The organism is Sphingobacterium siyangense, from assembly GCF_023277505.1.
Lineage (GTDB): Bacteria > Bacteroidota > Bacteroidia > Sphingobacteriales > Sphingobacteriaceae > Sphingobacterium > Sphingobacterium siyangense.
Window position 1 is genome coordinate 4,841,059 of sequence record NZ_CP080574.1, and the last position, 57,671, is coordinate 4,898,729.

Sequence of the window (57,671 nt, forward strand, 5' to 3'; positions counted from 1 at the left end):
GCAAATTATTAATAGAATTATATAGGAAAATCCTATATAATTCTATTAGCGAGATTGTAATAATCTGAATTCACTCAAAAAACTTTAACAGATTTATCCGTTTGGATGGACACGGACAAGACCAGTAAAGATCATTGCTAATTTGCAAAAAAGAAAAGCTTATGAGCAACTTAAAAACTTTCTCTCTCGCAATGTTCATTGTGGCAATTTATTTTACTGCATCAGCACAGGTAAACACAGCTACAATATCTGACAGCAATATTAGCCAATTGTATAGACGTTTAGATACTGTGATTCAGAATGAACATATACCCGGTCTACTGGTTGCTATTGTAAAAAAAGACAGTATACTGTACTCGGGCGGACTGGGCTATGCTGATCTTAAACAACGTCGTCAGGTAGAACATCAAACGCAATTTCACTTCGCCTCTGTCACCAAATTTTTCGTGGCAATGGGTATACAACAATTAGTGGCTAAAGGTAAGCTAAGACTCAATGACCGTATTCGTGATATCGCGCCCGAAATACCCTTTGAAAATCATTGGGAAGCTACAGATCCGGTACGGGTAGTTCACTTGCTCGAACATACCGCCGGCTTTGAAGATGTTCAACTCAACAGCATGGTAGACTTGAGCAAAAAAAAGCCTCTTGCCGGTATCGATGCCATCAAGGCTGCTAGCAATTCGCTTACAGTCCGCTGGCGACCGGGAACCATGATGTCCTATTCCAATCCAGGTTACAACGTACTCGGCTATATTATTGAAAAAGTTTCAGGCATTCCTTGGAATAGGTATTTAGAAGAGCAGATTTTTTTGCCATTAAATATGCACAATAGCTTATTTGATCTTGATGGTATTCAGAGACCCAGCTATGCTACAGGTTATGACTTTCAAAATGGGGAATACAGACCAATTCCATTCTATCGCCCTATCGGAAATGGGGCCGGAAGTGCTTTGGTATCCACTGCTGAGGACATGGCAAAATTCATGATATATCTGCTCAATGATCGTACCGATAGTAGCCTACTGGACAATGCCGGCCTGAAGGAAATGGAGACCATTCACAGTACCTTAGCGAGCCGCGCTGGATTACAGACAGGATATGCCCTCGGCAATGATCTATTCCCGAATAATAAAAAGGTCAGTTTAAGGGGCCACAACGGTAAAGGGGAAGGCTTTGTATCTTGGTTATTCTTTAACCGTGAAGCTGGTATAGCCTATGCGATATCAGCCAATAGTGTTGTCAATCTTTGGCCAATCTCGCAGGCTATTGAAGAATTTTTGACAAGGGACATTTCTGTTCCGAAACCTGTCAGTCTACCGATAAATGAACAGAAAATGAAACCGCTACTCGGATACTATCAACTTATGAATCCCAAAAATGAACGCTGGGAATTTTACAGACGCATCTTTGGAGGTATTGAACTAACGGCGGTCAGCAAAGATAGACTCGTCGTAAGAAAAGAAAACGGACAGCTCGATTCTCTTGTCCATGTGGGCAATGGCATCTTCCGGCTAAAAGATGATATCCTCCCGGCTTTTGTGTTAGCCAAAGATCCCAACGGCCAGCCCTTCTTTCAAGGTTATGGCAATAGTTTCTATCGCAAAGTATCTCGGGCTTCTGTTTTAATCCAAAAGTTGCCTATCTATCTTGGACTTATGGCTATTTTAATTTATCTCATCTATAGCTTTATCGGAATATTTCTTACGCTCTTTCGAAAAATGAAACTTATAGACCTGGCCATTCCTTTATTGCCAATAGTAGGAACATGCTGTTTTCTCGCTGCTTATCGTCTCATGGGACAAACAGACGCCAGCCATAAAGAGTTATTTGTCTCTTTTAATGGAACAAGTTTTTCGATATTTCTGGGCATGCTCTTATTTGCTATTTTGGTTGCCGTAAGCAGCATGTTGCTTTATAGCCGCTGGTCTCGACTGAACCCATTATGGCTTCGTCTGTTTTTAGCCTTCAATAACTTCTTTTTATGCTATCTTGTCGCCCTTTTATCCATCAATGGTTGGATCGGAGTACCCATTTGGATGATGTAGCACCATTTGATCAATTATGTTTAAATTCACGTTATAATGATAACTTGTTACTGCTCATGATCAATATACTGTATACCTTTCATGCTTTTTCAGCAGGTGCATTTCTGTTGCTCGGCACCTTAATCTTTATGGGTATTAACCACACTTGTTCCCAGGCGGATCGATGGCTAGGAACATGGTATTATTTGATGGGATGCTTATTTACCCAGCTTTTTCTAGAAGGTTTTCATATCGAGAGCGAAGGATTGATCCATGCGCTGGAACTCCCTCGGTGGGCCACACTCCCCTGCTTCTACCTGGCCGTTCACTACATGGTCAAACCAACAGCAACAATTCGGTATTGGGGACTACATTTTGTTCCTTTCCTCGCTTTCGTTTTCTTCTCGATCATCTATTTAATACCCGGACTTTTTAATAGTCACATCCATCCGCCTCAATTACCGCAATGGATTATCTTTGCTATTAAATATTTCTTTTTTGCACAATGTATTTTTTATTGGATTGCCTGTTATAGCCTCTTCAAAATACACCAGAAAAACATTCGCCAGCTATCTTCCTATACGGAAAAGATAAACATGGCCTGGTTGAAGTATCTTTTGATTGCGCTATTATTGATGATTGTTGTCCGCCTGCTGGCTATGGTTCATTTAGTATTTAGTGCAGTCGCCCCAATTTTATATTTTATGGGCACAGTGGCACTTGGGTACGCAACGCTAACACAACGGTCAATTTACACTATTGAGTCTACAGAAAACCTCATCAACGAAGCGGAGCATCAAAAGGTTAAGGCCGAAGAGCGGCTGACAGCGCAACAGGTAGACACATTGAAAGAAAAATTATTACAAAAAACAACAGCTGAAAAGCTGTATCTCGACCCGGGTTTAACACTATCATCCCTTGCGGAGCATATCGGAATCAATCCGCATGATCTGTCCTACATCATAAACAATGGACTGGAGAAAAATTTTTATCAGTTTATCAACGAACTTCGCACAGAGGAAGCGAAAAAACTTTTATTATCCGACGAAGCCAAGCAACTTGATATGTTTGGAATAGCAATAAGGGCAGGCTTCAATTCAAGAACGACCTTTTATTCCTGCTTCAAAAAAACAACAGGCATTACGCCGACAGAATATATGAAAGTCCATAGTAAATAATCAAAATAACCAGACACAATGAAGTTTGTTCGATTGCATCCATTCGGACGGTTAGCTTATCAAAAAGATCTACTCTTGTATCATATCAACAAAAAAAATTATGATACAATACACCAAACTAAGCGGATACTCGAGAGCGATCCGCCGATTTTCCAAAGCAACATATGGTCTTCTGGTGGGAGCATGTTGTCTTTTTGCTTCGATTGATACATTTGCCCAGTCCTCCCCTAAGGGTAGCCCCCAGCAACAACAGTTGGTTCCGCTAAAATCATTTCAAGGCTACTACCAGCTACCCAATAAAGTAGCTTACATTGCTTTCGAGGAGCACGATAATAACCTGTATGCCACACAGCTGTGGGATCAGAAAAAAAGATATCAGCTGGTCCGTAAAGATGATACGCATTTTGAATCCAAAAACGAAGGATATGCCATAGAATTTTTAAAGGATGATTCCGGCGATTTTAGCCAAACCAAGATCCTGGGTAGAATTGTATGTGAGCGCGTCTCATTTGACCCTAATAAAATTGCGACTCTAACCGCATCCCAACTGAAACAGCTTGCCGGAACTTATCTAAAGGTAAATGACAACAACTTTAAGATTCAAATAGAAGCCTCCTCAACCGGCTTAACGCTTACACAATTGTGGGATAACAAAACAATTTCATTTACCCCTCGTTCTGAATTTTTCTTCCTCGATGATGATGGTACCTTCCCATTGACATTTTCTGTTGCCAATGGAAAGGTAAAGCAAATGCAGTGTTTCGAAAATGATGTTTGGATAAAGACGGACCAATAATCCTATTCAAAAAAATATTATGAACAGATTTATTGCCTGCTTATTCCTGCTGCTTCTGCTGGGTACAGCTCAGCTTAGCGCCCAACAGCTAGCAGATGAACAGTTTCATTATCCCATTACCGATCCGCACCACCGGATCGGTGATGGACCTCTACTCCTATTTGACGAGGCACACAACAATCCGGTTACTTTGAGAGGAGCCTACGCTCCTTTTTCAGATCTCCTTCTAACTGATGGATATCGCCTCCGAAGTGTTAAAGAAAAAATCTCTTACGATCAATTAAAAGAAGCAAAAATCTATATCAGCATAAATGCCTTATATAATCCGGAAAACTGGAAATTACCCACCTATTCGGCCTTTACCGATCAGGAGATAGAAACTCTCCGTCAATGGGTATTTGATGGTGGAAGCCTATTTCTAGTCACCGACCACATGCCCTGTGGCGGGTCTGTACAAAAGCTTGGTGCGGCATTTGGAATTCATATCGTGAACGGTTTTGCCTTACCTAAGAATGGACGTCCCGAGATCTTCTCAAAGGATAGAGAAACACTGTTATCCAATGAAATAACCACTGGATCAGGTAAGGAAATAGACAGTATCATGTGCTGGGGTGGAACTGGGTTTATCGTACCAACGAAGGCACATATTATTTCTTTATTAAATGAAGAATATGATATCTACCTACCCAATGATGCTAATCAGATAAAAAGACCTATTCCAGAGGATATTCCCCGACTGTCGGGCAGAGGGTTTGCAAACGGCGCTTACCTTAGGTTTGGGAAAGGCAGGATTGTGGTATTCGGAGATGGCGCTCCTTTTTCGGCACAACTCCATGGCATCAAAAGTGAAAAAAGAGGAATGAACTATCCAGCCGCAAAACAGAATGCTCAATTTTTGCTCAATATAGTTCATTGGCTTGACCAATGAACTATATTGAGCAAAAAGGTTTTTAGTATTCTCAGGGGATTATCGAGTTTATACTAACTGTTCCTGAAAATCAAATTGCTTAAAATTGGCCGTTCTGTTATCCTAGTAGTGGAAAAAATCCTAAGATGGCGGAAAAGACTTATTTAAAAGCCAAATCCACGCTACAATTACTATAGTAAATCCAATCAAAGGATTTTTCATACTGAGTGCCGCAAAGTATCCTATAACCACAACTATATTGATAATAATAAATAAAATTACATTTTTCATAACATTAAAATTTAGATAAACAAAACAGGCAAATAGATTTATATAGGTTAGTCCTATATAAATCTATTTGCCTGTTTTTATCCTTTTTATAAACTCTAATAAAGGCACTAAAGGTTCTATTGAACTCTCGTGACTCCACTTAAGGAGACACTTGATAGAAAGTGTCTCCTTTTTTATGTGAATAAAATTACCGATGATCCATAAAGTTTAAGCGTTCATTTTTAGGACGAATGTTTGGTCAAAATGCGATAAAAGTGGATATTGAAAGATGCAAGACTATATAAGTACGATTATTCTGCGACGGAGCAAGAATTTTCAAAGAAGATCGAGATTAGAGGTAATTGACAGCGTTTTACCACCAAATATATAAATTATAGAAATGTGAAGTCCTTTTAGACTTCACATTTCTATTTAAAGATACGATAACCACTCATCTTATCGCTGTATGATTTTATAAAAAGAAGAATAAATTCTTCCAGTTTTAGGTTGCAGAACGAGCGGTGAAAAATCCAACTATTCATTTAATATGATAATAGCATTAAAAATGCAGGGTCATAGAAAAAATGCACTGCCGCAAGTTTCCTGGTGTAATAAAACCCCTTCCACCATAATAATAACGTGTATTAAATAAATTTTCGGCCGTCAATTTACATTGAAACTGTCTATAATCATAACCTATATTGCCATTGCAAAGTGTATATGCATTAGTATAAAAACTCCCAGCGCTTTTACTGTTGATAATCAGATCCTCACCAGCGTAATTCCCTCCAAATCCAGCATTCCACCTGCTGTCACTATTTACCGGCATTTCATAGCTAGCATACCAGGTAAAAGACCATTTAGGACCAGCGTTTACAGGCCTTAATCCCTGAAGGGAGGCATCAGCAACCGTTAGCTTACTTGCATTGTAAGCTCCACCAGCATGAATAAAAAAATTGGGCAAAGGTTCGGACTGTATATCGAACTCTACACCACGACTATACTGCTTTCCCCCCTGCGAGTATTTTGTCGCATCTTCTGGATCTGTAATCACCGAATTGCGTACCCTGATATCATAGTAACTCATTGTGAGGTCAAGTGCATTGTTGGGAACCGCTATTTTGACACCAGTCTCGAGCTGGCTTCCGTATTGGGGTTTAAAATTATACACAATGCCATTTGCACTCATCGGAGCGAGATTTTGGAATCCGCTCATATAATTCCCAAAAACTGTTATAATTTTTGGAATAAGCTGATAAGTCAGCCCTATTTTAGGCGTAATGGACGACTGTTTATAATCCGCAGTTGTGATGGCAGTCAATACATCTTTTGTACCCAAATTGATTAATCTATCGTACCTGGCACTGAGCATCAGCGTCAACGCATCGGTAGGTTTGATGACATCTGAAACATAGGCCGAATAGCTATTTTGAGGAGCAACCGAATTATTGGGCTGCTTGGAAATTACGAGATTTCGGATCAGATCTGCATGAAATAAATTAGCTGCAGGTGAAGGGTTAGCAATAGCTACTGTATCCACGTAACCAGCATTTTTATAGTTTGCTCCATAACTATAGCGTTGGTAGTCAAGACCGATCAATAATTTATTTTCCCAGCCCCCTATCTTAAAATTACCGATAAAGTTTTGTTGGACCTGATAGTTACTGATATCCTCGGATTCATAGTGTAATACTTTCCTTGCTACCGCAGTATTATTGTTGAGCAGCAGGTTTGTTTGATAATCGCCATTTGATGTACTGTTTGTACTGGCCAGATTTGTTTCAGACTGCCAAGCCGGCGAAATGGCATAACTTATTTTTCCATAAAAATTCAGTGAAGAAGTTCGCCAAAGCAAGCCGTTATTCGTATAGGAACTAAAGTAGTCTAAATTGAGATCATTAGAATGCTGTGCGTTTGTGGCAATATCGCCTATAAGTGGGTTTCCAGGGGTAAACAATGGATTATTAGTGGTATTTCTTCGCAAGAATTCTGCCTCCATCCTAATCTTAAGGTCAGGACTTAACTGGTAGCTAAAACTTGGTGCCAGAAATAGGCTTTTATTCAATCCCTGATCCTGAAAACTCTTTTTGGAGGTATATGTCCCAAACATTCTGAACAGGGATTTATGTGCTGAGTCCAGTGGTGTATTTATTTCAATATTGGCGCGATTGAGTGCATTGTTGCCCGTAGCGAGCGATAAATTTGTAAATATACTATCCACGGGAATATAGGTGAGAATATTGATCAATCCACCGAAAGCCATATTTGTACCGCCAAACAAGGTACCACTTGGCCCTTTAATGACATCCAGCTGTTGAATGTTGCTATTTTCATCGCTGTAATGTAGGTAAGCATTTAGGCCATTTCTAAAATTGCTTCTGGTCCGAAATCCACGAATCGTAAAATACGGTGCAACACCTGCCCAGCTAGGGGTTACGCCGGCTGCATTTGCCAACATAGCGGTCTGGGTATAATAGTTTCTATTTTTAGTGAGGTTGATACCTACACTTGTTGTAACCTGTGGATTCTCGTAATCACGTATGTTTATTCGTGCAGACTGATAGCTAGATCTATCTTTCCTAAACTGGGATTTAATAAAAACTGAATCTAGCTGCTTTGGCAATAGCGTATCAGAATTCTGCGACTGTGCATCGGCGCTAAAAATTGTAAATAAAAGCGTAAAAACTAAAAAATACTTTAAATATAACGTTTTCAAGAGTATAATAAATTAAATTGACTGATAGTCAATGCGGAATAGAATTAAACCAAGTACAGCAAAAGTGGTATAAACCGGTTCAGTATGTCAACATACGTTCAATGCTAACTAAAAAGTGAAGATTATAGGGCAGAGGATTTGTTGGGTCAAACTTGAATTAAAACCAAACAAATCATGCAGATTTATGCTGCCAAAGCCGTGGGCGGCCGAAGTATTTTATTAAAAAAATCAAACTTGCGAAATAAAGTATCATGCGCTTTATGCCTTTCATTTATACGTATTGATACAATTGCTTTACTGATATTTATTGGGAAATAATGGCGGCAAAGCATAACTGGAATTTTTGAGAAATATTCGTGAACGTCTTTCTCACGCTCTGCCTCTTTTTTTAACATATGCATCAAAAAACATTTCCCCTCGCAGCGTAACGAAATATTTTTTTTATTTACACAATAGGTGCTGACAATTTCACTGCGGTTTGCATAAAAACTTATTAAAATAAAAATCCGGCTGAAGCTCATCAGCATGAAGCATAGCAAAAGAATAGCTATTGTGCCCGATTTAAATCTTTTTACATCCATTTGTATAATTGCTGCAAATATAAATGTTTTCCGTACATTTTTTATCTAATATCATAGCTCATTTTTCCGATTAACAGCTATATAATTGATAAATTTGACAAAGTGGCTTAAGTCAAATACAACCCGCTTTATAATTTTCTTATCAATTTTTTCATTTATTAATCGCTATTTTATCAGGATCAGCAAATTTTGTTCTTCTCTGCAATCCAAGTAACCTATTTCATCGTAAATGATCATATAAAGATTTTAAATAACAGATAAAAAATAAAGATCATGAAAATTAAATCAATCTTATGGGCGGCTGCCACTGCAGCAACATTATTGGGAAGCACTTACATGGGGCAGGCTCAAACAAAGGAAAAAACTATTATGGTAGGTGGTGCACCGATGTATCCTTCCAAAAACATTATTGAAAATGCGGTCAATTCCAAGGATCACACTACGTTGGTTGCTGCAGTAAAAGCTGCTGGCCTTGTAGAAACCTTACAGGGACCTGGTCCTTTTACTGTTTTAGCCCCTACCAATAACGCCTTTTCTAAAGTACCCAAAGAGGCCCTAAATAACTTAATGCTTCCAGAAAACAAGGCCCAATTAACATCAATATTGACCTACCACGTGATTCCTGGAAAATGGAGTGCCGCACAGATCACCAAAGCGATTAAGGATGGTAAAGGAACCTATGTAACCAAATCAGTCCAAGGTGGAAACCTTACTTTTTGGATGAAAGGGAACGATGTATATGTAAAAGACGCAAAAGGTAATAGCGCAAAAGTAACAGTTGCGGACGTCAATCAATCCAATGGAGTTATTCATGTGATAGATGCTGTATTGATGCCCTAAATATTGTTGCCATAAAATCAACTATCTATTGGCAGCATACATTCAATGATGTTTTCTTATTACATCAAAGTGGTGTCGATAATGATAAAACGGGCAATATTAACATTGCTCGTTTTATTTTTTCCATCCATCCAATCCGTTTACAATAAGTAATTTGTTCATTAAACTTAGTATACTTTATTTTTCTCCAGCCAAAATAACGCTTTTTAATTTTGATTGGAATACCAATATATGTTTTGAAGGCTGTTTTTAGATGTTTTCGAAAAGTGAAATTCTGTTTGTGCCGTTTTCAGAAATTTCTTCAGATTACTGCCCTTAATGTCATCATATTTGTTTTTATATTCGACATCGTTTAAATAAATATCTTTCCCAACTGTCAAACAGAACCTGAAATATATCTTTGAGGTTTTTAAGGTAGCTGATTCGGTTTCATAATTGTAAGCATAAAATCCATAAATATTATTTTTTAAGAACCTCTTCGGAGCTCCATTTCCTTTTTGTACATACATAAAATCTCCATCAAACCAAATTGTCATACGCAGGGAGAGCGCTTTTAAAATAATATAACATGTACCAAAGTAGATGAGCATGAAAAACATCATGAGCGAAAGATGGAATATTGCCTTAAAAAAAATATAGTATAAAATACTATAGCATATCAAGCAGGGAATAATAATGAAAAGGCTCCAACTTGTGGGATAAGGTAAAACCTGGTTGAACGTAAATACATTATTTTTAGCCATCACTAAAGGTACAATATATTTTTTTCCATTTATCTGCATCTAGAAGCAAACTATTTTTCAGGAAAATAAACATCATAATAATCACTAGCTTTTAATAACTGACTTACTGGAATTCTCCAGCGATCTTGAAATGGTATCATAATTAAATTTAAATCCTTTTTTTCTAATTTTTTCGGCACTTATACGAGAACCATTTAATAGCATAGCAGCCATATCACCATACAATAGTTTAATAACGAAACCAGGTATATTTGGCAAAACGCTACTCCTACCAAATGACCTAAGCAATACATACGCAAAATCGTTCATTGTGATATGTTGAGGAGCAACGGCATTATACACACCCCGAATATCCGTCCGATCAAGAATAAATTCGTACATGCGCACGACATCATGTATGTCTATCCATGGGATATATTGCTTTCCATCACCTAAAGAAACATTGATACCAAGTTTTGCCAAAGGAGCAAGCTTGGCGTACATCCCGCCATTTCTACCTAAAATAATACCTTTTCGTAAAATAACGGTTTTGACACCCAAGCTTTCAAACTGCCATGCGGCCTTTTCCCATACCTCACAAGTATGAGCCAAAAAGTCATTTCCACTAATAGAATCTTCAGAAAGGATGGTATCTGAAGTATATGCTCCATAATAACCTACTGCAGATGATGAAATGATTTTATCAATATTAAGCTCGTGGCGTTTGACGTATTCAAATAGTAAATTCAATGATAATACACGACTTTCGATAAGCTCAAGGCGACGTGAGGAAGTCCATCGACCTGCACTTATATTTTCACCAGTGAGGTTAATAATGGTATCGACTCCATCGAAGGCATTGATATCTATGAAGCTTTTTTTCAGATCCCACTCAAAATATTTTACGCCACTTGCAGATTGGTCTTTAAGTGTCCGCGTAAGGAGGTGTAACTCATAACCAATTTTCTTAAGGTGTGCAGCAAGATACCCACCTACAAAACCAGTCCCCCCGGCAATTAAAATCTTTTTCATATATAAGCTTTCTTAATCTTTTCTACAACATCGTGAAGCGGAATGCTGCGCTGTTTTATAAATAAGCAATTTTGTAACGCAAATAGCTCTTTAGGGCAACAAGCGCTTTATGGGTGTTCGGTATGCGAATCCTATGTTCTAAAATTTCTTTTGAAGATTTTTTACGGATCTTCGCGAAAAGTGAAAGGTAATATTTGTAGGCAAGATAAACCCCAAACTTTGCTGAAGCTGGGAGTTTTTTGATTCCCAAAAGCGCCTCCTTAAATTCTGTATGAATTTCATTTTCGATCTGACTTTTGACCGTATTATCAAAGACTGTCATATCCAGATTGGGGAAGTAGGTTCTTCCAAGCGTATGGTAATCCTGTTTGAGATCCCGTAAAAAATTTATTTTCTGAAACGCTGATCCCAATTTCATTGCAAAAGGCTTGAGCTCCTCGTACAGCTTTCGATCTCCCTCTGTAAATACTTGTAAGCACATAAGTCCTACCACCTCTGCTGAACCATAAATATATTCCTTATAACTTTCGGAATTGTAGTCAACCTTATTCAGATCCATCTCCATGCTATGAAGAAACTGGCTGATCAGCTCGACGTCGATCTTATACCTGTGCACAGTTTCTTGGAAGGACTGCAAAATTGGATTTAAAGAAATCCTTTCTTCTAAAGCACAGTTGGTATCTAGATACAATTGTCCCAAAAGACGCTTTCTATCATATCCATGGAAGCTATCAACAATTTCATCAGCAAGTCGCACATAGCCATAAATTGCATAGATACTATTACGAATACAGGGTTTTAGCGCCAAAATACCGAGCGAAAAACTTGTGCTATATTTTTCGGTCGTTCTTTTGCTTACTTCATATGCTAGTTCATCAAATAGTCTCTTCATAGGCCTATAGATTATCTTCCGATTCTACGTTTATTTCATTTTACTTAGCTCCCTCTGTATGTTGCATATCCGAATGGGCTAACAGTGATCGGAACATGATAATGCTTATCGTCTTTGATTTCAAAAACGACTTCGATAAATGGGTAAAATGTTTCGATTTTTTGATTAAGAAAATAGCTTTCCGTATAAAACTTGAGTTTATATACTCCTTTATTGTCTACTTTACCAGTTTCCAGGAAAGTACCGATGCGACCACTGTTATCCGTTTTTTCACTTGCCACAGTAACCCATTGCTTGTTTGGCATCAATTTCTCCAAATCAACTTTAACATCCGGAGCAGGATTTCCCTTTGAAATATCCAGAATGTGACTTGATAATTGATATTTACTTTTCTGGCTATATGCCGTCAATCCAAACAGCATACATAACAACATGATCATGTACTTTTTTTTACTCATCATTGCTATATTCATCTTTGTTTCGTTAAATAATTCATTTAATTATGATCAGCTTTTTTCAATTTTTTCTGCTTTATTCATTAGCTTGATCACTGGCAACACTATAATTTTCTCCTCAAATTAGTTTTCAAATGCACACTTATGATGGTCTAAAAGATAAAAAAGTATATATTTATACCATTAATATCCTAAATTTGTTTTAATACACCTGATTTTTAGTATAAAATTAAACCAAATAATATATATATCCAAGTCCGTCTCATTCTAATTTCTCCATATATTCCTGCGTTTTAAACAAATATGTCCCTGAAGATGCTACTGAAAAATAGCCTAAGGCCCCATTAGATATATTTGAGCTTGGATTTCCTGGAGCTGCCCCGCCAGGATTTGCAGATTGAAACTCATTCCAAAATTTGTAAACACTGGCATCAATACAGTACCGAATTATCCTCACTTCGTCATTCAGCTCCAAATCTATTGTACGATCAGAGATTTCATGCGTAACATATTTTCCATCGTTGAACTTATCGTTATATGTTGAAGCAAACCGTATAGGAGAATTATTGATAGCGATTTCGTACAGATAATAATTGTTTACTTGTGCCGGATCGTAAAATTTAAAGGTTGGATAGTAACGCTCTTCTGTAAAGATTTTTTCTTTTGAGATTCCTAGGGAATCAACGGCCACGTAGGTAGGCATAGTTACCGAAGACCGATAATATTCTCCTTCTAATTCTATTTCAAGGCTATATCTTGTTCCTGGACGGACGCGGAAGTTTTGGGCACGATAGTAACCATCGCGCTCATAAAAAAAAGCTATTTCCTCATTCGCAGAAGACCGCACCACCACCGATGCACCGGAAATAGGGTCGCTCTTTCTATCTGTACCGAAAGCGACAGTTTTAGTAACCCTAATGAGCTGATCTACGTTTAAATCATTTAAATTGGCTTCAATCACAATGCGCGCTTCGCTATTTTCCAGCTCTAGATCGATCACTTTTTCACAGGCGGAAAATAAAACAGTCAGAAGCGCCAATATTGTAAGTAGGTTTCTTTTCATAATATTAAAACTTAAAATTCCAGGTAACTGATGGTATAATACCAAATAATGCAATCTGATAGGCTTCTGTTATATTGGGATTGTCTTCATTTTCCCTAAAGTCCACAATATAGGCATTGCGTCGGTTGTAGGCATTATATAGCCCAAATGTCCAGCTGGAAGTAAAACGTTTGTTTGATTTTTGAGGTTCATACGTTGCAGACAGATCCAAACGATGGTAAATTGGCGATCTATGGCTATTTCGCTGAGTATAATAAAATAATGTGGTATTGTTTAAGTCATATTTCCCTGCTGGATAAGTAACTGCATTACCACTGTTGAAAATAAAATTTGCCCCCAAAGACCATTTATCCGACAACTTATACATGGTCACCAAGGAAAGATCATGGGTACGATCCTGCCGGGCATTAAACCAGGCTCCCTGGTTAATTCCATTAAACTTTCGCTCACTCTTCGATAAAGTGTAACCTATCCATCCACTTAGTTTACCACTATTTTTCCGTAGCAATAATTCAAGACCATATGCACGACCCTTACCAAAGAGAAGTTCTCCTTCAAGCAATTCGTTAGCCTGGAGATCAGCGCCGGTGCGAAAGTCGATCTGATTGGCCATGGCCTTATAATAGGATTCCACTGAAAATTCATAAGCGCTACCGTTGAAATTTCGAAAGTATCCGAAAGCAATCTGATCAGCGAGCTGCGGTTTGATATTCAAGCTGCTCAACACATACTGATCTGTAGGAAGCGCCGAAGTGGAATTGGTTAATTGATGCAGATTCTGCGCCATCCGATTATAGGAAAGTTTAATACTGCTCAGGGAATTTAAAAGTAGGCTTGCAGATAGCCTGGGTTCCAGATTGATGTAATGCTTCGCTACCCTTCCCTTTCCAAAATACTGTTCGTCAATAACATCTCTGTCGTCATCAAAACGATAGAAAGTACCTGGCCCCATCACCATAAAATCCGACAATCGGAAACCATACAGTAAGGAAAGGCGATCGTTGGCTTTCCATTCATGAGAAAAATAAGCGCTTACATCCCAGCCCTTACGCTTTTCAATGCTAATCGAATTGACATTGGCATCTTTGTCAGCAGCTAAACTTGCAGGTCGAATATTTTGGTTCAGCGCATTTGCGCCAAATCGGATTGTGGACCTATTGGATGGGTAAAAAGAAAAATCCTGTTTGAGATTCCAATTCCCAATTTTGGAAGCGATATCAAAGTCACCGCTATTACCATTGACGCCAACATTGTAATTAAAATCACTGTAAATTAAGGAGGTATTACTAAACAAGCGATCATTGAAAATATGATTCCACCGCACAGTAGCTGTTGTATTTCCCCAGTTAAAACCAAATTTATCTGAAAAACCCAGTTCATCCTTTCCAAAGTAACCCGAAAGGAAGACTTTATTTCGTTCGTCAATCTTATAGTTTAGTTTAGCATTTAAATCATAAAAATATAATTTACTCTGCTTCACATCCTGATCATTTGAAAGTTTGAGAAAAAGGTCCGCATATGTACGCCGGCCACTGAGCATGAATGATCCGCGATCATCAGGCAAAGGTGCCGATACCTTTAGGCGCGATGCAATAAGACCAACACCGCCTTCAGCAGAAAACTCTTTCTGATTTCCATCCACCATCGTAATATCCAAAACGGAAGATATTCGTCCGCCATATTGGCTTGGTATCCCACCTTTGTACAGCTGCACGTCTTTAACCGCATCAGAATTGAAGGTGGAAAAAAAACCTAAAAGATGAGCGGCATTATAAACAATTGCTTCATCCAACAAAATCAGATTCTGATCTCCCCCTCCACCACGAACAAAAAAATTTGTGCTTCCCTCGCCTCCACTCTGCACACCGGGCAGCAGCTGTATCGTCTTGAGCAGATCTTTCTCGCCAAATAGTACAGGTACGTTTTTTATCTCTTCCATACTAAATTTGAATGATCCCATCTGTGGACTACGCACATTTTTATTGCGTTGAACGCCCGATACAACAACCTCTTGCAATGCATTCTGGTTAGGTATGAGCTCGATATCAATCTTTAATGATTCATTTAAGGAGATTGCTTTTGTCTGAGTTTCGTACCCCACATAACTGAAGGTCACGATCCGCTCTCCTGCTTCGAGTACTAGGGAATAGAACCCATACTTGTTTGTTGACGTTGCTCGTTCTGTATCCTTTTCCGAAACAACTGCACCGATTAGAGTCTCACCTGTATTTGCATCTTTCACAATGCCAGAGAGTACTTTCTTTTGGGCGAAACCAGATAAAGCACTTAGCATAATGAGTGTAGTTAAAATGAAATTTTTGTCAAACATACAGCTACCTTTAAAAATTCAAAATCAAATATAGTTTATTTATACTCTAATTTAGTATTAAATAATACTACTTTTTTAAAAATAATAAAGACATGACCGAATTGTAGTACAAAAACGACGAAATATTTTCTATGCACGCTATTTCATATCAAAATCATACAATTGATATTCAGCATTATAGATAAATGAATACAGAATAATTTTTAAAATAGAGATAGGTTAAACTTATCTCAATCCTTTTTGAGATATTGTTCAAGATGGGTCACATCTTTCATATCAATCAGGGTATGGTGATGGTGATCGAGCTTAGCAAGTAATATTATTAATAAATCGCGTTCTTCGTTTGAAAGGTTGCCGATCAGGATATTACCTACCGTTTTCATGTTAGGCAGCACCTTAAACAGTTCAGCACGGCCAGCATTGGAAATACAGATTGGTTTGGCTCTTTTATCGGAGACTTTGGGTGCTTCTTCGATTAAACCAAGTCGCATTAATCGACGGATGACTTCTGTACCAGAAGCTTTTTCGACAGCATTTTTCCTAATCAGTTCTGTCTGAAGTAGCTTATCATAAGAGAATAACACCATTAGAAAGGTAAAATCTTCCGGAGTCTGCAGATGGGTTCCTTCGAATGCCAACTTTATGTAATGTTTCGCATAACGATTCATCATTAAAAGAAGTTTACCCAAATCTTCTGCCGGGACATCTCTTTCCGTGACAATAGCATGCTCTCCCCCAACTTTACGTGTCTGGGTCATCCCAATTGAATTTTTGAGATACATGTATTTTAAAAAATCAGTAAGCGTACCATTCACCGATTCATTGGTACAGTAATCCTCTAGCTCTTCAGCTATTTCGATCAAAAGATCTTTTCTTATCATCACAACTTTCTCTGCTATACAAATGAAAGATTTTTATTGCGAAAAAAAAAGTAAAAGGTTTTTGTATCAGTTTCTATTTGAACGACTGATTATTAAAATTAATCACTTTGATCTTATAAACAGCCTAAAATTTTGAAGGCGTTTCTATATATATCATTATTGTTACTTATCATCCACTTTCTTTTCGCCAATCACTACATCACCGAGAATGGATCTTAAATACCCTTCAAAAGCTATACTCAATCCTTCAATAATAATTTTATCGTGTGAATTGATATCGCCAATTATTTTCTTATCATCATAAGCATCACCAACAATTGCCAAAACACAACGCCCGCTGTGTTTTGAAAAAAGCCCAACTCCTATTATTTCTTCACCAAATTTCACAAACCAGGTTTCTTCCTTATGGTCTTCCGTCGTATTTGGTATGTGTATAGCCTGCTGCAGGTCTTCACACTTAATGATATCAAAATTCATTTGCTTTTTTTATGTTCCATTTATTGGACAGCGTCCAATAGCATATTGTTTTTAGAAATAATCCCTGAAAAAAGAAAGGTTATATAAGCGGTAACCGGGAGTTACCGAAAAATCGGTGATCAGTTTACAATCCAAAAGATTTGTGTATCTGCGCAAAGATACATTTTGTCTTTGTACCATAAAATGATGCCCATGATGTCGTTGAAACAAAAACTTTGTTGACTGTAAAAATATTATCTTCCATTTTTTCCTGTACATAAAAAACAACTTCATCTGGATAGAAATAGTTAGTATTCCCGCTCTTGCAATCCTCTTCTTATTCCTTTTCTAAGATGAAATTTACACGATATTTAATAACTGTTTTCTATTCCTTTTTATACTGAGGGATGGACTACTATATTGGGATGCAGCTCCAAGATGACGGCATTTCAGCACTGGTTATAAACTATTGTAAGATAATTGCCTGGTAGAAAAACACGAGAATTTCAATATTGAAATAAAATTATCCAGGACATCAGTATAGGCGATTATCTATAGAAAACCTCGCATATTCCTACTGGATGATTTCTAATGCAACTTCAAATTCTTCTTTTGGCTGCTTCAAGTTTTTATGCTACGACATTATTGTTAATGAACTCTATTGATCGTTAGAGCGAACTAACCTCTTATTCTCATTACCGTCATTTGGGGAAGCGTTCTCCCATTTCATTTCCTTCGTATTCAATTTTTTTATCAGATACTGTTCTGTATATATCTTTCGTTCATCGTAGAGCGTCACCAAAGTCTTATCATTACTTATTACATAGGTTCTGTAAATAGCAGTATCTCGATCTGAAAGCGCATCGTAGATATTCTTAATACAGGTCATATCTGAGTTAAATTTGTATGTAACGGAACCATCTACGGTCATTTTAAGATCATCATTTGCCACGGTCCACTTACCGATAAGGTTATCAATGGCTATCTTTTCATCTTTTTTGCAAGAGCTAAGAACGACAATAATGATGGCTGGAAATAGGATTCTGTAATTTCTTTTTATAACTTCTTGATTATTTATTATTGATCATCAACAATACGAGTGAATTCGTTAATCTGCTACAGTAGTACTTAAAATCTCGATCCTGTCCATGCAAATACATTTTACAAGACAACTTGATCCTAATCACTACATATTCCATCATCAAAAGCAGGTCTATAATTTCAATTGGTCTTTTTTTAGTGATAACGAATAGTAGGTTTGTCTTCTGCGACATTATTGGAGATACAGGAGTTAAAAAAAAGCGTCTCGGATCGGTCTTAGCACTAGTTTATTCTTTCACCTGAGATACCCATTTCGGAACATGATCAATTGTCTGTTTAAGGTATAAATTCAATTGTGCAACATGATGCTGAATATGCCGCATATTATACAATAGAATCTCAAGGAAAGAAAAGTTTTTAGATTCGTTGATCCAACGGGCATTCATTCTGCTCGGTGTGAGTCCTTCTATATGCTTTCTAGCTTTCTGTCTACAGTGCTCCAAATACGCAAGAATTTCTGACCTGGTGTATGTCCGGTCCGGTTTTTTGCCCGTCGGATCAAATTCTGAAAATGTAAAAGGTTTTGGTGGCTCAAATTTATTGGGTTCTACAGATAAATAATAATCTGTCCAAAAGAGACAGTGGAAAGACAGGTACCAAAAATCTAATGTAGTGTCCCAATGTTCATCGGGGCACATATGGATCGCGTTTTCGAGCATGTCTAAACTAGCTCCAAACTGGCCCCACAGTACATCTTTTATCATAATCGAATCTTGCATCATTCTTATAATTGCATATCTATAATTAATAATTCCTTCATCCTAAACTCGCTTAACGATAATTTGATGAATAAATATAATTAATGTTCTTCAGCAAACTGTATATCGAACCACCAACGAGATGGAATGCGCAATATATGCAGTTCTATTTCTTACCCTTTGCCGAGTCGATCGAAGAACAAATCTTGGTCTTTCATCACTCCTTGCGGGCAGTACCATTGTTCAATAATTCTCTTTGAATCTTTCATCAGTTTGGCCTTGTATTATATAGCTATTTCAATCTTAATATCAGTGTATCTATTCTAGGTTTCATTTGCACGGTATTAATAATCCTTAGCTCCAGTGATGTATCAGACAACAAATAAGATACTAGTGAATCGTACCTTTCGTAGTTTTCAAGGATATCCTCTTTGTTGTTTTTAAATTTCCTAACTTGAATATAGTCAAGCATTGTAGCATTTGATGGGACATGATACACTCTCAATTTATAATCCTGTTCAGGAACATCAAACTCTACTAGACGTTTTACCTCGCTTTCAAATAGTGAGAATGTTGCCATTTTATAAATGACGAAAGCAGCTGTAACAAGTACAATTGCCCATAAAACAAAACCTAACCTATTTCTTCTTTTCATAATACATGCACCCTGCTTTAATCCATCTTTGATCTCTTGAATCATTTCTATAGGGAGCAACTAAGGTTTTTTGAACAACTACACCGCTATTAACATCCGTTATTACTCTTCTTGTAGATTTTTGCCAACTGTTGAAATCTCACTTTTGATATACTTGGGTTATGTAGTACTAAGATAAAAAATGGAGATGGAAATTATAATTATTGAGCTATTTATTTTGCCTTTTCACATCCTGTTTTGTAAATTCAAAAACCAGTAACGCCATATCATGAAGCTAGTTGTGAAAATATTTCAGGTCTGTATTGTTATATTACTTTTGCTGGGATATCAAAACGAGGCATTGGCAAAAGCTATTGCAATACCACTGGCAACAGATTCATTAATCGTATTGCATTTTCAGACAAATGACTCGCTGGTATACAGTTGGGAGGATTTTGACAATGGGAAATAAACTAATTAAAATAGCGCTGAATAAGTATGGATCAATTAGAATCGATACCATTATGGACATTGGTAGCTAACATCAAACAGGAAATTAGCTATGGTCAAGGGAAACTGCAAACCCGATATGGCACGAAACAGTTTAGCCCGGGGACCAAAGTGTATATTATCGATTGGTATGCTGGGATGTGCCAAGCTATTACCGTAATCGGCTTGTCCAGAGATACGAAAAAATTAATTACCATTGTTATACGGGCCGAATGGATCGAAAACTTCCGGGTCAGGTTATGCTACAATCCTAAAGTTTGTTCAAAAATAAAGACCTACTTTGATAAGGAGGAAACTGGAATGCAGCGGTATACAGAAAAATTTGTAAATGATATGTTTATCGGTATACCACAATGGAATGAACCTATTTAACAGCTACAGTAATAATGTGAGTTACCTTTGCCACATTTGATTATGTCTATGGTCAATTATCGGCCAAGACAGCAGTAAATTACTTTGTACTGAATTTTAGATAATGGTCTTTCATCGGTATCCCATCTGCAGTCCGGAATGCATTCCCTGTAATGATGATCTCATAGGTTTTGTTTGGTTCTAACTCCCAATCTATAAGCACGGATTTCTTATCTGAAGAATAGCGCTGTCCTTTTATCACCGGAAAACTGTCTTTGGAGATTCCCCTAAATGACCGTCCCTGTCCCAATAAGGGCCTGTCGAAATTTATCTTCAGCTCCCTTAAGGTGTTGTTGACATTGGTTTGTCCATCCTGAATTCCCTCAAAAGAAATGATTTTTGGTCTTCTTTCTTCAAAAGCTGCATCTAAAGAAGAAATATCTGCAGCGTAAGATTGATAAGCTTTGGCAAGTACAGGCATATAGCTCTCTAAAGTAGGATATAAGTCTCGCTGACGATCAAAGTGTTCAAGTTCATCAACAAGTTTTTCAATCCAAAGAAATCCCCTATCTAGCTGTTCATTGGTTTCTTTTGAGATTTCTTCGGAGCTGAAATTATGATCTTTTTGATATTTAATAACCGCAGCTCGAACCAATGCCTCGTTCAACATCGTTTGCCAGCTACCGTATGCCTGCCCGTTCATTTTTTCCTTCACGACGCTATATAATTTTTCACCGCTGTCTCTAAAAATTGTCGTGTCTTTTTCCAATAAATAATTAACAAAAGAGTGGTTAAACTCGTGAAGTAATGTAGGGAAATAGCTCTGTAAAGGAAATTCAGCCATGCCAAGACTATCCATACTCCATGTCCCCATAATAGCGTAGACTTCCTTAAGACCCTGTGGATTTTTAATGGCTACCCCATAGTTACCGCCGCCATTCCCCAAACCATTCACAATCAAAAACTTTTCGGATGGTTTCTTACCATAGAATTTAGGGTACCAGTCCAATTCAATATGTTCATAAATTGGAAGAAAGCGCTTTTGTACCTCATTGTACAGTGCCTGGTTATCCTGAAAAAATCCTTTGCTATTACTGTCTTTGTAAAACTTCTTTAACAGTGTTGCGAATTGAAGAGCATTAGCTCTACTCCACCTTTTGTCCAGGGTTTCCTTGATATTTTTTTGCTTAAGATTGAACTTATCATCAAGATGTATAGCCATACTCATCACTGCATCGTACGCTATGCCATTTTCATTTTTAATCTTCTTGACAAAGGTGATCAATTCGTGTTCTTTAAAAGGACCATAGTGTTCATTGATTCGATCAACATAGCGCTTAAAAATACCTGAGCTATACTCTTGATTGCCAGCAAGTCTAAATACAATACTCAGAATCTCAATACGCTCATCAACTTTTGGCTTATCCATAATTTCGTTACGCTGCCCATAGGTAAGCATAAATGATAAACTGAATAGGATAATCAATACATATTTAGAAGTTTTTTCGAACATATTGGAAATAGGTTTTACCATCTTTTATTTATTTTGTACTTGGATGGGGATTCCAAATAGTTTGCCAATAAATTTAACACACTATTTGCCAATACACTACGAGCGAATTCCTTTTTTAATAATGACCGTTATTGAACACTAACCGTTCAATATTGAACAGGCTGCCAGCCATTTTCTATAATCTTATTCACTAATATTAAATTGATCACTTAAGTCTTATAACTGTTTGAAAGCATATTACATTTCTTGTGCAACGTTACCTAAGTTGACAGCTGTAAGAGCAGCTGAAACACCAATGAACAAATTCGATTGTTCTAAGTAATTTCTTATATGCAGAAAGGGACAAGTCAAAGATCATTGGAAAATGGAAGTTAAATGTCTATATTTAATTATGGAGACATCTATGATAGCTATAATATTATACCGTTTAGCAAAACAAATATGAAAAATATTTTTTTCGCTTCCACACTAGCTCTGTCTATACTTTCCTGCAAAAAAAATACGCAACAGAACTCCCCCCTTGTAGAAAATGCAGTGGACAATGCTGAGTCGGCTGCTTCAGGTTCTTTTAAGAGTTATCGAGGAAATAATATAACTGTAGACAATATCTATTCCGAATTGATAAAAGGAGACAAAAACCTTACAGCTCTCAATTCCAGGATTGTGAAAACATTAGAGGAAACAGAAAAAGTTTTAGCTGTTTATAACAATGTACTCGAAACCACTAATTCTTATTATCAGGATGCCAATGAACGAACGAAAGCCATTACAGATTCACTAGTAAAACAACAGGTACAAAAGGAAATTAGTGCCAGTGCTGATCGATACGATCTTAAAGTAAAAAATATAACAGATCATGTCAGTCAAATAACTAAAAATAATGAAAATCTGGTTAGCACCTATACTGCTTTTAAAATCAGAAAAACGCTACCTGAAATTGAAAAATATCAAAATGCGCATCCTCTAGAAACAGATAGCCTGAATACTTTCATTATCAAGCAGAATAAATTGCTGGATGAATTAAAAAAAATTAAATAAATGATAGCAAGAGAAGAAATACTGAGTCAACTTGACCTAGAGGCTAAAAATTATACCTTTCCAATGTTGGATAACGGCTATTACTATCATGGAGATCAAAAATGGTAATTTTTCGAGATGAAAGTCGATGGGCAATATTAATTGAAATTTTTGCGTTTAACAATCACGATTATGATGTCAATGGTTTTACAACAATTGCCTATGTCTATGGCAATTGCCTACTTAACGGTTATGATAATGTCAGTTTCAATTGTTTCGTAAGTGATTCTGATACGGAGTCATTTCTTTATGACGACGAAAATTATATTCCATATTTGGATAGTAATGTTAAAACCATAAAAATTAGAGATCAAATTATTGTGTTAAATACGAATTCCGACTTTTTTAAACAGAAACAAATTGATCTTGAATAGCCGAATAAAATTGCCCCTTGGGATTTAATGAGAAGCTTAGTACCTGAATATTCGGATCATATTTGGCTAACCAATACCGAAATATCGCTGAGCATTCCATCAGATTTACCGATATTCTTAGAGCTGAATGAATGGCTTCATCCTGATTTAGCGGATAATCAACTACCGAGTGAAATGGAAACATTTATTCAGATTGCAGAAGCACTTGCGACTGGCAATAAAGCACTATATAAGCCAACTGTTGCACCAAACACACACTGGAAATATTGGCCTGAGGGTGGAACTTTGTAGTGATCATAAACCTCCATTCCGTAGTTTTTGCTTTATTGCTTCTTCTTTTTATAAAAAGCACAGGACATAATCAAACCTCAATAAATACAGTAAAAATAAACAAAAAAAAAAAAAAAAAAAAACTCATTATCAAACACATACAGTAAAACTATTAGAATTTTCACTCCCCCCCTTTTTAATCAACTCCAAAAGTCCATCAAATGATTTCTGTAGGATAAGTAAATTCATTTGCTGTGGATGTAATTTCTGTTCCGAATTCTTATATTTGATAGAGCCCTCTATTTTAAGAAATGAAAAAATGTACCACATTATTACCTTAGTAATTCTGATAGCAACCTCCAGCATCAACTTTGTAAATGCGCAGGTAAATTGCCAACAGCTTCTGAAAAAGAAAATAAGCTTGCACGATTTAGATAGTGGCAAAATTGACCGTATTTTTAAAGATTTTGCACAGTTAAAAGCATGCGGTCTCGACAGCAATGCTCTCGAAATAATCAGCGATCCTCCACTTTTTGCAACCTTAATTATACCGTTCATGGATTATGGCAAGAAAACAAATGTAACTTACCAGCATATCTTTGACAAAATTATAGAATTTCAAAATTCAGACGAGTTTCCTTTCTTAAAACAGTCTCATGATGCATCCAAAGCGCTTAAAAATAAAAACGTAGACCTTAAAAATTGGTCAGAAGATAGCAAGTTGCTCTTGCAAGTACCACTAGATTCTAACGAGATTGAAGACTTTTACAACTACCTAAAGGCCAATCCCTCGAAAGATTACACTTATTTTGATGCCTGGGGAATTTTTAAAAGTCATGCACCGAAACATCAACAAATGAGTAAAGAGACGGGGATGGAAGAAAATAAAAACGATTCGCCACGCAATATTGAAGATGCACTATTCAGGGGGAAGTATAATACGATGACGTTGGCGGAAATTTTTGTGGAAGCTGACAGCCTCAATAGGAATGTTGTCATCTATTTTACGGGCTGGAATCATATAGATAGTAGAAAAATCGAAGTTCCTTTGTTTGACGATAAGCAACTTAATGCAAAACTTCTTCGTGAGTTCTTATTTGTCATTTTGTACAATGATGATAAAACCAGAATGGATGAAATACCAAATCTTAAAAAGGACGAATACAGCACGGGCAATATAACCGTAGGTCAACGTAGCCAAAAAATTCAGCAGCATTATCTGAGCTCCAAAAATATACCTGCATTTATATTATTGGATAGCAAAGGAAAATTAATCAAAACTTTGTCTAAAAATATAAATAAAGAAACCCTCAGAAGTTTTCTAACAAATTAGACAAATAGTGACACATTTAAGCTTTAACGCTAGCTATAGACACTTTGCCACATAGTGTAATCTCGGCATTAAAATCAAAAAGAAAGGCTGTACTCAACTACAGCCTCTCGTTCTAACGAAACATATGCCAACCTAGGTTAGGACTCAGCATATTGGAAAACTATTTGGAAAAAATTTCCGCCAATTTTTTATCCAATTCTTCACCACGCAAATATTTCGCAATGATTTTACCATTAGGGTCCACCAAGAAATTCATGGGAATAGCCTTCACATCATACATTAGCCCCGCTTCATTTTCCCATCCTTTGAGATCTCCCACTTGTTTCCATGTAAGTCCATCATCTTGGATCGCTTTTAACCATTTCGCCTTATCAGCCGCTTTATCCATGGATACACCTAAAATTTCAAATCCTTGTTTTTGGTATTTAGTATAGGATTTTACCAAATTCGGATTTTCCCGTCGACATGGTGCACACCAGGATGCCCAAAAGTCAATCAGGACATACTTGCCACGATAATCTGATAATTTCACAGGCTTGCCATCAACATCAGGCTGTGTGAAATCCTGGGCTTCTACCCCCTCGCTTGTTTTTTTGACTAACGCTATACGTTTGGCCAAGTCCTTACCCAAAATAGAATTCTGCAAGCTAGGATCTAGTGTAGCGAATATCTTCTCAGCTTGGAGTGCATCAAATTCAGGGGGTAACGTTGAATTAAAAGCCATTAAAGCCATGTAGCTTTTAGGGTTTTTGGCCACATAGTCCAATTTCGCATCGATGGTCTGTTGCTGTATAGCATTTGCACGATCCTCCAAAGACTTGATATATTTAGGGTCTTGCTGATCTGCAAGCGACTTAGCTTTATATTCGTTATTTAAAACCTCATATTGATCGTATATCGGTTTCAACATCGTATTTACCCGTTCATTTTCTGTATTTAAAGGGGATCCAGAGATTTTTGCATGTTTAATTGAATCTGCCGCTACAAATTTGATCGTCGCTGATTCAATAAAAAAAGGAAGAATGTCTTGTTTCGGTGGTTTAGCAGGGTCAAAAGGAGCATTATCGTGAATAATACGTAAATGCGCTTCCATCGGGGAAGGGATGCTTCCCTTAAATTCAAATTTTCCATTTTTTATTTCAACGGAGTCAATGCGTTCTTTTCCGTCATAATTAAGACGCAGATATGCCTTCGCAGGTTTGTCTAACTTGCCCACTGCTCCTTGCAGTGTATAATTTTGTTGTGCATATCCTAATGCTGGCAATACGCAAGCTAAAGCTAGCGCCCATTTCATATTTTTCATAATTATTTAGTTTTTCTCGTTCAAAAATCTATTTCACTAATTTCGTCAGACTGTTTTTAGCAGCCTGTCCCACAGTTCCTGTCTGTAATAATTGTTTGTAAAGTTTTTCATCACGTAGTACAGACAATGCTTCTTTAAAACTTTGGTTCGATTCGTTCCGGATCCGCGCCATGTAATCACCGCCAGTATATAACAATGAACCTACTTGTGCTTTAAATTCAACATCAATAGTAGCATGCGCGTCAAGTTGTTGTACAGGTGGAATTGCTACAGCAATTTTGTTTGCGGCAGTGATCAGTTGCTGGTGTACTTCTTTTGGAACTTTAAACCTTAAGTTGAATGCTTTGAAGTCTGGATACGCTTTGAGCAGAGCCTCACGATTTTGTTGGACAAACTCAAATCCACCTTTGGCAACGAGCCCACTGTTCATCAGTTGTGCCATCCAGGTACTATATTCATTGGTATCTATGGGAACAAAACGATCTGGCATAATTCCACCACCCCCAAAAACAATCCTTTTATTTCCAAGTGTCGTGTATTTTAAAGAGTCCGGAAAGGAAATATGCCCTTCTTCCAATAATTCTTTTGATTCCATTCGGCGGTTAAAATCCTGGAAATAATCATCCTTCCCTTTATTATAGGGTTTTTGGATCGAACGCCCTGATGGAGTGTAGTATCTCGCACCGGTAAGCTGCATTTCTGAGCCATCCGATAGCGGTACAGGTTTCTGCATCAAGCCTTTTCCGAAGCTGCGGCGCCCGATAATTACAGCACGATCCCAGTCCTGAAGTGCTCCTGTGACAATTTCACTGGACGAAGCAGTTGATTCGTCAATTAGGACTACGAGCTGTCCTTCGTAAAACTGACCAAATCCGCCCGTAAAGTAATAGTCTTTTCCCCCTTCATTGGGCACCGAATAAAAAACAATTTTCTCCTTAGGCAAAAACTCATCGGCAACACCAATAGCAGATTCGACATAGCCTCCGCCATTGCTCTGCAAATCAAGGATCAGCTTTTTCATTCCTTGTTCTTTCAGATTTTTTAGAGCAGCATCAATCTCCTGACGTGTAGTTCTATTGAAAATTGAAAGCGCGATGTAGCCGATCTCCTGATCTACCATATAACTTTCTCGAACCGATTTCTCCAATATATTTTCGCGAACAATACTAATACTCTTGCTTTCCTTACTTCCCGGCGACGCAATTGTAAGGAGTACTGGCACGTCTTTTTCACCGCGCAATTTTTCCATAATCTCCTTATTGCCCCATTTTTGCTCAAGGATGCTTTCTCCGTCTATCCCTTGGATCTGATCACCGACACGTATTCCTGCACGCATGGCAGGTCCATCAGGATTGACTTTGGTGACAAAAGTCTGCTCTTTTATTTTTAGAAACTGAATGCCTATCCCAGCAAAGCTTCCACTCATGGCGACACGCATCTGTTCAGCCTCCTCACGACTGGTATAGTGTGAATGGGGATCTAAATCTGCTATCATCGCTTTGATCGCCGCATCCACCAGATGTTCTTCATTGACCTGGTCGACATAATTCTGCTGAATAAGCTTCAGTGCCTCCTCAAATTTATATTTTGGATTCATCTGAGCCTGCAAAGACAGCCCTAGACCAAGCATGCCGACGAGTAAACTCGTTGCTTTCCTATTCATATTGCGTAATATTTAATATTTTATTTTTCGTTTTTAAGTATCTCGATAGCCAGGGAAAGTTCATCCATCAATTTGCTGGGGCTTCCTGAATAACCTCCCGAGCAATAACGCACCCGACCATTTTTCACAATGATTTTTCGCGGAATAGATGAATCGCCGAACAGAGGAACCAATTGTTTGAACACCAAATCCTGCTCATTCGTCTGTGGATTGACCGAATCATGCAACAAATTGAAACGAAAACCTTCTCCACGAACATAGTTTACTGATTTATCTTTATAATTTCCAGTCTGCATGGTACCTAGCATATAGATGGCAACATGTTTATCCTGCGCATATTTATCGACTAAAAGCTGCATGCCTGGAAAGGCCATGATACACGGACGACACCAGGTAGCCCAGAAATCCACGACAACAATTTTATCTTTCCAATCTTCTGGCGTAATAAATAGACCTTCGGCGGTTTCCAATCGAAAATCAGGCATAGGATGATTGACCCAATTGTGATCCACATAGGCCTGCATTGCAGCTTTTTCCTCGTTGGATTTTAATCCCGTCAAGTAAGCCTGATAACCACCCTCATCGCCAGCATGTCCTTTTAAGTAAATTGCTTTGAGCTTATCAAACATACGCGGTGTCATTGCATTGTATCTTGCACTCATCTCAAGTAAGGGTAAGACTTGTTTGTCATCGCCTAAACCCTCCAGCACCTGAAGGTTAATTTCATTGAGTTCGGCATTATTGTATTTACCATCTTCGGAAAGCAGTAAGAAATATTTTCGGGCTTCTTCATACTTTTTGAGGTCATTTAACAAAGAAATATGGGTAAAAAGACGGTCATCCAAATTTTTAACGACATTGGAATCTGCCTGTGTCTGCCGATCAAAATCTTCCTGATAAGAGTTGTCTCCTTTACGCGCGATCAATTTGGGTAGAATTGCTTCTGATACTTGATAAAGGCTATCTTTACCAACCATTTTAAACATATATGCACGCATGATATTCCAGCGCATCAATTCGTTTCCTGTACGGAAATCAATATCGTCATACAGTTTCGCAAACTTGTCAAGTTGCTTGGAGTCGAAGTAAGCCGATCCGAGTCCACGGTATACTGCATAATAGATAAACCCCTGACCGTTGGGATGCTGACGCCATTGCTTAACAGGAAAACGTTGTAAAAAATTCTCATACGAAGCAATTACCTCCGCTTTGTTTGGACTGCTTCCCATGGTATTGCTGTAAGCAATAAACCGGGCCGTCGCACCAGTTGGAAAGTCGGTGTTTACACGTTGCTCGATCAATTGAGTCAATGCATTATCATGAAGCCGCGCGCTCGCAAAACTATAGAGTTGGTTAAGGTTTTGATCAGAGATAGCCTTTTGTTTAATTTGATCATTAATCAGCTTCTTGGCGTATGCCGGAAATGCGCCTTCCAAAGCCAATTTTTGTAAGTTCATAAAAGGCTGAAAATAGCGGAGGTAATGTTTTCCCGACAAAGCAAATTCTTTTTCAGCCAATCCTTTCAGATAGGCAGCTGGCATTGCAGGAGGCTGACTATTATAATAAGAGAAGATTCCACCACCTGCTATTGCAGGTACCTGAAAAGCAGCTTCTCCCAAATATGCCCCCTCTACGGAATTTCCTTTTCCATCAGCTAGAGCAATAGCATAGCCACGATCCTGATTGTTGTCAATTGCATCGGGACGATCAGCTTCTCCCTGATAGAATTTTACCGCTATAAAAGCCGTCGTCGGTTTAACCGGTACCGCTACTGTCCATAGCCCTGTCGCATTTTTCTGCATGGAAACGCTTATCTGCTTCCAGTCAAAGTCTTCAAACAAAAAGAATGTCGCATGTATTGCATCACTAAATTCAAGATCCTTGTCTTTGGCGCTGTAGACCACCTGAACAGGCGCTGTCGTTTGGGGTTTTGCCGGTTTGAAAACGCTGCTGTCAAATCGAGGCTGCGCATATAACACAGCCTGGACAAACATCAGTACTAAAAAGATCATCTTTTTTTTCATCTTATATAAATTATCTGGGGTTTTGGCCAATTTCAGGATTAAGAGTCAACACTTCCTGGTTAATGGGGTATATTAAACGTGGGCTTGAAGCGGTCAAGGTATAAGTCTGTCCGTTTAACGTACGGCTAACAGGTTTAAAATAATTACCATCCAACGTAAGGCGGCGCATGTCGTACCAACGTAGATCCGTTCCAACAAATTCGCGACGGCGCTCGTCGACGACCGACTGTAGTAAGTCACCACTGATATCTGTTGGTGAAAGTGCGATGTATTTACTGGCTGCAAAACGCTTCTTACGCAATAGATTTAGCAATTCGACTACTTTGGCCACATTATTTTGACGAGCGTATACCTCTGCGCGATTAAGAATTATTTCAGGGCTATTCAAACCTACATAAGAGTTGTAATAATAAGGGTTATTAAATAAAGGTTTGATGTATACCGATCCTTTGTAGGTATTGACATCGGTACCAATGAATAATTTCAGCCGAAGATCATCAGCTTTGTACAGTGCGATAAGTTCAGGATTTATCGGACCGCGTATAAATCCTGAGCTTAACTTTGACAAGAGTACTTCCTTATCATCAATCAACCGAGGATAGGAGCTTGAAACGTAGTCCTCCAGATTATACACTGTAGGATCTAAAGCTAAGGCCAAGTCGGCATATCTACCAGCTTCTTCAAAATTACGCATTGTCAAGTATACTCTTGATAACAAGGCATAAGCGGCGATTTTGGAAGGATGGTAATTAAAAGTCGGATAATTAGGTAGATTTTCCGTAGCCAAACTTAAATCTGTGATCATCTGTTCATAAATCCGAGCTAGCGACACACGACTTAGGTTTTCAAAAAGATTTGCTTTCAGCAATAATGGTAATCCGGGTTGACTTTCGGCCTTTGTGGGATCATATACTTGGGCATACTGATTGGCTAAAGAAAAATAGGCAAACGCACGATGAACACGAGCTTCAGCAGCGACAGCAAGCTTTTGTGCCGTTGTGCCATTTTGGCTTTCCATCACCCCGTCAAGAATTTCATTGGCAATGTAAATCTGTTTATACAGATTATTCCAGGCTACGTCTTGCTGATTGTCTACATAGAAATAGTCATTCCAGATATAGGCTCTTTGGTAATTCTCGCCCCAGGACAATGAAGCTGTTAAGGGAACTTCCGTAGCGATATTATCACTTGTGATAAGTGGCAGTACATACGAACTTTCAAAGTTACCCTTGTTGTTGAGAAGATAACGAAAATCGTCGGTTGTCTTCAGGGTACGTTTATCATACTGATCTACTTCTACAAATTTCCGACATGAAGCTGCCAATAATACGCTCGAGGATAGTAGGCTATAGAGGATAATATTTTTGATTTTCATGATTTCAGGTTTAAAAAGATAGGTTTAGACTCATAAAATACGTTGGTGAGGGTGGAAGATTTGAATAACTATTCAATGTCCGATAACTTGGATCAATTCCATCTTTATTTTTTCGCCATAGTAAGCCCAGATTGCGAACACTCGCATTTACGTTTACAGATTTAAACGGTGTATGTTCCAAGGTTTTGAACGGAAAACTATAACCTAGATCAATCTGCTGCAAGCGAACATTACTGCCACTGATTACCAACGCATCCGAATTGGCATAACGGGACAAACTATTGTATTGGTAACCTTGCTTACTCAGTCCTGGTACGTTTGTGAAAGCTTCATCTCCAGGTTGACGCCATCTCTTTGCTAAATCAGACTGAAGACCGATCACTCCAGAATAGGGAGCATAATCTGGATAGTTTTGTACGGAAAGTCGTCTAAATACATGTCCCAATTCGTAGGTTATACGAACTCCCAAGGTAAAATTACGATAGGAGAATGTATTGAATAGTCCACCAAAATAGGGCGGTGTGGTACGCCCCACTTTCACGAGGTCTTCGGGTGAAAGAGCTGTAGCAGGTGCATCAGCATTGACAATTTCTCCATTTTGTTTGTATACCTGCGAACGTCCTTGATTATCTAATCCTGCCCATCGGTAGGCATAGACATAATCTATTGAATTTCCGACAATCGGAATAGTTCCATTGATATAATCAAGCACCCGAGTCGGATTGCTGAAACGCGAATCTGTGACTTTATTGGTATTATAACCAAAATTGAATAATGTATTCCATTTCACCTTAGATTGCAACCAAACAGCCCTTAAGCCTAAATCAACACCTTGTCCCGACATTGTCGAGCTATTAAATTTCAGACGCGTCCAGCCATAGGTTGGGTTGAACGGAAAATCATAAATAATATCAGAAGATTTCTTCGTATAATAATCTACATTAAGCTGTAGTCTGTTGTGCCAGATGCCGTAATCTACTCCAATATTTAGTGTATGGACTTTTTCCCAGCTAATCTGACTATTAGCAGGAGATACAATTTCTGCCGTTACTTCATTTGTAATGTTATCATTACTAGTATTGATCACAACAACCCTATTTACACCTGTTGGCAAAATACCGTTGACTCCGTAGGTCATACGAATCCCCAAAGCATCTACCCATGTCGATTCTTTTAAGAAGTTTTCTTTTTTAACATCCCATTTTCCACCTACAGACCAAAGTGGCTTACCGCGCTCACTCTTAGAAGCACCAACTAGCGTAAAATCATCAAATCGAATACTTCCAGAAAGTACATATTTACCGTTAAAGGCCGAAAAAGCGCCATTGGAATAGTAAGATAACGCTCGGTTTCTATTCTTTGCAATGGCAGCATTGGAACTGAAATAATTATCCCAACCATAAATCGTCGGGTAACTTCCTCTTGGATTTATAACGGCAAATGAATAGGTATCAGCGTTGAATCCTAAATAGTTATCTCCGGATGACCGGTAATTATTCTGTTTCCATTCGGCACCGGCGAGAAAATTCAAATTATGCTCCATAGACCTGCCAAAAGCTTTGTTGATATTCAGCTGCGAACGGAAAACGTACTGGGAGCCATTGTAATTTTGAATGCCCAATCGACCTCCCATCGGATAGCCGTATACATAATTTCCATTAGCATTGAACGTAGTACCGATATTGATCTGATTTCTCTGGCTATAACTATTTACCCCGTCAACATTTTCCGTGTTGTTCAGCTGCCGCTGCCATTGCCCCATTACCGAGAGATCTGCCCAACTGGTCAGTTTGGTATTGATATCCATATGCATCCGCAACCCATGATTTTGATTATTATAATTTGCAGCGGTAAGCTCTTCTATTGGATTATAAGCCCAATCCATATAACCTTTGTTCTCAAAATCCTGCGAGACCTCAGGTCTAAATTGAATATAACGTCGTATGTTATTTCCGCTTTCATCTTTCAACAGATCATAAGGGAGAAGACCGCCTGAACTAATATTTGATGATAGTGCATTGATTACGGCCGAATTACCAATGGAATTTCCATAATTATACGTAATACCAGTAGCTAGCTTAACCCGATCGTTGAAAAGCATATTGGTAAGATTAGCCGTTGTATTGAAGCTTTCTGCTTTATTTGCGCGAAATACGGGGACATCTTTTGTATAATTGGTGGAGACAAAGTAGGTGCTTTTATTGGCTCCTCCCGAGATCGAAAGATTATACTGTTGGGAAGTCGCTTTCTGCAATAGATAGTCTTTGATTTGATTACGATTATCAGTAGATGCAAGTCTTGAGAGTGCTGCATCGCGTTCCTGCTCTGTTGCTGTCCCCCGTATTGCACGAAAAATCCATTCGAGTGATTCAGAGTGAGGTTTGCTACTATTAAATGCGTCCCAGCTATTTTTTTCGATATTGTCTGCTATAAAGCCTTCCTCGACCAATTGTTTTTCAAGGTCAATATATTGCGACGAAGTCATCCTGTCCATTTTATTCAGATCAGCTGGAGAGGCGATACTTAAGGAAGTACCGAAATTGATTGATGTTGGGGTAACTCTTCCTTTTTTAGTTTCAATAACGATTACCCCATTTGCGGCTTTGGCCCCCCAAATTGATGATGCCGCAGCATCCTTCAATACAGTTATGCTTTCGATATCGTTCGGATTTATTCGGCTTAATACCGCACCACCAGAGCTCTGTGTATTGCCTTTATTTGTAAGCGAAAATTGGGCATCAACGGTTTCCGCCATCGGGAATCCATCAACTACGATCAATGGTTCTTTTGGAGTTCCTCCGGTACCAAAACTATTTATACCGCGTATCTGTATGTTATTTGTTCGTGGATCTACATACATCCCCGGTACGAGCCCCTGTATTCGTTCAAGGATATTGATTGCTGGTGTTTCCTGTAATTGTTTGGCCGTCACGTTTCCAAATGAACCGGTAGCTGTCTCTTTGGGGATTTTAGTGTAACCCATAGACACCACTTCAACATCATCCAATACACTGACGACCTGTTCCATCGTCACATTAATCTGATTACTACTGCCGATTACCCTACGCTGCGGCTCCATCCCCATGTAGGAAAAAATCAGTGCATCAGCTGGTTCAGTGAGGCGAAGTGTGTAGCCACCATCACTACTTGAGGTCACCCCTGTACGCACAGCATGTCCATCGGACATGACAGTTACACCAACCAAGGGCGTACCTTTATTATCTTTTACAAAACCTGTGATAGTCTTCCAATACAGCCCATCATCATCTTTACTTCTCTTATCTCTATTGTCCCGAATAATGGTAAAATAATTATTTTGAACGTAGAGAAAGAGATAATTGTTTGGATAGAGAAGTTCTTTCAATACAGTCTCCACAGGAATTCTCTTATTTCTCGGGATCAGATCACTGTTAACAAAAGAATCGCGGATTAGTCCCTCTTCATAAGAAAATTTCGTTCCGTAAATGCGAGTTACCTCGCTAAGAGCCTGCCCGAGACTAGCTCTTTTTTGTGCAAAGCTACCTGTGGTACTCATCAGGCAGACTATAGGCACAAGAAGTTTAGTTTTCATAAATTTTGATTGATTAATAGTTGTTTTAGTTAGGTTTTATTACAATCTGTTTGTTTTTCACTTCAATGTTTACATTCATCGTATGTTTGATAACAAAGAGAATGTCATCAATCTTTTTTACTGGAATGACACCGGTAAACCGCTTATTGAGCAATGCTGGGTCTTCAACCACCACTTGGTAGCCATAGTTATCTTCCAACACACTTACTATATTGGCTAAGTTACTGTGCTCAATGCTCAATTCGCCCCGAGTCCAGGATAGCACTTTGTTGGCATCGTTATAAACGATCTCATTAGTTTTTAAATTTTCGTCGTAGATGAACATCTCCCCTGGTGCCAGTACACGATCCTCTCCATTTTGCCCCTGAACGCGTACGCTTCCTTCAAACAAGGTCACTTCAATGCGTCCACGGCGATCCTTCACATTGAACTTTGTCCCCAACACCGTCAATGAAAGTTTGCCCACATGCACGACAAAGAGATCGTTTTCGCGGAGGCGATTTTTAATTGCTGTATGTTTTACCTCAAACATACCTTCCCCTTCTAACCAGACTTCACGCGGTTTATCGGTTTTCCAACTGCGTACATAGGAAATGCGGGAATTACTATTTAATTTGATAATAGAAGAATCTGGAAGAGCCAATTCACGTTGTTCACCAAATGCGGTATTCGCTGCTTTTGTACCAAATTGGCTAATTTCATAACTCAATATTCCAAGAAGCAATAGTGCCGCCGCTGAAGCTGTCCATCGAAGAATTGTTCTAATAATCGATTTTTGCACTTGTTTCCTCTCATAAACTGGAATCTGACTTTGGATGTTCGTCCAACGCTGATGACTATTTAAGCTGCTTTGAACAGGTTTCTGTGCTTTAATTAACAGCATCCACGATCTTGCAATATCCATTTCGGCGGCCAAATTTGGATAATGACTGCCCAGTTCCTGCCAAAAATCCTGTTGCGCAGCTTCATTCTGAAACGTAGACTGCACAAAGTCCTCATCCGAAAAAAAGTCCGTCGCCGTATAATCTTTATATTTTGCTAACCTAGAATTCATACTGTTTTATATAGGTTACACCCTTCACAAAAATTTTACCCCAATAAATTTTATTTTTTTTAAAAATAGCAATGCCAGTCAAATCAACCCAAAAGGCACAAACGCCATTCAGGATAATTTAATACTGGTTATTTTATATATTGTGGAAAAACTTACAGTTAGATGTAAGATTTATTGATATCGTAGCTGGTTGAGCAAATAGAGCAGTACCAAAAGACCAAACCTGCCAAAGTGTTTTTTCAAACTGTCTAGCGCACGGTAATACAGTTTATAGGTGTCTTTGGTCGAAAGCCCCATTATTTCGGCTATGTCTGTATAGGGCAATTCTTCAAAAAAGCGGAGATGAATAATTTCGCGCTGACGAGCGGTCATCTTTTGCAGTGCTTGATCGAGTCTATCCCGGACCTTAGTAGCACGTTCCTGACGGATTATAGTAAGATCATGTGGAAGCTCAATGGTAAATGGCAAATAATCAACGGAAGAATTTATCACTTCTGTCCGCCGAAGTGATTGCTCAATTTTCTTTACCAACGTACGACGGAAAGCCTTATATAGGTAGTTTTTGACCGCAACATCTGTACTTAAGTTCTCCCTGTTGCACCATAACTTAACAAATAGCTCTTGAATACTGTCCTCGATAATCGCCTCATCTTGTGTAAACTTGAATCCATAATTGAACAACAGTTGGTTGTATCGTTCAAAAAGTATTTTGAACGATGGTTCATGTCCAACTTGAAACATTTGCCAAATCTGTTGATCGGAGTTCATTAACTAATGCGCGACTTCTTGCTTTTCAGTTTAAGTAGATAAAATTTACATTCAAATCTAGCAATTTTTTTCAATCAACATAGATTCAATATTTCTACTTCTGAAAAGCGAGCATTCGCCTTCCTCTAGCCAAGCTGGAGATTTCAGGACCGTTGACCATCCAGGTTCGAAAACCGATGACTAGTTAATCCGCACAATTTTAACCGTTTGAATTTTTCGCTGAAAAGTCTCAAAACCATTTTCACTTACTTTTATGGTTTATTTAAAGTGGTCAATTCACCTCGAAATATCATGGTCTCTATCCCCAAAATCTCCACTAAGGTCCATATTACACGTTTTAATTCGAAATGATTCACCGCAGCTTTTCCATAGCAAAGGTCAAATCACGTATCTGTATTTTTTGCTCATTATTAATAATAGCACCATCAGTCCATTGTAGTAACAAATCGTAACCCCAGCTTCTACTTACCTTATTTTTAAATAATGATGGATCGAAACGAGGTTTTTTCTTTTCAGCTATGTCTATCACTGAATTTAAATAAAGATAAACAGGTGTTAGATCTTTTTCTTTTATGTCGTAACCTATCTCTGCAGCATATTCTTTAGCTTTTTGTTGTTGATTGGATACGATATAGATTTCCAGAATACATAGCCGATACAATTCTTTATTCGCTTGAATTTCCTTTTCATTTGCAATCCGCTTGCGGTAATAATCTATTATTTTCTGAAATGCCTCCCGAGACTTTTCTTTCTGGTTAGTCTTCTGATACAAGAGGCCCACGTCGACCCAGCTTTCAATTCTAAACTGCTTCGACAAGGTGAGATAGTCTTGTATTGCCGCTAGGGTATCCTTGACGGCGAGATAACTTCTGGCTCTATTTTCAAATTCGGGGACAACAAAATTTATTATGCGGATCGGACCTAGGGTGTCGCGCTGAATAGCTCTCGTCAGATCGGATATTGCTCCATTATAATCACCCCATCTGAATCGTGCCTCACCAATATTTCTAAAATTGAGCGTTTTTATAGCTAGATCTGGATTAAGTTCAATGGCCTTATCTGCCAATTCAACAGCTGTCTTATAATCCTTGTCGAAAATAGAGGATTGGCTACTCCGCTCCACAAGCGCATTGACCATATTATTATCATTCGGCAGATCATCCATATCTATTAGACCAATCTGTTGGAAGTACAACATTACACCGCTACGCTTTTCTGCATAGGAGTTTTGATTTTTGGGCGATTCTGGTAGTTTATTTCGTCGGAAACTCAAGCTCTCCAATAGTGGTGCTACGACCATTTCTTTTGGAACCTCTTTTATATTATTGTCCATCAAAAGTAGCTCCTTACCAAGAAATTTTTCCCATCCTGCTAAAGGTAAAGTGGAAATTTTACAATGAGAGAGATCTACAGCATATGAAGTCGATGGAATAGTGAATAATGACTTTACTATTTCAAAAGACGAGAAATCATTATTGGATATTAGAATAGTGTTAATACTCTTCCAGTTTTTCAGATCATTTGGAAAACTACGAAGAGCTGTACTGGCAAGCTGACGGTTGGTTTTGGGGTCGTCTTTGCGATAAATTTCTCTCGATGAATCATATACATTATAATGTGAAGGTCGGCTATTGATCGCATAAAACGCATGTAAATTAACAAGTTGACCTAGCGATTCAGGGAGCACAGTTATATCATTGTGACTTATATTTAAAATCCTCAACTGTTTCATATCACCGATAGAAACGGGTAATTCACTCAGGTGATTGATATCGGCATATAGCTCCCGGAGATTGGCCAGCCCCTCCATATGAAAGGGTAGTTTTTCCAGTAAGTTCGTAGAGACTCTTAATTTTTCGAGCTTCGCTAGCTTTGCAATACTTTCTGGTAATGCTTTTAGAAAATTATCGCTTACATCAAAATTCTTTAAACTCAACAATGTACCGATGTCTTCGGGCAACCGACTTAAATTGCAATACGATAAATTTAATATTTCGAGGTTTTTCAATCCAGCAAATGACGGTAGTGTAGCTATCGGATTAGCTTGCACATTTAACTCGTGTAATCTATGAAGACCATTGATCGTAACCGGAATATACTGTAACTTATTTCCTTGAAGCTGTAAGGTATTTATACTTGTCAATTTCCCCACATCATTTGAAAGAAACCCAAGCTTATTATAGGATAGGTTTAGATTTTTTAATGCAGTTAACTGAAACAAGACATCCGGCAGGCTATCAATTGCATTGTCAGATAGGTCGAGTAGACGAAGTTTTTTTAACTGGGCTAACTCTTTGGGAAGATAAAATGCAGACTTTGTATTTTTAATCTGCAATTCCCGCAATTCTTTGAATTGAAATAAAGAGGAAGAAATCTGTTTTAGAGGTCCGTTTGAATAGTTCAGATATTTCAATTGAGTGCTGCTGCTGAAATTATTCGTAAATCGTCCTAGGTCATCGATATCGTTAAAATTTAATACTAACGTTTTGAGGGACCTGAATCCTCGGTCTGAATATATTGCTGTGTCTTTAACCGTAAAGTAGCTTAAACTAAGTGTTTCAATTCGCTCTTTATTGGGAAGTATATCCAATACATGATCAACGCGGTCACTTGGCGAAGTAGCGCTAATAGCTATTTCGATTAATTGGGACGGAAATTCAAATTGATCCAATAAAGGTTTATAATTAAGCGAAATGCCTTTCAATTGATAATTTTCTTTTAAACCTTTCGGGATATACTGCACCGGAAAAGCTTTGAAAATTAAATAGTGTAGCATGGGCAACTTATTCAGGTTTGAAATTTCGCCAGCCAAGTTTATTTTAGAGTTGCCCTCAAATGCTATTGCCCTCAACTGATTTTGTTTATAAAAAGTATCGTCAAGATGTAATATACCTACAGGCTGCAAAGTATCATTTCTAATTCTAAATTCCTTAAAGACAAGAGCCTCCACATGGGGGAATAAATATAATGATTGACAAAGACTATCTAATTGGGACTGATTTTCAAATTTTAGCCCTAAATAGCGAACCTTATATAGGCTATCAGAACAATCTTTTAAAAGAGGAATATCTTTGGTACTCAGCTCAACAAAAGAGATTCGATCGTTAGGATGATGATGGTTTATAGAACTTACACTGTTTGAAGAGCCACTCAGAATCGCTTCATACCCCAAAAGATCCTGAGCAGTTAACTGCAGACTAAAAAGACAAAAAGCTAAAAATAAAAATCGCTTCAAATATAAGATGTTAATCATATTCTTTCGTTTATCCATTGGCCAACTAATCAACAATAAATTTATATACTATCGGATTCGAGATTTGGTTATGTTTGACAAGAAAACTATTCCCAACCATATTGACCAAATCGATAGTATTGTCATGACGGAGATCTTAACTATATGCCCAGGGATGATTAATGTATTCCAGCGTGGAACGACTACATTGGAAAAAGTGAGGTAAAACGCCACTACTATTAAGATTAGAGTTAATAAAAATAAAACAAAAAATATCAATTTTGATTTAGAATTCATATTATAGCTGGTATTTCTTAAATATATACAAATGTTAGGAAAATTTTGGAAGAATCGGAATCTACTTACATTTATTTCCACTTAAGTAGTCAGTATTCCCGAAGGTTATTAATGGAACAATCAAATCTGAAGAACCTAATACGTATATCGAATCCATGTTTATCAAAGATTCCATATACACGGCTTAAAAGGGGTATAGCGCTGCGACCTTTGGAGATACAGGAGTTAAAAAAAAGCGTCTCGGCTCGGCCTTAGCACTAGTTTATTCTTTCACCTGAGATACCCATTTGGGAGCACGATCAATAGTCTGTCTAAGGTATAAATTCAATTGTGCAACATGATGCTGAATATGCCGCATATTATACAAGAGAATCTCAAGGAAAGAAAAGTTTTTAGATTCGTTGTTCCAACGGGCATTCATTCTGCTCGGTGTGAACTCTTCTATATGCTTTCTAGCTTTCTGTCTACAGTGCTCTAAACACGTAAGAATTTCCGACCTGGTATATGTCCTGTCCGGCTTTTTGCCTGTCCGATCAAATTCTGAAAATGTAAACGGTTTTGGTGGTTCAAATTTTCTGGGTTCTACAGATAAATAATAATCTGGCCAAAAGAGACAGCGGAAAGACAGATACCAAAAATCTAATGCGGTGTCCCAATGTTCATCGGAAAACATATAAATCGCGTTTTCGAGCATGTCTTAACTAGCTCCAAACTGGCTCTACAGTACATCGTTTATCATAATCGAATCTTGCATCATTCTTATAATTGCATATCTATAATTAATAATTCCTTCATCCTAAACTCGCTTAACGATAATTTGATGAATAAATATAATTAATGTTCTTCAGCAAACTGTATATCGACAGTTCTATTTCTTACCCTATGCCAAGTCGATCGAAGAACAAATCTTTTAAATTTATAAGACTGTAAATAATCAAAATTCAAATAGGGTAACAATAACCAAAAAATATAAAGCTATGCAAAAGATAATTCCAAACCTTTGGTTTGACAGCAACGCACAGGAAGCCGCGGCATATTACCTATCGGTTTTCAAAGATGGAAAAATAATCAATACTACCTATTACCCGAATTCAGAAGCCGAAGGACTGGCTGATTTCCAAAAGGATTTCGCCGGAAAGGTACTAACCGTGGAATTTGAGATTCTGGGAATGCGTATTATCGGGATCAATGCCGGACCGATATTCAAATTTAACGAGGCTATCTCGCTGATGATCCCCTGCAAAGACCAAACTGAAATAGACTACTATTGGGAAGCACTTACATCGGATGGAGGACAGGAGAGCGTTTGCGGGTGGCTCAAAGACAAATACGGATTAAGCTGGCAGGTTTGTCCTGGAAATTGGGAGGAACTCAACAAAAGACCAGGCGCGTTCAAAAAAATGATGGGAATGAAAAAGATTATTATTGCGGATTTCTAAAACTAGGTAACGACAAAGTCCATATTCAAACACTGGTGTAAACTCGAAAAAATAAACGTACCGGCAACGCAGCAATGGCCGCTAGGTTTCAATCATAGACCGAGGCCTTCTTAAAAATTTGAAAATGCGTCTCTGATTATTGCGCAAGCCATTATCTTTCAATAGGAGATTGGTCTAGGTAATTTTCAAATATCGAAAATCCGACAGCAGTAACATCCAAGGCAACATTGGACAGAATAATAATTGCTTTTTGAGATTTATCATCAAATGCCACAAAAGACCTAAATCCACCTGTACCTCCAGAATGATGAAATATCGCCTTACTTCCAGCTTTTTTAACACGCCAACCCAATGCCATAGTTTGATCCTTATCTGCAAAAGTCAGCTGATGTGTCAAATGAATGGCCTTTGTCAGTTTATTTTTGAAGCCTAACTGTGCCTTCATAAAAATAATCATATCGTCCAATGTAGATCTTATGGCACCAGACCCCGCCAAAGATTCCAAGTGCCAATACGACGTTGGCCTACCTTTTTCATCGTATCCTTGTACCACGTCGGTATCCCCTAGCGATGTATTTTTCATTCCCAAGGGCAAACAAATATTATCAATGACCAATTGTCCAAAACTTTTGTTACTATGACGTTCTAATGCTACACCTAAAACCCCAGCGCCTAAATTTGAATAAGAAAATCTGACTCCGGTCTGAGACGAAACATGATAATTTTTAAGGAAATGGAAGAGTGAATCAACCTTATAATGACTATAAGGATCTGCCGGAACGGCATTAGTCGTAAAAATATTATCCGGGAGCCGAGGAAATCCAGCGGTATGATTTGATAATTGAACAAGTGTGATCGGATGACCATGCCATGCTAAACGAGGAATGGAATCGGGCAGGTATTTACTGATCGGATCCTCTAATCGCATATTGCCATCAACGACTTCTTTTGCCAATAAAAGTGAGGTGAAAATTTTTGTAACTGAACCAATCTCAAAAATACTTTTGGAAGCATCTGGAAGTTGTTTACTTGTCTTAGCAATAGCTCCATAACTATATTTTCTTTGTCGCTTTCCATCAATTACCGCTAACATAATACCTGTGGCAGCACCCTTTTGAATATAAGGCCTGACGATTTTTTCCACCAGCAAATCTATGGAGTCTTTTAACGGATTATTACTTTCTGCTTTGAAATTCTTATCTTCTATGAAAAATGGCAGTTCCTTAAAATTCATCCTTAGAACCTGTTTCTCATTGTCAAGCAGAACAGAAAATAATTGTTCGGAGTTTTCAAATTGAATGGTATAATTATACCCGTTTTTAGTAGAATCAACAAAAGAAAAATATTGCATCAGGCCCACATTTGCCACAAACTTCCGCATTCCCAACGAAAACTTTTCTTTTGAAATTTTAGATTGATAAGTGGCGGACGATTGCCCGTAAATCACGTCTGATTTTTTTTCATTAAAAAGTCTTTGAAACTCCTCCATAAAATAATTGTAATCGGCACGAGTAGTCTGGGCAGGTAAGTACCGTACCGAGAACAGCAATAAAACCAGGAGACTGTAAAATCTATAATTTGGTTTAATTTTCATTTTTGTGTATTTCGGGTATGTTTAACAAATTTAATATATCCAATTGAAGAATCTTTACTATTTTCATTAATAAGATTTTATCTACATTGTCAAGAATATGCATCAATTATTGAATTTTTAAAATATAAAATTTGGAAGATAATCGATTACATCATTTAATTAAAATTATTAGGCAGTTGTTCCCTTTGAATGATAAGGAGGTTCTACTCTTGACGGATAGTATCAGTATTTTTTCCGCAGAAAAGGAAAATAACCTGATCAGACCGCTGCATGTTGCCGATCGGCTTTTTTTCCTAGAAAAGGGAACTGTTAGAAGTTTTTATCAGAAAGATTATAAAGAAATCAATACCGAATTCTTTTTTGAAAATGATTTTTTTACTGCGTTTACAAGTTTTCTTACCCAGGAAAAAACGAACTTGCATTTTCAATGCATTGAACATTGTGATTTAATAAGCATACCAAAGGATCTCATAGATAAATTGCTCCGGAAGGATACCAAATGGAATATTTTATTGAATAATATTTTAGCCAATGAATATATCAAAAAATGCCGCAGGGAAAGTTCCTTTCTGCTTTTGGATGCCAATGAACGATATCACTATTTTCTAAAACAATTCCCGGATGCAGATAATCGGATACCGCTTTTCCATATTGCTTCATACCTTGGGATGAGTCCTGAAACACTCAGTAGGATCAGGAGTAAAAAAATCAACCAAATTGATCTAAGTCAAGTAAACAATATTTAGATTTCCACACTTTTGTCATAGTAAAATTGAAATCATTTATGGAAAAAAGAGTAAAATTTGACTTCGAGATATTCTTTACGAACGGCGGTAGTATCAAAGGGGAAGATTTCAGATTAGATATATCTGGAGACGATATCATTGACAGTGCCCTGGCGGACTACATCGTTGAAGATATGCAGTTGCTCATGGTAGGAAAAGTTAATATCCTTAACAAAGAAATCCTCATTGAGCCCCATAAACGTAAACCAATTGATGAAAGTGTGGCGGAAGATTTCTTAATAGATTTAAGTCATACAATAGAGGATGGCCTGATCACTTACAAGGGGCTACCCGCACCGATTATTTGCGACTATCTCTCCAGGGAACAATCAAAACAGAACTATGATAGCGATACATCTTTTCAGATTGGAAAAATAGAGATGGTCACTAACACCGGAACTTATATCGATTGTCCATTTCATAGATTTGCGGATGGCAAAGACACAGCTCAAACAGTATTGAAAGATTTTGCACAGCTGGATGCTGTGATGATCCATATACCATTTACAGAAACCCTGAAAATTACAGAAGATCATCTTAAAAATAGAGAAATCAGGAATAAGGCTGTATTAATACAGACCGGCTGGGATAAACATTGGAATACGGAGCTATATTATCAGAACCATCCGTTTCTTACCGAACAGGCGGCAATATATCTTCGGGACTGTAAAGTTAAACTTGTAGGTATTGATTCCCATAATATAGATGACACGGATGGCAGAACAAGACCTGTTCATACGGTGCTATTGGGTGCCGGGATTTTAATCGTTGAACATCTCTGCAATTTGAATAAATTACCTGCTGAGAATTTTACGTTTACAGCCGCTCCACCAAAATTTAAAGGTGTGGGGACTTTTCCGGTCAGGGCATTTGCTTCTGTTGAAAAGAAATAATTATATTCAAATACGAAATCACCTTTAACAAGAAACACAATTACATGAAAAATAACGTAGGATTAACAAAAGATGCAGGCTGGCAGTTCGGAATCAGAAAAACTATGCCAGCAAACCTGGAAACATTGTGGAATGTCTTTTTTTCAGACAGGGGATTAAGTTATTGGTCTGAAGGTGTAGACCAGGGTTTTTCAACTTTTAATAAATATTCCCATATCCGAACAAAGTGGAGGCACAAAGATTTCACAGAAGACGCCAATTTACAGATCAGATTTATTCCTTCGAAAAATCAAGATAAAACAACAATTTCATTTCATGTTGATAAATTAAAAAATGAAAGCCAGCGTGAAGTGACGAGAGCATATTGGTCAAAAGTGATTGAAGATCTGAAGCTATTGCTTGATTCTTAAATCCCATATGAATAGGGGTTGTTTTATCTTCCCTAATCTTCCAAAACTAACTCAAATAGACCTGGATAGCTCTTTACAATGCCTTTCTGATCGACTTTGATCGACGAGGAAAATACGGTATCAAGATTGTCATACAGATATTCATCCTTCTTCTTTCTGCTATAAAGCTGTTTGACTGGCTTTATTTCATTTTCAAGAATGTTGATGTATATGACATCAATAGACTTTGATTGCCCTATATCCAGTGACAGATTATTGATTGGCAATGTATTTGTAAAAGGTGTAACCGAAATATCGATAAAGAGAAATTCATTGAACTCCGGTCTAGGAATTCCATTAATCGACCATAAACCTGCAGCGTTTGTACCGGTAATTAAATTTTTGTGCCCTTCAATTTCTGTTTTTATTTCAAATTCCTGTATGCACCAATTTCTGTCTATTTTTAAAACATAATCTACATTATAAATACGGTTTAAATAGTTGCCAATGATAGACGATTTTACATAATAGGCATCATTTTTCAGTTCTATCGTGCAATCTTCCCAGGATTTATAAACCAAGCCTCTCCAGATAATCTTTCTCATTTCGATCTATGAATTACAGTTTGCGGTCTTATTTCTGAACATTTCTTTGAATGATTTTTTGAGATGGATTCCCTTTCCCAATACCATTCCGAAACGGTTCTAAAAGTCATTTATGTAATTAAGCAGTTATTGTACCAGTTATTTCTCAAATCTAAATAAAAGGTGAATGTTATATAAATACCGGCCTTTAAGGTAAAATTTACTTTTATTTAATTGTATATCCGTTCGTATTGTCATGATTGCGACTGAAGATCCGATGCCAATATTTGCCATTATCTTCTTGACTCCTGCCCCGCATTCATCTGAAAAGTTAATGAAATCTATTGATCGTTAGATCGAACTAACCTCTTATTCTCGTTACCGTCATTTGGGGAAGCGTTCTCCCATTTCATTTCCTTCGTATTCAATTTTTTTATCAGATACTGTTCTGTATATACCTTGCGTTCATCGAAGAGCGTAACCAAAGTCTTATCATTACTTAATACATAGGTTCTGTAAATTGTAGTATCTCGATTTGAAAGCGCATCGTAGATATTCTTAATACAGGTCATATCTGAGTTGAATTTGTATGTAACGGAACCATCTACGGCCATTTTAGGATCATCATTTGCCACGGTCCATTTACCGATAAGGTTATCAATGGCTATCTTTTCATCTTTTTTGCAAGAGCTAAGAAAGACAATAATGATGGCTGGAAGTAGGATTCTGTAATTTCTTTTCATAACTTCTTGGTTATTTATTATTGATATATCAACAATACGAGTGAGTTTGATAATCTGCTACAGTAGTACTTAAAATCTTGATCCCGTCCATGTCAATACATTTTACAAGAAAACTTGATCCTAATCATTACATATCCCATCATCAAAAACAGGTCTATAATTTCAATTGGTCATTGTTTTTAGTGATAACGAATAGTAAATTTGTCTTCTGCGACATTGTTGTAGAGACAGGCGTTAAAAAAAAGCGTCTCGACTCGGCCTTAGCACTAGTTTATTTTTTCACCTGAGATACCCATTTCGGAGCACGATCAATAGTCTGTCTAAGGTATAAATTCAATTGTGCAACATGATGCTGAATATGCCGCATATTATACAATAGAATCTCAAGGAAAGAAAAGTTTTTAGATTCGTTGATCCAAAGGGCATTCATTCTGCTCGGTGTGAGTTCTTCTATATGCTTTCTAGCTTTCTGTCTACAGTGCTCCAAATACGCAAGAATTTCCGACCTGGTATATACTCCGTCCGGTTTTTTGCCCGTCGGATCAAATTCTGAAAATGTAAATGGTTTTGGTGGCTCAAATTTATTGGGTTCTACAGATAAATAATAATCTGTCCAAAAGAGACAGTGGAAAGACAGGTACCAAAAATCTAATGCGGTGTCCCAATGTTCATCGGGGCACATATGGATTGCGTTTTCGAGCATGTCTAAACTAGCTCCAAACTGGCTCCAAAGTGCGTCTTTTATCATAATTGAATCTTGCATATTTGATTTTTTACTTGATGCCGCGATTGTTTCTTGGAGAATTATTATAATTCTCTATATCAGTATAAGCCTCACCCAAATGCTGTCCTAAGCGTTTTTTAAAATCAGGATTTTTGGAAAAATCCAATTTACCCAAAAAACTTAGATAAACGGCATTTTGAACTCGTTTATCAACTAAAGGCAAATTCTTGTTTAAAAAAACTACCATTGCATCAAACTTATCCCCGTCATTTTTAGCTATAGCTTGCTGTATAAATCGTTTAAAACTGCCCATTTGAAAGGTAATAGAATCTCTGTAATCTTCATCTAAAAACTCTTCTTTCAAACTCGGAAACAATTGAATCAACTCTTTAATAAATAAATCTTGGTCTTTCATCATTATTACAATTGTATATCTATAATCTTTATTCTAAACCTGCTCCCCACTAGTGCGATAAGACATTAGGCAATGTCTAAGATAATTGGCAAAATGGGAGTTAAATGTGTATATTTATTTATGGAGCCATATAGGATGGTTACAATATTACGCCATTTAGCAAAACTATTATGAAAAATGTTCTTTTCGCTTCCACGCTGGCTCTGTCTATACTTTCCTGCCAAGAAAATAAGCAACAGAATTTACCTATTGTAGAAAATGCAGTGGACAATGCTGAATCTGCTGTTTCAGGTTCTTTTAAAAGTTATCGTGGAAATAACATAACTGTAAACAATATCTATTCCGAATTAATTAAAGATGATAAAAATCTTACAGCACTCAATTCCAGGATTGTGAAGACATTGGAGGAAACAGAAAAAGTTTTAGCGGTATATAACAATGTATTGAACACCACTAAATCTTATTACCAGGATGCCGATGATCAAACGAAAGACATTACAGCTTCACTTGTAAAACAACAGGTACAAAAAGAAATTAGCGCCAGTTCTGATCGATACGATCTTAAAGTAAAAAATATAACAGATCATATCAGTCAAATAACTAAAAATAATGAAAAGCTGGTTAGCATGTACACTGCTTTTAAAATCAGAAAAACGCTACCTGAAATTGAAAAGTATCAAAATGCACATCCCCTAAAAACTGATAGCCTGAATACTTTTATTATCAGGCAGAATAAATTGCTGGAAGAATTGAAGAAATTTAAATAAATGAGATCAAGAGAAGAAATACTTAGTCTATTTGATCATTTAATGAGAAGCTTCGAGCATGAATATTCGGATCATATTTGGAGACTGTAACATGAACTGTGTCAATGGAATAATTCAATAAGATTATTTATATTCAATTATTCAAACGACATGGTCATGAAAGAAAAAGACCCATTCGACTTTGAACGCTTCAAGACAGAAGCCATGCAAGGTCTTTACGAAGGTAAAAGTTTGTCTCCCAACGATGGCGTCCTAGCGCCGTTAATGAAGCATCTGTTGGAATCAATGATGGATGGAGAACTGGAAAACCATTTGAACGAAGAGAAAGCGTCGGGCAATAGTAACCGGCGAAATGGTAAGACAAAAAAGACTGTCCGAGGCCTTAATACTGGGACATTTGAACTGGAAACAGGTCGTGATAGATCCGGCACGTTTGAGCCGAAAGTAGTACCTAAAAGACAATTAATCATTACTGAACAGCTTGAGGGACACGTATTGAGCATGTATGCCAAAGGAATGAGCACACGGGCGATAAGTGAGTTTATCCGCGAAATGTATGCAATGGAGATCTCTGCCACAGAAATATCACGTATTACCGAAAGTGTACTTCCAGCGGTAAATGAGTGGCGTAGCAGGCCTCTTGAAGCTGTTTATCCCTTTGTTTTCCTGGATTGCATGCACATTAAAGTTCGCCAGAATGGAACTGTTGAATCAAGAGCTATTTATAACATACTGGGAGTTGGCATGGATGGTAGAAAAGATCTGATCGGTCTTTATAGCTCAGAAAATGAGGGAGCTAAGTTCTGGCTTTCAGTTCTTACGGATCTAAAGCAACGTGGTGTTGAAGACATCCTTATAGCTTGTATTGATGGTCTAAAAGGGTTTCCCGAGGCCATAGAAGCTATTTTTCCAAAAACAAAGATCCAACTGTGTATTGTTCATCAGATCAGAACAAGCATGCGCTATGTAACCGAAAAAGATAAGAAGGTAGTAATGGAGGATCTAAAGCCAATCTATAAGGCCGTGAACGAAGAAATGGGATATGAAAACCTACTGTCTTTCGAAGAAAAATGGGGTAAGAAATACCCTCTTGCCGCCAAATCCTGGATCGATAATTGGACTAATCTTTCCACTTTCTTTGAGTACGAAGAACAGGTTCGCAAGATTATATACACCACAAATCCGATTGAGGGAATACACCGTCAGATACGAAAGATTACTAAGTCCAAGGGAGCGTTTAGCTCTGAACAGGCTTTATTGAAGCTGATGTATCTGATTATTAAGGACATTTCTAAAAAATGGACGATGCCAATACATAACTGGGGCTTGACTATATCCCAACTATATATTAGATTTGGGGATAGACTCAAACTCGAAAGAGGTTTTTAAGTTTTTAATCCAATGACACAGTTGGTGTTACACTCCCCATATTTGGCCAACTAGTACCGAAATCTCACTTAACATCACATCAGATTTACCGACATTCTTAGAACTGGATGAATGGCGTCATCCTGATTTAGCTGACAACCAACTACCCAGATGGCTTATTTATAGCTATTCACATTATATGGTCCTCATAAGAGGTGTTATCCTGAAAATATCCGTTTGATTACGCAGTGACCAATAATTTATCAACTCCACAAAGTGAATTCTATCCTTTGCTAACATCGCCTTAATGATATCCCATCTGTAATCTATCTCTACATTATTCTCATTTAGAAAATCATCGTAAGATGCAATGATCAGAGACATTAATGCCACTTTTTCCTCAAAAGGTAAATCATATTGATGATACCAATCGATAAATTCATTGATGCGATTGGAGTCTGCCATCTCAATATCCCAGTCCTGCTCCGTACCTGTATAAGGCAACGATAACTTCTTACTGAGTGTTGCGATTGTTTCTTTTTTTGGTATCATTTATATATTTCAAGTGCATACTTCAATTATTGACTTGTAGCGAGAGCATCAAAATTTATTCACGAAGTTCTTTATCTTTTTTAATTCAATAATTAACGAAAGATATTTCAGATGACGGCAATCGAAAGTCTGAATTTGCTTTCTTACTACGAACAAATTAGCAAAATGGCAATTATACCTCCCATAAAGCTAACAAGAAATAAGGCAAGTAGGCAATAAAGGATGCAAGAAAAGCAATACTTAAAAAAACTGGACTTACTCTTTAACATTTGTGTGATTCCTCTTTTCATAAAATCTCACGGCAGCTAACTTAGCAAAAAAAAACAGTCACTTTCACTTCATATATCTGCTATGTATGCTTCTGCACAGTATGGGACTTTATTTGTTATGTAGTAAAAAAAACTAGTCTTCTATAACAAAATCGATCGATTTATTAAATTCTTCCTTTTCTGATCCTGACAGTTGATCACGCATGGCACGGATCGTATAACCTCCTCGTAATACTCCCTTCTCTAAATACATCCAATCTGATATTTTTTGGTTATCAATCACTACGGTATCGCCAAGAGCGACCTCTTTCGTAGAGACCGGACTGTTAGAGACAATGCCGGTAAATTGACCTTTTTGATAGGTGATATCGCCGACCCAAATATGCTCGAAACTTTTATCAGTAGTATCATATGCAATTTTAAGTGCAAATGCTTCATACCCTTCTTGCGGTTTTTCAACAGCCTGTACAAACAGATTGAGTGAGTTTTTCGCCTTTACTATGGCTGCGTTCATTGCCTCATCATCTGAGCGGAAACCAATAACATCATCATTTTCAATTTTATCTTTTATGGACGGTGACTGGCATGCCAGCAACAGCGTACTACTGACAACAACAAATAAAATAGGTCTAAAAATTTTTGATCTCATCTTTTAATATTTTGCATACACAATTTTTACTCGGTCATTTAAATAAGGAAATATAAACAAATCGATCCATTCTAAAAAAATACGGTACAGGAAACATTATTTCAATTTGCATTTTTACTAATTAGATCATTCATACCAATAGTCTAATTGAAAAAACTAATCAAATTGATGTGTTTTAAATGGATTAAATTCATTGGGTATGTCTTCAGAAATGATGGAATATAACTTCCAAAAATTCGAACTATACACCTTAGTATCATAACACAAAGAGTCACCGAGAAATATTTGGGTTCGACTATAACCATTCCCAGCTTCAATTACAGGTTTATTATTTTTTTTCAACCTACTTATAAATTCACCACCAGCTTTAACAGTAAACTTTGTGCTATCTAAAATACGACCTATGACAAAGCTATTATCGCCCCTTTCAATTAGCCGTCCGGATTGAGCGGTAGCATGACCTGAATGATCAATATAAAGTCGAATAAAACTATTTCCTATTCTATAGTCAATTCGTGATTTTTCAAGGCCAGGTTTTTGAAAGCAACCGCTAAGAAAAAATATCAGTATGATAAACAAAAGAATCTTTTTCATCGTCCTGTTTGATAATATAGGTTGTCTAAAAATTCGGAAAATAAATGTACGCGAAAATCAATATAATCACTTCTATTACGTTGTTTCAAAATCGAGATATAATACTTCTATTAAAATCTATTCTATAATTCAACTACTAATGCTTTCGCAAATACCTCTAATTCTACCCCGCTATAAAAACTTATATAGTACAAAGATCGTCCAGAACCATCAAACTCAGCTAGCTCATTGCCATTTTCAAACCGACCTCGATACAACAGATCAATTGTGCTAAATTCCCCAGAAACATCTTCGTCAAAAACAAATATGCAAGTATCCATAAGAGCATCAATAAACACTACATCAACTAGATTATAGTTAACATCAGTTTTTAGATTGATACGTTTAAAAGTAAGACGAAATTCACCAAATGCTGCGTTATATGCTAATCTAACACAGTCGTAATCATTATGTAAATCAAGATAAATACCATCCAAATCTATCTCTACATTGTTTCTAAATAATTCAGATTGAGGTAAACTAATCTCTCTCCTTATTTTTCTGCTAGTCATTTTATAGTTCTTTAAATGTTGACTCGCTTTTAACGATATACTATACTTTAGCTCATATTAATAATCCCTAATTCACCCTTAAGATCCATCTTTTGCTTCCATTCGTCTTCCTCGCTGCATTTCGTATTTTGTAAATCCAGCCCTTTTCTAGCTGCCTTAAGGGTTATGTATTCAGCAATGGGAAAATTACCTACTTCCCATTTTTTCTTATAGCCAACTAATCCAAAATCATTTAGCATTTCATCGAGTGAAAAATAAATTGCATCGAATAATTTTTCCATTTCAACATCTTCATGAATCAACCTTTCTTTAAATGTTAAATTAGAAGAAGATAATTGATCAATTTTAATGTTTATGCGAGAATCAATGGAATCGACACTTAGGGTCCAGTTATAATTAACAAAATCGTCTTCCCAAAGTACATGGGTAGAATAAGGAAAAACGATCTCCTGTTTTTCTTTTACAATTTCAGAGATAAAGAAAAACTTGTTGAGCAGCTCCTGAAATTTATCACTATAAGCTGCGCTATGGCCAATTTTAAATCGCTTTGTATTGGATGAAATCTTGGATACTAGATAGCCTAAGGTTTCGATTTTAAATTTGATTTCCATTTATTTACAATAGTAATTGTTCACAGCGAATTTTCCTTCAGTTTCGAAATAAATATCGTCATAAATATACTGCGCAAGTACCCTGCGCACCTTTAGAGTATATTTGTTTAGTTTTAGCTGTTTTATAGCCAACAGCGAAAAGGCGTAACAATTGTAAAACGAGGATTAGCAATTATCATATATGACACTTGAAGAATTAACACTTGAAATTTATGCGGAAAGGGTATTGACGTATTTTGAGAGTAAACACCTGGTTGTCTGGGCCGTCAATGTGTTAGCCTTGGGATATGAGAGTGATAACCTTTATATATTAGCTGGTTTGGATAACGCACCTACGGAAGAACGCGAAATCTATTTTTGGAAATCAATTGCTAATCTAAAATTAAATATAGAGAAAAGCGAAGCGGATTTAATGGGAAACTATGCTTTAACAATTGCAAAAAAAGCGATAGAAAAGAGGTTAGTATAGAATATGCTTTCAGCCAAATGCAGAAAATTGTATCTGCGAGCGGATACAACTACAGGTATATCGCCTTTTATGAAATTGACGAGGATCTGGATTATTTGAAGTATAACAACTCTACCATTTACAATCCAGGGCTTACGCTTGAGAATTTAAAAGAATTCATCTTGGAGGAAATGAAAATCTTCATCGAAATGGAAGGATTAAATATCCCCCGCGAACAACGTCATAAATGCTATTGCGAGACTTGTAAAAACCTTACTAGCCCAATAACGAAAAATAAATTTCAACTTAAAAAACCATTTAGATATACAGTTAAGGCTTGTAGGATATTTGGTTCGGAAAAGCTTAAATACAACAGTAGCCATTATGTTAAGCGGAAAATAATAGAACAGTCAAAAAAGAATACCTAGAATTGATCATTGGACATGGAAATTTCTTTTGGCAAATTATTTCCCGCTTGGTTTTGGATAACCTTCGGAAATTAAAATTTCCAGGTCAAGTTGATCGACTATTATACAAAGAAAATTAGCCCGATCTTTTTATAAAAAGATCGGGCTAATTTCATATTAAAAAATTTTGACTTATTGGACCTTTTTAATCAAAGGGAAAATAGTGCTTTCAACATGCGCTTTTTCGATCAGACGACGTAATTCCGTTACTTTTTTGGGATTATCGGCAGCAATGTTATTTTGCTCTTTTGGATCTTGCTTAAGATTAAACAATTCCATGGTTGGCGAACCGCTCATAACTTTCTGTAAAATAAGTTTCCAATTACCTTTACGGACAGCCTGACGTCCTCCGTCCTCATGGAATTCCCAATATAGATAGCCGTGCTGCTTTTGCTTTTTACGTTCACCCAACAATGTCGGAACTATAGAAATTCCATCGGTATAGTTTGGCTTATCTGCTTTGGCTAATTCGACCATCGTTGGCATAATATCCCAAAAAGCGCCTAAATAATCTGATGTTTTTCCTGCCGCAATTTTACCTCGCCAGTAAGCAATGAACGGCGTCTTTATGCCGCCCTCATAAAGATCGCGTTTTGTACCCCGTAATCCGCCCGAACTATTGAAAAAATTAGGATCCGCTCCGCCCTCTTTATGTGCCCCATTATCACTGGTGAATATAATAATTGTGTTATCTAGCAGATTATTTTGGCGTAATCTTTCAACGATTTGTCCTACATACGCATCCATCCGACTTACCATACTAGCGTACATCGCATGCGGCTTTTCGACACTGTTATACCCCGGAACTGTTGCTTTGGGACCATAATCGTTGCCTCGGTAAGGCTTCTCATCAAACTTATCGGCATATTGCTTGTAGTACTCGTCTGCAGGTCCTGCAAGTTCGGCATGAGGTAGCACTGTGGGAACAAAAAGAAAGAAGGGTTTATCTTTGTTGGCATCGATAAAAGCAAGGGTTCTTTCTTGAATCAATGCTGGTGCATACTGGCCTTTTGCCATCAACCCATTGGCATCAAGCTCAATACGTTGCTTATTATGCCAAAGATGGGTAGGATAATAACGATGTGATTGACGCTGACAATTGTACCCATAAAATTCGTCAAATCCCTTCTGGTCAGGTGCACCCGTTGTACCTACCATGCCCAATCCCCATTTACCAAAGGCACCGGTGGTATAACCCACCTTTTGCAGTAACATCGCGATGGTCTGCACTGAATCGGCCAATGGCTCTTGCCCCTCCGGTTCAATTTCCTTATTGCCCCTGACGTAAGTGTGCCCTGTATGCTGTCCTGTCATCAAGGATGAACGCGAGGGTGCACATACGGAAGTACCGGCATAAAAGTTATCAAACTTCATCCCCGATTGGGCCAATGAGTCGATATGTTTGGTTTCAATCTTAACTTGGCCATAGGCCCCCAAATCGCCGTAACCAAGATCATCGGCCATAATAAATACAATATTCGGTCTTTTGTTACCACTTTGCGCGAAAATGCTACTTGTCAACGTCACGATTAAGACAACTAGGAACGTCTTCTTTAGCGCGATCAATGTTAATACTTTCATGTGTTATAAATTATTTTACCAGCCTTCGTTCTGTTTTAAGTTTTTATTCTGTACCAGTTCTGCAGCAGGTATCGGATATAAATAATAGTATTCAGGAAAAGGAGATGGTGCTTTACCTTCGTAGGCAATATAGCCTTTTGTCTGTCCGTTTTCAACAGGAATAGGCGTATTAGCAGGTACATCGACTCCCTTGGTTATATATCGTCCTAATTTTTGTGTAATGGCATAATCCATTTTTTTCCATCGTCTGAGATCGTCAAAACGAAACCCTTCACCCATCAGTTCAACAGCGCGCTCACGACGTATTTCCCACAGCGCCGGGCTTACCGTCTCATCGCGTTTGGGATCTGGCGGAATTGCCGTTAACTCCAGAGAAGCCACTCCAGCGCGTGACCTTAATTTATTTATCGTTTGATCGATAATTTGCTGGTTGATTTCTCCCAATTCATATTTTGCTTCGGCATATCCGACCAACAATTCCCCGAGCCTAAATATAGGAGCATCGTTGATATCAACATTCTGGATTCTATTGATCTTGTTACTGAATTTGTAAAACCGATATCCGGTATAGCTTACACTATAAGGCTGTCCGTTGGTGAAATCGACATAATGTGGTTCCTCTTTCAATATGAGACCTTCCCAGTTCATCCAGGGTAAAGTTTTATGTTTGTCGTCTGATAGTGTGGCCATCAAATCGATATACTCCCGGTCCTTCGGATCATCCGAATACTCCCAAAGCATATTTGTCTTCCCCATTTTAACTTTATAAGGAGGTGGAATGGTAAAGTATAGACGGGTATCACGATTCCGGAATTCAGTATATGCACTTTCATCACCAGCAAATGTTGGACTCACCCAGCGTGTTTTCCCATCTTTCATTAGATACATATCCACAGCTTTCTTGGTGAGATCCCATCTGCCTGAGGAATTACGCGCCAGCGATGCTAGACCATGGGTAATCTGATTCAACTCATACTGCTTATAGAGAAAAACCTCAGCGACATTCGCCAATGATTCACTGTTGAACAGCAGGTCGTAATTGCTCAGTAGCGGTATCGTACTGGATAGAATTTTTTCGGCTGCAGCAGTTGACAATTTTAGATATTTCTCGGCGTCTTTAAGTTGATGGTATTTCCTCCAAGTCCCCTCCCTTAGGCCAAAGCGTGCTGTCAGTGCCATGACAACCTTACGATTGATGGTATTGGGTCCATCTCCATTTTCTTTGATATTTTCTCCGGCATAGCTGAGCATTTCAACGATGTGGGCAGCAATTTCATCACGAGTTCCAGGGGTACCGTACAGAACATCGGTATCGCCGTCGTTAATCGTACGCTCTACCCAGATCGCCTGACCAAATTTGTTAAGGAGATCCATATATTGGTAAGCCTTGAAAAAGTAGCCAATACTACGGATATGCTTCTTTTCCGGTTCAGATAGCTGGCTTGCTTGCTCAATATTATCCAAAAGAACATTGATAGATCGTATCTGCACAAATGGATTACTGTAGTCGTTACTTGTTGATGGGACGACCATTCGCTGCCAAGCCCAATCAGAAGTGGCGTTAGCCTGAGCTTTGGCAAATAGGTCGCCATTGACCTCAGCATCGGGCACAGCATTGCTATAGCCAGGAAACGTGCCATAGAATTGCCAAGCATAGGAAATAAAATTGTTATAGTTTGTGAAAGTACTTTGCTCTGTCAATGTACCTTCCGGATCGAGATCCAATAAATTGCTGCAGCTTGTTAACGATGTGGCTAGCCCCAGACAAAGGATATAGTGGATAAATTTCTTTTTCATGATATTCTGCGGTTTTTGAAGATTTAAAACGTGACATTAACGCCGAAACTGTACTTTTTCAGGAATGGATAAATACCTCCCGACCCGATGTTTTCACCATCAGCCTCCATCCCTTTTGGCATGTGATCAGCTTTAAATAAATTTTCGCCCGAAACAAA

53 protein-coding genes and 1 pseudogene (1 of these 54 running past the window's edge) are annotated in these 57,671 nt (G+C 37.7%); 19 read left to right on the forward strand and 35 right to left on the reverse strand.

Features of this window, described 5'->3' with window-relative positions; all coding sequences use genetic code 11:
- Positions 1-161: 161 nt before the first annotated feature.
- From K2F45_RS20400 to K2F45_RS20415, 4 genes are all read left to right on the forward strand, one after another.
- Positions 162-2,048 carry a serine hydrolase domain-containing protein gene (locus K2F45_RS20400; protein ID WP_248932309.1) on the forward strand — a complete coding sequence of 629 codons (1,887 nt, stop codon included), beginning with the start codon at positions 162-164 and terminating at the stop codon, positions 2,046-2,048.
- The gene (locus K2F45_RS20405; RefSeq protein WP_248932310.1) at positions 1,985-3,205 is read left to right on the forward strand and encodes an AraC family transcriptional regulator; all 1,221 of its coding nucleotides are present in this window, start codon (positions 1,985-1,987) and stop codon (positions 3,203-3,205) included. Before K2F45_RS20400 ends, K2F45_RS20405 begins: the two co-directional genes overlap by 64 nt.
- Positions 3,206-3,305: 100 nt before the next feature.
- A complete protein-coding gene (locus K2F45_RS20410; protein ID WP_248932311.1) occupies positions 3,306-4,001 on the forward strand; it encodes a hypothetical protein in 696 nt (231 codons plus the stop codon).
- A gap of 19 nt (positions 4,002-4,020) precedes the next feature.
- Positions 4,021-4,929: a hypothetical protein gene (locus K2F45_RS20415; protein WP_248932312.1), complete on the forward strand. Its 909-nt coding sequence runs from the start codon at positions 4,021-4,023 to the stop codon at positions 4,927-4,929.
- An 808-nt stretch (positions 4,930-5,737) separates the two neighbouring features.
- On the opposite strand, the gene K2F45_RS20420 is transcribed toward K2F45_RS20415, so the two are convergent.
- Positions 5,738-7,894 carry a TonB-dependent siderophore receptor gene (locus K2F45_RS20420; RefSeq protein WP_248932313.1) on the reverse strand — a complete coding sequence of 719 codons (2,157 nt, stop codon included), beginning with the start codon at positions 7,892-7,894 and terminating at the stop codon, positions 5,738-5,740.
- A 182-nt stretch (positions 7,895-8,076) separates the two neighbouring features.
- A complete protein-coding gene (locus tag K2F45_RS20425) occupies positions 8,077-8,475 on the reverse strand; it encodes a hypothetical protein (protein WP_248932314.1) in 399 nt (132 codons plus the stop codon).
- A 273-nt stretch (positions 8,476-8,748) separates the two neighbouring features.
- Here K2F45_RS20425 and K2F45_RS20430 point away from each other — a divergent pair, with 273 nt between their 5' ends.
- A complete protein-coding gene (locus K2F45_RS20430; protein WP_416366734.1) occupies positions 8,749-9,315 on the forward strand; it encodes a fasciclin domain-containing protein in 567 nt (188 codons plus the stop codon).
- Between the two features lie 827 nt (positions 9,316-10,142).
- Here the strand turns inward: K2F45_RS20430 and K2F45_RS20435 are convergent.
- The 10 genes from K2F45_RS20435 to K2F45_RS20480 all read right to left on the reverse strand — a co-directional run bounded on the left by K2F45_RS20435 (position 10,143) and on the right by K2F45_RS20480 (position 19,644).
- Positions 10,143-11,069 carry a TIGR01777 family oxidoreductase gene (locus K2F45_RS20435; RefSeq protein ID WP_075993669.1) on the reverse strand — a complete coding sequence of 309 codons (927 nt, stop codon included), beginning with the start codon at positions 11,067-11,069 and terminating at the stop codon, positions 10,143-10,145.
- Positions 11,070-11,124: 55 nt separating this feature from the next.
- The gene (locus K2F45_RS20440; RefSeq protein WP_075993670.1) at positions 11,125-11,961 is read right to left on the reverse strand and encodes a phytoene/squalene synthase family protein; all 837 of its coding nucleotides are present in this window, start codon (positions 11,959-11,961) and stop codon (positions 11,125-11,127) included.
- 44 nt (positions 11,962-12,005) lie between these two features.
- On the reverse strand, positions 12,006-12,434 hold the full coding sequence (gene uraH, locus K2F45_RS20445) for a hydroxyisourate hydrolase (protein ID WP_237241766.1): 429 nt from the start codon (positions 12,432-12,434) through the stop codon (positions 12,006-12,008).
- A 244-nt stretch (positions 12,435-12,678) separates the two neighbouring features.
- Entirely contained in the window at positions 12,679-13,479 is an 801-nt protein-coding gene (locus K2F45_RS20450; RefSeq protein ID WP_248932315.1) for a DUF4249 domain-containing protein, read from the reverse strand.
- Positions 13,480-13,483: 4 nt separating this feature from the next.
- Complete coding sequence (locus K2F45_RS20455) at positions 13,484-15,772, reverse strand: TonB-dependent receptor (protein WP_248932316.1); 2,289 nt, start codon at positions 15,770-15,772, stop codon at positions 13,484-13,486.
- Between the two features lie 266 nt (positions 15,773-16,038).
- Positions 16,039-16,689 (reverse strand): MarR family winged helix-turn-helix transcriptional regulator, encoded by a 651-nt coding sequence (locus K2F45_RS20460; RefSeq protein ID WP_075993673.1) that lies wholly within the window; start codon positions 16,687-16,689, stop codon positions 16,039-16,041.
- Positions 16,690-16,851: 162 nt separating this feature from the next.
- Complete coding sequence (locus K2F45_RS20465; protein ID WP_120336459.1) at positions 16,852-17,166, reverse strand: hypothetical protein; 315 nt, start codon at positions 17,164-17,166, stop codon at positions 16,852-16,854.
- A 637-nt stretch (positions 17,167-17,803) separates the two neighbouring features.
- Complete coding sequence (locus K2F45_RS20470) at positions 17,804-18,034, reverse strand: hypothetical protein (protein WP_248932317.1); 231 nt, start codon at positions 18,032-18,034, stop codon at positions 17,804-17,806.
- Between the two features lie 439 nt (positions 18,035-18,473).
- On the reverse strand, positions 18,474-18,968 hold the full coding sequence (locus tag K2F45_RS20475) for a DinB family protein (protein WP_248932318.1): 495 nt from the start codon (positions 18,966-18,968) through the stop codon (positions 18,474-18,476).
- 268 nt (positions 18,969-19,236) lie between these two features.
- Entirely contained in the window at positions 19,237-19,644 is a 408-nt protein-coding gene (locus K2F45_RS20480) for a hypothetical protein (protein ID WP_075993676.1), read from the reverse strand.
- 223 nt (positions 19,645-19,867) lie between these two features.
- Here K2F45_RS20480 and K2F45_RS20485 point away from each other — a divergent pair, with 223 nt between their 5' ends.
- Positions 19,868-20,050, forward strand: a complete 183-nt coding sequence (locus K2F45_RS20485; protein WP_075993677.1) for a hypothetical protein — start codon at positions 19,868-19,870, stop codon at positions 20,048-20,050.
- A 26-nt stretch (positions 20,051-20,076) separates the two neighbouring features.
- Positions 20,077-20,460 carry a hypothetical protein gene (locus K2F45_RS20490; protein WP_075993678.1) on the forward strand — a complete coding sequence of 128 codons (384 nt, stop codon included), beginning with the start codon at positions 20,077-20,079 and terminating at the stop codon, positions 20,458-20,460.
- 79 nt (positions 20,461-20,539) lie between these two features.
- Here K2F45_RS20490 and K2F45_RS20495 read toward each other — a convergent pair whose 3' ends face one another.
- Complete coding sequence (locus K2F45_RS20495) at positions 20,540-21,973, reverse strand: DUF4932 domain-containing protein (protein WP_083663716.1); 1,434 nt, start codon at positions 21,971-21,973, stop codon at positions 20,540-20,542.
- 420 nt (positions 21,974-22,393) lie between these two features.
- Here K2F45_RS20495 and K2F45_RS20500 point away from each other — a divergent pair, with 420 nt between their 5' ends.
- The 4 genes and pseudogenes from K2F45_RS20500 to K2F45_RS20515 all read left to right on the forward strand — a co-directional run bounded on the left by K2F45_RS20500 (position 22,394) and on the right by K2F45_RS20515 (position 25,006).
- Complete coding sequence (locus tag K2F45_RS20500) at positions 22,394-22,990, forward strand: hypothetical protein (RefSeq protein ID WP_075994919.1); 597 nt, start codon at positions 22,394-22,396, stop codon at positions 22,988-22,990.
- Complete coding sequence (locus K2F45_RS27530; RefSeq protein ID WP_420833006.1) at positions 22,991-23,098, forward strand: DUF7003 family protein; 108 nt, start codon at positions 22,991-22,993, stop codon at positions 23,096-23,098.
- Positions 23,092-23,694 (forward strand): annotated as a pseudogene (locus tag K2F45_RS27535) (DUF7003 family protein). The gene K2F45_RS27530 and the pseudogene K2F45_RS27535 overlap by 7 nt, the downstream one beginning before the upstream one ends.
- 298 nt (positions 23,695-23,992) lie before the next feature.
- Positions 23,993-25,006: a hypothetical protein gene (locus K2F45_RS20515; RefSeq protein ID WP_075993682.1), complete on the forward strand. Its 1,014-nt coding sequence runs from the start codon at positions 23,993-23,995 to the stop codon at positions 25,004-25,006.
- A 160-nt stretch (positions 25,007-25,166) separates the two neighbouring features.
- On the opposite strand, the gene K2F45_RS20520 is transcribed toward K2F45_RS20515, so the two are convergent.
- From K2F45_RS20520 to K2F45_RS20560, 9 genes are all read right to left on the reverse strand, one after another.
- Complete coding sequence (locus K2F45_RS20520; protein WP_075993683.1) at positions 25,167-26,309, reverse strand: TlpA disulfide reductase family protein; 1,143 nt, start codon at positions 26,307-26,309, stop codon at positions 25,167-25,169.
- A gap of 28 nt (positions 26,310-26,337) precedes the next feature.
- A complete protein-coding gene (locus tag K2F45_RS20525; RefSeq protein ID WP_075993684.1) occupies positions 26,338-27,972 on the reverse strand; it encodes a S41 family peptidase in 1,635 nt (544 codons plus the stop codon).
- Positions 27,973-27,992: 20 nt separating this feature from the next.
- Positions 27,993-29,996, reverse strand: coding sequence for a TlpA family protein disulfide reductase (locus tag K2F45_RS20530; RefSeq protein ID WP_248932319.1), 2,004 nt, complete (start codon positions 29,994-29,996; stop codon positions 27,993-27,995).
- A 10-nt stretch (positions 29,997-30,006) separates the two neighbouring features.
- The gene (locus tag K2F45_RS20535; protein ID WP_083663717.1) at positions 30,007-31,371 is read right to left on the reverse strand and encodes a RagB/SusD family nutrient uptake outer membrane protein; all 1,365 of its coding nucleotides are present in this window, start codon (positions 31,369-31,371) and stop codon (positions 30,007-30,009) included.
- Between the two features lie 10 nt (positions 31,372-31,381).
- Complete coding sequence (locus tag K2F45_RS20540) at positions 31,382-34,942, reverse strand: SusC/RagA family TonB-linked outer membrane protein (protein WP_248932320.1); 3,561 nt, start codon at positions 34,940-34,942, stop codon at positions 31,382-31,384.
- Between the two features lie 25 nt (positions 34,943-34,967).
- Positions 34,968-35,996, reverse strand: a complete 1,029-nt coding sequence (locus tag K2F45_RS20545) for a FecR family protein (protein ID WP_075993687.1) — start codon at positions 35,994-35,996, stop codon at positions 34,968-34,970.
- A 171-nt stretch (positions 35,997-36,167) separates the two neighbouring features.
- The gene (locus tag K2F45_RS20550) at positions 36,168-36,737 is read right to left on the reverse strand and encodes an RNA polymerase sigma factor (RefSeq protein WP_172840720.1); all 570 of its coding nucleotides are present in this window, start codon (positions 36,735-36,737) and stop codon (positions 36,168-36,170) included.
- A gap of 379 nt (positions 36,738-37,116) precedes the next feature.
- Positions 37,117-40,017 carry a hypothetical protein gene (locus tag K2F45_RS20555; protein WP_248932321.1) on the reverse strand — a complete coding sequence of 967 codons (2,901 nt, stop codon included), beginning with the start codon at positions 40,015-40,017 and terminating at the stop codon, positions 37,117-37,119.
- Between the two features lie 538 nt (positions 40,018-40,555).
- Positions 40,556-40,966 carry a DinB family protein gene (locus tag K2F45_RS20560; RefSeq protein WP_172840722.1) on the reverse strand — a complete coding sequence of 137 codons (411 nt, stop codon included), beginning with the start codon at positions 40,964-40,966 and terminating at the stop codon, positions 40,556-40,558.
- A gap of 304 nt (positions 40,967-41,270) precedes the next feature.
- Between K2F45_RS20560 and K2F45_RS20565 the strand changes: the two genes are divergently transcribed.
- Positions 41,271-41,732 carry a VOC family protein gene (locus K2F45_RS20565; RefSeq protein ID WP_075993690.1) on the forward strand — a complete coding sequence of 154 codons (462 nt, stop codon included), beginning with the start codon at positions 41,271-41,273 and terminating at the stop codon, positions 41,730-41,732.
- Positions 41,733-41,883: 151 nt separating this feature from the next.
- Here the strand turns inward: K2F45_RS20565 and K2F45_RS20570 are convergent, their stop codons facing one another.
- Positions 41,884-43,326, reverse strand: a complete 1,443-nt coding sequence (locus K2F45_RS20570) for a serine hydrolase domain-containing protein (RefSeq protein ID WP_075993691.1) — start codon at positions 43,324-43,326, stop codon at positions 41,884-41,886.
- Between the two features lie 131 nt (positions 43,327-43,457).
- Between K2F45_RS20570 and K2F45_RS20575 the strand changes: the two genes are divergently transcribed.
- The 3 genes from K2F45_RS20575 to K2F45_RS20585 are packed head-to-tail and all read left to right on the forward strand — an operon-like array spanning position 43,458 to position 45,414.
- On the forward strand, positions 43,458-44,072 hold the full coding sequence (locus K2F45_RS20575) for a Crp/Fnr family transcriptional regulator (protein WP_075993692.1): 615 nt from the start codon (positions 43,458-43,460) through the stop codon (positions 44,070-44,072).
- A 38-nt stretch (positions 44,073-44,110) separates the two neighbouring features.
- Positions 44,111-45,004 (forward strand): cyclase family protein, encoded by an 894-nt coding sequence (locus K2F45_RS20580; protein ID WP_075993693.1) that lies wholly within the window; start codon positions 44,111-44,113, stop codon positions 45,002-45,004.
- 44 nt (positions 45,005-45,048) lie between these two features.
- On the forward strand, positions 45,049-45,414 hold the full coding sequence (locus K2F45_RS20585) for an SRPBCC domain-containing protein (RefSeq protein ID WP_075993694.1): 366 nt from the start codon (positions 45,049-45,051) through the stop codon (positions 45,412-45,414).
- A gap of 32 nt (positions 45,415-45,446) precedes the next feature.
- Here the strand turns inward: K2F45_RS20585 and K2F45_RS20590 are convergent, their stop codons facing one another.
- The 4 genes from K2F45_RS20590 to K2F45_RS20605 all read right to left on the reverse strand — a co-directional run bounded on the left by K2F45_RS20590 (position 45,447) and on the right by K2F45_RS20605 (position 47,862).
- Entirely contained in the window at positions 45,447-45,998 is a 552-nt protein-coding gene (locus tag K2F45_RS20590) for a putative glycolipid-binding domain-containing protein (RefSeq protein WP_075993695.1), read from the reverse strand.
- Between the two features lie 320 nt (positions 45,999-46,318).
- Positions 46,319-46,720, reverse strand: a complete 402-nt coding sequence (locus K2F45_RS20595) for a hypothetical protein (RefSeq protein WP_075993696.1) — start codon at positions 46,718-46,720, stop codon at positions 46,319-46,321.
- Positions 46,721-46,991: 271 nt separating this feature from the next.
- Positions 46,992-47,483 carry a DinB family protein gene (locus K2F45_RS20600; protein WP_248932322.1) on the reverse strand — a complete coding sequence of 164 codons (492 nt, stop codon included), beginning with the start codon at positions 47,481-47,483 and terminating at the stop codon, positions 46,992-46,994.
- A 10-nt stretch (positions 47,484-47,493) separates the two neighbouring features.
- The gene (locus K2F45_RS20605; RefSeq protein ID WP_248932323.1) at positions 47,494-47,862 is read right to left on the reverse strand and encodes a DUF7674 family protein; all 369 of its coding nucleotides are present in this window, start codon (positions 47,860-47,862) and stop codon (positions 47,494-47,496) included.
- Between the two features lie 167 nt (positions 47,863-48,029).
- On the opposite strand from K2F45_RS20605, the gene K2F45_RS20610 reads away from it, so the two are divergent.
- The 3 genes from K2F45_RS20610 to K2F45_RS27540 all read left to right on the forward strand — a co-directional run bounded on the left by K2F45_RS20610 (position 48,030) and on the right by K2F45_RS27540 (position 50,235).
- Positions 48,030-48,626: a hypothetical protein gene (locus K2F45_RS20610; protein WP_248932324.1), complete on the forward strand. Its 597-nt coding sequence runs from the start codon at positions 48,030-48,032 to the stop codon at positions 48,624-48,626.
- 156 nt (positions 48,627-48,782) lie between these two features.
- Positions 48,783-50,015 carry an IS256 family transposase gene (locus K2F45_RS20615; protein ID WP_248931832.1) on the forward strand — a complete coding sequence of 411 codons (1,233 nt, stop codon included), beginning with the start codon at positions 48,783-48,785 and terminating at the stop codon, positions 50,013-50,015.
- Between the two features lie 40 nt (positions 50,016-50,055).
- Positions 50,056-50,235 (forward strand): DUF7003 family protein, encoded by a 180-nt coding sequence (locus tag K2F45_RS27540; protein WP_420833028.1) that lies wholly within the window; start codon positions 50,056-50,058, stop codon positions 50,233-50,235.
- Here K2F45_RS27540 and K2F45_RS20620 read toward each other — a convergent pair.
- From K2F45_RS20620 to K2F45_RS20640, 5 genes are all read right to left on the reverse strand, one after another.
- Positions 50,190-50,546 (reverse strand): hypothetical protein, encoded by a 357-nt coding sequence (locus K2F45_RS20620; protein WP_248932325.1) that lies wholly within the window; start codon positions 50,544-50,546, stop codon positions 50,190-50,192. The genes K2F45_RS27540 and K2F45_RS20620 overlap by 46 nt on opposite strands.
- Before the next feature lie 402 nt (positions 50,547-50,948).
- Positions 50,949-51,464, reverse strand: coding sequence for a YegJ family protein (locus K2F45_RS20625; RefSeq protein ID WP_248932326.1), 516 nt, complete (start codon positions 51,462-51,464; stop codon positions 50,949-50,951).
- 156 nt (positions 51,465-51,620) lie between these two features.
- On the reverse strand, positions 51,621-52,058 hold the full coding sequence (locus K2F45_RS20630; protein WP_120336447.1) for a hypothetical protein: 438 nt from the start codon (positions 52,056-52,058) through the stop codon (positions 51,621-51,623).
- A 122-nt stretch (positions 52,059-52,180) separates the two neighbouring features.
- Positions 52,181-52,609 carry a hypothetical protein gene (locus K2F45_RS20635; RefSeq protein WP_248932327.1) on the reverse strand — a complete coding sequence of 143 codons (429 nt, stop codon included), beginning with the start codon at positions 52,607-52,609 and terminating at the stop codon, positions 52,181-52,183.
- Between the two features lie 47 nt (positions 52,610-52,656).
- A complete protein-coding gene (locus K2F45_RS20640) occupies positions 52,657-53,220 on the reverse strand; it encodes a hypothetical protein (RefSeq protein ID WP_248932328.1) in 564 nt (187 codons plus the stop codon).
- Between the two features lie 181 nt (positions 53,221-53,401).
- Here K2F45_RS20640 and K2F45_RS20645 point away from each other — a divergent pair, with 181 nt between their 5' ends.
- On the forward strand, positions 53,402-53,689 hold the full coding sequence (locus K2F45_RS20645) for a hypothetical protein (protein WP_248932329.1): 288 nt from the start codon (positions 53,402-53,404) through the stop codon (positions 53,687-53,689).
- Between the two features lie 578 nt (positions 53,690-54,267).
- On the opposite strand, the gene K2F45_RS20650 is transcribed toward K2F45_RS20645, so the two are convergent.
- The 3 genes in view from K2F45_RS20650 to K2F45_RS20660 are tightly spaced (at most 23 nt apart) and all read right to left on the reverse strand, a layout consistent with a single transcriptional unit that may run on beyond the window.
- Positions 54,268-55,716 carry an arylsulfatase gene (locus K2F45_RS20650; protein WP_248932330.1) on the reverse strand — a complete coding sequence of 483 codons (1,449 nt, stop codon included), beginning with the start codon at positions 55,714-55,716 and terminating at the stop codon, positions 54,268-54,270.
- 15 nt (positions 55,717-55,731) lie between these two features.
- Positions 55,732-57,513: a RagB/SusD family nutrient uptake outer membrane protein gene (locus K2F45_RS20655; RefSeq protein ID WP_201667537.1), complete on the reverse strand. Its 1,782-nt coding sequence runs from the start codon at positions 57,511-57,513 to the stop codon at positions 55,732-55,734.
- A gap of 23 nt (positions 57,514-57,536) precedes the next feature.
- Positions 57,537-57,671: the 3' portion of a SusC/RagA family TonB-linked outer membrane protein gene (locus K2F45_RS20660; RefSeq protein WP_248932331.1), read on the reverse strand. 3,327 nt of this gene lie beyond the right edge of the window; 135 of the gene's 3,462 nt are visible here — the last part of the coding sequence; its start codon lies off the right edge, out of view; its stop codon occupies positions 57,537-57,539.

Coding starts and splice junctions, on each gene's coding strand:
- K2F45_RS20460 (WP_075993673.1), bottom strand. CDS start 16,689: ATGATAAGAAAAGATCTTTTGATCGAAATAGCTGAAGAGCTAGAGGAT.
- K2F45_RS20595 (WP_075993696.1), bottom strand. CDS start 46,720: ATGAAAAGAAATTACAGAATCCTACTTCCAGCCATCATTATTGTCTTT.
- K2F45_RS20590 (WP_075993695.1), bottom strand. CDS start 45,998: ATGAGAAAGATTATCTGGAGAGGCTTGGTTTATAAATCCTGGGAAGAT.
- K2F45_RS20620 (WP_248932325.1), bottom strand. CDS start 50,546: ATGATACCAAAAAAAGAAACAATCGCAACACTCAGTAAGAAGTTATCG.
- K2F45_RS20550 (WP_172840720.1), bottom strand. CDS start 36,737: ATGTTTCAAGTTGGACATGAACCATCGTTCAAAATACTTTTTGAACGA.
- K2F45_RS20640 (WP_248932328.1), bottom strand. CDS start 53,220: ATGGAAATCAAATTTAAAATCGAAACCTTAGGCTATCTAGTATCCAAG.
- K2F45_RS20405 (WP_248932310.1), top strand. CDS start 1,985: ATGCTATCTTGTCGCCCTTTTATCCATCAATGGTTGGATCGGAGTACC.
- K2F45_RS20560 (WP_172840722.1), bottom strand. CDS start 40,966: ATGTTTTCCGATGAACATTGGGACACCGCATTAGATTTTTGGTATCTG.
- K2F45_RS20630 (WP_120336447.1), bottom strand. CDS start 52,058: ATGAAAAAGATTCTTTTGTTTATCATACTGATATTTTTTCTTAGCGGT.
- K2F45_RS20635 (WP_248932327.1), bottom strand. CDS start 52,609: ATGACTAGCAGAAAAATAAGGAGAGAGATTAGTTTACCTCAATCTGAA.
- K2F45_RS20625 (WP_248932326.1), bottom strand. CDS start 51,464: ATGAGATCAAAAATTTTTAGACCTATTTTATTTGTTGTTGTCAGTAGT.
- K2F45_RS20530 (WP_248932319.1), bottom strand. CDS start 29,996: ATGAAAAAAAAGATGATCTTTTTAGTACTGATGTTTGTCCAGGCTGTG.
- K2F45_RS20440 (WP_075993670.1), bottom strand. CDS start 11,961: ATGAAGAGACTATTTGATGAACTAGCATATGAAGTAAGCAAAAGAACG.
- K2F45_RS20655 (WP_201667537.1), bottom strand. CDS start 57,513: ATGAAAAAGAAATTTATCCACTATATCCTTTGTCTGGGGCTAGCCACA.
- K2F45_RS20545 (WP_075993687.1), bottom strand. CDS start 35,996: ATGAATTCTAGGTTAGCAAAATATAAAGATTATACGGCGACGGACTTT.
- K2F45_RS20645 (WP_248932329.1), top strand. CDS start 53,402: ATGACACTTGAAGAATTAACACTTGAAATTTATGCGGAAAGGGTATTG.
- K2F45_RS20495 (WP_083663716.1), bottom strand. CDS start 21,973: ATGGTAAAACCTATTTCCAATATGTTCGAAAAAACTTCTAAATATGTA.
- K2F45_RS20490 (WP_075993678.1), top strand. CDS start 20,077: ATGGATCAATTAGAATCGATACCATTATGGACATTGGTAGCTAACATC.
- K2F45_RS20430 (WP_416366734.1), top strand. CDS start 8,749: ATGAAAATTAAATCAATCTTATGGGCGGCTGCCACTGCAGCAACATTA.
- K2F45_RS20610 (WP_248932324.1), top strand. CDS start 48,030: ATGAAAAATGTTCTTTTCGCTTCCACGCTGGCTCTGTCTATACTTTCC.
- K2F45_RS20465 (WP_120336459.1), bottom strand. CDS start 17,166: ATGAATTTTGATATCATTAAGTGTGAAGACCTGCAGCAGGCTATACAC.
- K2F45_RS27530 (WP_420833006.1), top strand. CDS start 22,991: ATGATAGCAAGAGAAGAAATACTGAGTCAACTTGACCTAGAGGCTAAA.
- K2F45_RS20615 (WP_248931832.1), top strand. CDS start 48,783: ATGAAAGAAAAAGACCCATTCGACTTTGAACGCTTCAAGACAGAAGCC.
- K2F45_RS20515 (WP_075993682.1), top strand. CDS start 23,993: ATGTACCACATTATTACCTTAGTAATTCTGATAGCAACCTCCAGCATC.
- K2F45_RS20585 (WP_075993694.1), top strand. CDS start 45,049: ATGAAAAATAACGTAGGATTAACAAAAGATGCAGGCTGGCAGTTCGGA.
- K2F45_RS20600 (WP_248932322.1), bottom strand. CDS start 47,483: ATGCAAGATTCAATTATGATAAAAGACGCACTTTGGAGCCAGTTTGGA.
- K2F45_RS20425 (WP_248932314.1), bottom strand. CDS start 8,475: ATGGATGTAAAAAGATTTAAATCGGGCACAATAGCTATTCTTTTGCTA.
- K2F45_RS20540 (WP_248932320.1), bottom strand. CDS start 34,942: ATGAAAACTAAACTTCTTGTGCCTATAGTCTGCCTGATGAGTACCACA.
- K2F45_RS20455 (WP_248932316.1), bottom strand. CDS start 15,772: ATGCTAAGTGCTTTATCTGGTTTCGCCCAAAAGAAAGTACTCTCTGGC.
- K2F45_RS20500 (WP_075994919.1), top strand. CDS start 22,394: ATGAAAAATATTTTTTTCGCTTCCACACTAGCTCTGTCTATACTTTCC.
- K2F45_RS20485 (WP_075993677.1), top strand. CDS start 19,868: ATGAAGCTAGTTGTGAAAATATTTCAGGTCTGTATTGTTATATTACTT.
- K2F45_RS20580 (WP_075993693.1), top strand. CDS start 44,111: ATGGAAAAAAGAGTAAAATTTGACTTCGAGATATTCTTTACGAACGGC.
- K2F45_RS20450 (WP_248932315.1), bottom strand. CDS start 13,479: ATGAAAAGAAACCTACTTACAATATTGGCGCTTCTGACTGTTTTATTT.
- K2F45_RS20400 (WP_248932309.1), top strand. CDS start 162: ATGAGCAACTTAAAAACTTTCTCTCTCGCAATGTTCATTGTGGCAATT.
- K2F45_RS20525 (WP_075993684.1), bottom strand. CDS start 27,972: ATGAATAGGAAAGCAACGAGTTTACTCGTCGGCATGCTTGGTCTAGGG.
- K2F45_RS20435 (WP_075993669.1), bottom strand. CDS start 11,069: ATGAAAAAGATTTTAATTGCCGGGGGGACTGGTTTTGTAGGTGGGTAT.
- K2F45_RS20565 (WP_075993690.1), top strand. CDS start 41,271: ATGCAAAAGATAATTCCAAACCTTTGGTTTGACAGCAACGCACAGGAA.
- K2F45_RS20535 (WP_083663717.1), bottom strand. CDS start 31,371: ATGAAAATCAAAAATATTATCCTCTATAGCCTACTATCCTCGAGCGTA.
- K2F45_RS20650 (WP_248932330.1), bottom strand. CDS start 55,716: ATGAAAGTATTAACATTGATCGCGCTAAAGAAGACGTTCCTAGTTGTC.
- K2F45_RS20555 (WP_248932321.1), bottom strand. CDS start 40,017: ATGATTAACATCTTATATTTGAAGCGATTTTTATTTTTAGCTTTTTGT.
- K2F45_RS20410 (WP_248932311.1), top strand. CDS start 3,306: ATGATACAATACACCAAACTAAGCGGATACTCGAGAGCGATCCGCCGA.
- K2F45_RS20520 (WP_075993683.1), bottom strand. CDS start 26,309: ATGAAAAATATGAAATGGGCGCTAGCTTTAGCTTGCGTATTGCCAGCA.
- K2F45_RS20480 (WP_075993676.1), bottom strand. CDS start 19,644: ATGATTCAAGAGATCAAAGATGGATTAAAGCAGGGTGCATGTATTATG.
- K2F45_RS20570 (WP_075993691.1), bottom strand. CDS start 43,326: ATGAAAATTAAACCAAATTATAGATTTTACAGTCTCCTGGTTTTATTG.
- K2F45_RS20475 (WP_248932318.1), bottom strand. CDS start 18,968: ATGATGCAAGATTCGATTATGATAAAAGATGTACTGTGGGGCCAGTTT.
- K2F45_RS20415 (WP_248932312.1), top strand. CDS start 4,021: ATGAACAGATTTATTGCCTGCTTATTCCTGCTGCTTCTGCTGGGTACA.
- uraH (WP_237241766.1), bottom strand. CDS start 12,434: ATGAATATAGCAATGATGAGTAAAAAAAAGTACATGATCATGTTGTTA.
- K2F45_RS20470 (WP_248932317.1), bottom strand. CDS start 18,034: ATGACCTGTATTAAGAATATCTACGATGCGCTTTCAGATCGAGATACT.
- K2F45_RS20605 (WP_248932323.1), bottom strand. CDS start 47,862: ATGATGAAAGACCAAGATTTATTTATTAAAGAGTTGATTCAATTGTTT.